Here is a 57,671-nt window from a genome sequence, read left to right on the forward strand (position 1 = left end):
CAGGTGACTGGTACTAATCGGTCGAGGACTTACCAACACACAACAACCCAAAAAAACTTTTCACCCCCTATGGGGGGTGCGCATCCACTATGCAATATCTGAAACAACACACCCGTAAAACAAACGGGCAACCCCCAACCAGTTGGGGGTTTCTGTTTCATAGAGTTACGGCGGCCATAGCAGCAGGGAAACGCCCGGTCCCATCCCGAACCCGGAAGCTAAGCCAGCGAGCGCCGATGGTACTGCACCCTAACCAGTGCGGGAGAGTAGGACACCGCCGAACACAACATCCAGTGAAGGCCCCACCACACGGTGGGGCCTTCACTCTTTTCCGGGGCTCTTTCAGGCGGCGTAATCGAGGGCCGCCCCGCCTATGCATACGCATAGGCGAACATCCACATTCGCCAGACGATTCGAACCGCCGATCGGGCGAGGCTTGCAGCATGACTACCAGCAGCCTCGAATCAACGACCGATCCAACACGATCCGATCCGGCACCGGCCATCACCGTGTCGGCACTGACGAAACGTTTCGGCCGCCGCGTCGCGGTCGACAGTGCGTCGTTCACGGTGCCGGCGGGGTCCGTCACCGGACTCGTCGGGCCGAACGGCGCGGGGAAGACGACCCTGCTCGCGATACTCCTCGGCCTGGTGCGTCCGACCTCCGGCGAGGCGACGGTTCGCGGAGCATCGATCGACGACCCTGCGTCCTACGTGTCGGAGGTCGGCGCCCTCATCGAGACGCCGGCATTCCACCCGGCCGTGTCGGCGCGGACGAATCTGCGTTCGCTCGCAGCGTTGACCCCGGGCGCCGCTATCACCGATTCCGATATCGAAGACCTGCTTTCCCTGGTGGGACTGAACGACCGCGGCGGCGACCGGGTCGGCAGCTATTCACTGGGCATGAAGCAGCGTCTCGGAATCGCCGCCGCGCTCCTCGGTGACCCGTCGGTCGTGCTCCTGGATGAACCGACGAACGGCCTCGACCCGGTCGGAATGCAGGAGGTCCGCGAGATCATCGGCGCCGTCGCCGCCCGCGGATGCACGGTCCTGGTCTCGTCGCATCTGCTGAGCGAGTTGGAGCAGGTCTGTGACTGGTTGGTCGTGCTGCGCCGCGGCGGCCTGTTGTATCAGGGCCCGCTCGCCGACCTCACTGTCGGGGACGCGATCCTGCAGATCGCTCCGGCAGATCCCGCCGATATCGACCGGTTGGCCACCGCCGCAGCAGAATTCGGGAGGCCGGTGACGAACCGGGCCGACGCGCTCGACATCGCGGTCGACGACGACGGCGACGCGGAAGGGTTCGCCGCCGAGATCAGCCGCGCTGCCTATCGATCGGGCATCGTGCTCCGCGAACTGCACCTGGAACGCCCCGATCTCCACCGCCGCTACCTCGACCTCGTCGGCGACCCCGCCTAAGCGACCCGTCTACGGGAAAGGAACTGTCGTGTTCACCTCAACCCTTGCATCCTTCCGATCCGAATGGATCCTGCTCAACCGCGGACGACTATGGACATTGCTGCTGACGACGGCGGCGGTGCTGGCCGTCGGCGCGACCTGGCTGGTGCTCGACACCGCGGACACCGCCGGCCCGGAGCGAACGCCGCTCGCTGCGATCTCCGGGGCGACCAGCGCGGTGATGTCGGCGATGTCGTTCGTCGGACTGCTCGTCGCGGCGTCCTTCGCGGCGCTGGCCACCACCGAGATCGACCGCGGGCTGTTCCGCAGCGCACTGACCCGGCAGCCCCGACGCGTCGCACTGGTCGTCGGACGTCTAGCGGCGCGTCTATCGGTGGCCGCCGTCGCCGGGCTGGTGGTTCTGGTCGCCGGCGCCGTGACTGCCGTCGCCGTGGCGCCGTCCGTCGACGTCAGCACGAACGGGTGGTTCGGCGCGGACGGCCTTGGCCAGATCGCCCAGGATGCCGGCCGGTTTGCGCTGTTCACCGCCGTGTATGCCGCAATCGGCACGACGGCCGCGGTGGTCGTGCGGTCGACGCCGATCGCGCTGGGTGCGCTCCTACTGTGGTTCGGCCCGATCGAGAATGTGGTCGGCGCCGGTCATGGATGGGCCGAACGATGGTTCCCCGGCCTGGTGATGCGCAGCCTGATGAACCCCGACGCGCCGGCCGCCCTCTCCACGGGGACGGTGCTCTGGACGTCGGCGGTCTTCCTCGCCGTCTGCGCGACCATCACGCTGGTAGCCGTGTCCCGACGGGACGTGACGTCATGACCGCGCTTACCGGCACCCGACCCGGCCGGACTGCGGCGCCGACCAGGCGGCTGTCCCGGACCGCGCGTCGTGTGGCCCTGGGCGTGCACATCGTGTCCAGCGTCGGCTGGATCGGCGCCGACCTCGCGCTCATCACCCTGATGGCCACGGTTCTCACCACCTCGTCGGGTGCCGTCGCCTCGGCCTGCCTGCAGGCCATGGTCGTCATCATCCCGCCGATCGTTCCGGCGCTTGCTCTCGTGATGACGATCAGCGGCATCGTGCTGGGAATCGGCACGAAGTGGGGCCTGGTGCGCTACTGGTGGGTCGCGGTGAAGCTCGTCATCTCGATCATCTTGTCGGTATTGGTGCTGGTCCTGCTGCTGCCGAATGCCCTCACCGTTGACATTCCGCCGGCCACAGGCTCCGGCGATCAGGTGCGCGCGTCGATCGACATCTCCGGGTTTCTGATGCCGCCGATCGTGTCCGGGGTGGCGCTACTGGTCTCGGTGTGGCTGTCGGTGGCGCGGCCCGGAGGGCGCGTCCGTCGTCGTGATCGGTGACATCATGAGGACTGCCCGAGGGACGAATACGGGGCGGAGGACTGCAGGGACGGTGGCCGTGAGAATCCAGGAACGTCTGGCATTGGACGTCGCCCCGGCCGCGGTAATCGTCGTCTTGATCCTGCTCGCCACCCCGCATATCGAGCGAGCGACCGCCGCCGGGGCGGTGTTCGGGATCATCGCCGCGGCCTCCCTCGGCTGGATGCGTCACCGGCCGATTGTGCCCGCGGTGGTCGTGCCGGCCGCGATCTTCGGCTACCTTGCGCTGGACAATCCCGGCGGTCCGTCGTTGCTGGCGGGCCCGGTCTGCATGCTGGCGCTCGGCTATTACGCGAGGCGCGCGGTGCTGACGTGTGGCGTGGTGCTGATGATCGCGGCGGTGATGGTCGGGCAGCTCGTCGGGGCCGGCGCCATGGGTGGGATCGGCACCGCCGGTTCGGCGTGGGCGATCGCCCTCGCGTTGATCGGTCTCACCGTCCGGAATCGCCGGGACCGCGTCGTATCCCGCCGCCGGGAGCAGGATCTCGAGCAACAACAGGCGCTCACGTCCGAGCGGCTCCGGATCGCGCGCGACCTGCATGACTCCGTGGCGCACGCGCTGGCGACGATCAGCGTGCAGTCCAACGTCGCCGATCGACTCACCGAACGCGACCCGGCCGCGGCTCGCGCGGCGATCACGGCGATCCGGACGGCATCGGCGGAAGCGCTCGACGAACTCGGCTGGTTGTTGAACTCGCTGCGCGACACCGATATCGATGCCGCGCGGATCAGCGCCGGGATGGCGGGGATCGGCGACCTCATCGCCCGGGCCCGCGCCAACGGCCTGACGCTGACCTACCAGGAGTCGCCGCCGGATTCTGCCAGCCGGACGCCGGTGTCCGGGCCCGTCGGCATCGCGGTGTATCGCGTGGTGCAGGAGTCACTGAGCAACATCGTCCGCCACGTCGGACCGTCGGCGACCGCGTCGGTCCGCATCGATCGTGGAGACGATCTCACGGTGACCATTACCGACGAGGGCGGCGGCAGGCCCGCGGACGCGGGTGATGGTGGATCGACGCGCATGGGCATCGTCGGCATGCGCGAACGCGTCGAATCCACCGGTGGCATATTTTCGGCGGGACCGAATCGGGACGCCCCGGGTTCACGGTTGTGGCGCGATGGCCGTCGAGCATTCGCGCGGAACGACAGGACGGCTGATGATCAGGATTCTCGTGGTCGACGACCAGACCCTCGTCCGGACCGGCTTTCGCACCGTGCTCGAGCTGGAGCCGGACTTCGATGTCGTCGGCGAGGCCGCTGACGGCGACGCCGCGGTCGCCGAGGCACGCCGGCTCGTGCCCGACGTGGTCGTGATGGACATTCGGATGCCCGGCAGCAACGGGATCGAAGCCACGCGGCAGATCAGCGCCGATCCGCGGTTGTCGGAGACGAAGGTGCTGATCCTGACGACCTTCGAACTCGACGAGTATGTCTTCGAGGCGCTCAGCGCGGGGGCCGGCGGCTTCCTCCTCAAGCACGCCTCGGCCGATGAGCTGGTCGGCGCGGTGCGGACTGTGGCGGCGGGTGACGCGCTGCTGTCGCCGCGCAATGTGCAGCGGCTGGTCGCCGCGTTCGCCGCCGGACGCACCGGGCCGGGGTCGCAGCGGCCGACGGCCGCGCCGCCGACGGTCGCCGCGCTCACCGACCGCGAGCGCGAGGCGGTGGTCCTGGTGGCGCAGGGCGAATCCAACGAGGAGATCGCGCGACGATGGGTCGTCAGTGAGGGCACCGTCCGCACCCACGTGTCTCGGGCCATGACCAAGCTGCATGCGCGCGATCGGGCGCAGCTCGTCGTGATCGCCTATCGGAGCGGCCTGGTGAACCCGGACGACCTCGGACACGACTGATCCCGACCACACGGTTTGTAGACTTCGAGACATGCCCTCGATGGTGCAGCGCTACCTGGATCAAATCGCATTGACCTGTGTCGACGCCGACGAGGGGCAGGTGGCCGACTACATTCCGGAGCTCGGCGCGGTGAACCCGGACCAGTTCGGGCTCGCGCTCGCGATGCATCGCGGCTCGCTCTATACCGTCGGCGACGCGCACGTTCCGTTCACGATCCAGTCGGTGTCGAAGCCGCTCACCTACGCGCTTGCGTTGTCGCTCCGCGGTTTCGACGCGGTGGACGCGAAGCTCGGCGTCGAGCCGTCGGGGGAGGCGTTCAACGAGATCAGCGTCGACCCGGCGACCCATCGGCCGAAGAATCCGATGATCAACGCGGGCGCGATCGTCGCGGCGTCGCTGGTGTGCGACCCGAACGATCCGGCCGCGGGTTTCGCCCGGCTGCTGGACTGCTACTCGGCGTTCGCCGGCCGCAGCCTCGTCGTCGACGAGGCGGTCTATCAGTCCGAGAAGGCGACGGGCGCCCGCAACCGGGCCATCACCTACATGCTCGAGAGCCTCGGAATTCTGGATGTGGACCCGGAATTGGCCGTCGACCTGTACTTCCGCCAATGTTCGGTGCGGGTGACGGCCGAAGACCTTGCCGTGATCGCGGCGACGCTCGCCGCGGGTGGGAACAACCCGCGAACCGGCCGGGAGGTGTGCGCGCCCCACATCGTGCGTCGGGTGCTGAGCGTGATGACGACCTGCGGCATGTACGACGGCGCCGGCGACTGGGTGTCGGCGGTCGGGCTGCCGGCCAAGAGCGGTGTCAGCGGCGCCGTGCTGGCGGTGCTGCCCGGCCAGCTCGGCATCGGGGTGTTCTCGCCCCGGCTCGACGAGCACGGCAACAGCGTGCGCGGGGTGACCGCATGCCGGCGGCTGTCGTCGGACCTGGGACTGCACATGTTCAACGTGGTCGGTGAGGGGCGGGCGACCGTGCGGTCGTCCTACGACATCCGCGAGGTGCCCTCGGAGACGCCACGGGATGGTCGGGACGAGGCCATCCTGCGGGCGCGGCGTGACCGCGTGCGTGTCTACGACCTGCAGGGGCCGCTCACCTTCACGAGTATGGAGTCGGTGCTGCAGCGGCTGGACAGTGACAGCCAGCGGTTCGACGCGGCGATCTTGAATCTGGGACGCGTCGAGACCGCGGACGCGCTGTCGCGCGGCATGCTGTTCGGCATGCATGCCCAGCTGGAGAACAGCGGTCGGCTCGGCCTGGTGGTCGACCCGGATCGGGTGCTCTCGCGCGAGGCCGGTGCGTGGACGCTGGACGCCGTGCGCCAGGGCAAGCTCATGGCGGCCGTCGAATCGGCGCGCACGCATGTGTACCCATCGCTGTCCGAAGCCGTCTCTGCTGCAGAGGATTTCCTCCTCGCGGGGCCGCGGCTGCGTTGAGATACGCGGTCCGACCTCTAGAGTGGACGGGTGCGTCTAGTGATCGCGACCTGTCAGGTCGACTACGTTGGCCGGCTCACCGCTCATCTGCCGATGGCGAAGCGACTGCTCCTGATCAAGTCGGACGGATCGGTGAGCGTGCATGCGGACGACCGCGCCTACAAGCCGCTGAACTGGATGAGCCCGCCGTGCTGGCTCACCGAGGACACCACCGACGATGGCCGGACGCTCTGGATCGTCACCAACAAGGCCGACGAGCAGCTGCGCATCACGATCGAGGAGATCGAGCACGACTCCAGCCATGAGCTGGGCGTCGACCCGGGCCTGGTGAAGGACGGTGTGGAGGCGCATCTGCAGGAGTTGCTGGCCGAACATGTCGAGACGCTCGGCACCGGCTGGTCGCTGGTGCGTCGCGAGTACATGACGGCGATCGGTCCGGTCGACCTGATGTGCCGGGATTCGGATGGTGTTTCGGTCGCCGTCGAGATCAAGAGGCGCGGCGAGATCGACGGCGTCGAGCAGCTGACGCGGTATCTCGAACTGCTCAATCGGGATCCGCTGCTGGCGCCGGTGCAGGGTGTCTTCGCCGCCCAGCAGATCAAGCCGCAGGCCCGCACCCTTGCCGAGGATCGCGGAATCCGTTGTGTCGTCCTGGATTACGACGCGCTGCGGGGTACCGAGAGCAACGAGTTCCGGCTGTTCTGATGCCGCGGCGCAACAATCGTCCCGCGCCGACGCAGTCGGTGCCGGGCGGCGCCGGGCACGATCGGATCGAATCAGGGCCGGACGGCTCGGACTATCAGGTGCGCGCCGTCCCGGGAGCGCGGGCGGTCAAGCCCTATCGCTGTCCGGGCTGCGATCACGAGATCGCGGTCGGGGTGGCGCACATCGTGGCGTGGCCGGCCGACACGGACGGCGCCGACGACCGACGCCATTGGCACAGTGGCTGGTGGCGCGGCCGTCGTACCCGTCGACCGACCCGCTGAGCCGGAAGGTCAGCGGTAGGCGGGTGCGTCGTTGCCGTCGGCAGGACGTGACCGGTAGCCGTACAGCTGCTCGGTCTCCTGCGGAATGTCGGCGGAGTCGGCGGTCGGCGGCATCGACCGGCCGGACGTCGCCGGGCGCGACTGCCGCTGCGGGGCCTCGGCCCGACGTCGGTCGGCGGGACCATCGAGCTGGGCCGTCTCGGAGAGCCCGCCGTTGATCAGATCGTGGGTCTCGGTGTCCAGCAGATCGCGCTCGTTGTCCAGGGCGGCGAGCTTGGTCGGCACCTCGCCGAGCTGCTGACGGATCTCATCGAGCTGACCGAGCATGCGGGCGCGCAGCTGGCGGATCTGCTCGGAGAGCTCGTGCGAGCGGGTGATGCGTTCGGTCGCAATGGAATGCGAGTGCTGACGGATCCGCTCGGCCTCGGCGGTCGCATTGTCGACCCGCTCCTTGGCCTCCTTGGTGCTGTTGGTCTCCATCTCGTTGACCAGCGCGATCGCCTTGTCGCGACGAGCGGCCATCGTGGTGTCGAAGTCCTCCTGGATGCGGTCGCGATTGATCTGCGCCTGCTGGTCCAGATGCTCGACCTCGGCCGTGGCAGCCTCGACGATCCGGCGCGCCTCGTCGCGAGCGGCCTGCATGGTCGACTCGTGCTCGGCCTCCATGGCGGCGCGGCGGCTGCTCAGCTCGCGGCGGGCCTCTTCCTGCTCCGTGCGTGCCTGTTCGGCAAGTGCAGTCGCCTCGTTGCGCAGCCGTTCGGACTCCTGGCGGGCGACGGACAGCATCTCGTCGGCATCCGCCTGGGCGTTGGTGCGGATCTCCGCGGCCTCGTCGGAGGCGAGTCGCAGCATGCGCGACATGCGGTCGCTCATGCCCTCCGCGGTGGTCGGCGGCACCGACAGGTGATCGACCTCCCGGCGCAGATCGTCGATCTCGTCTCGGGCGTCTTCAAGGCGCTGGGCGAGCTCGGCCGCGTTCGCGGTCGCGGCGTCGCGGTCGGCGGCGATGACGCGCATCTCGGCGTCACGGCTGCGGTAGAACTCGTTGACCTGATCACGGTCGTAGCCGCGCATTGCGATGGCGAACGGCAGGCCGCCCCCGGGCTCGAATTGGTTTGCCATGGGCCAAATCTTACGCGGCACAGCGCGGTACGCCTGAGGGCCACCGTACCCGCGGTCGGCGTGTCGCCGCGGAAGCCGGATTTGTGACCGGTCTGTGACCGGCTGGAGTCCCGTCGCCGGTCAGTGGCCGGTGGCCGGCTCCACGAGCTCGATGAGAACACCGCCGGCGTCCTTCGGGTGGATGAAGTTGATCCGCGAATCGGCGGTGCCGCGCTTGGCCTGCGGGTACAGCACGCGGACGCCGCCCTCGGTGAGCCGGCGGACGACCTCGTCGACGTCGGTCACCCGGACTGCCATCTGCTGCATGCCGGGGCCGTTGCGGTCGATGAACTTGGCGATCGTGGACGTCTCGTCCAGCGGGGACAACAGCTGGATCAGCGCCTGTCCGGCCGGGCCGCCCGCCGGGCCGATCATCGCCTCGACGACGCCCTGCTCGGCGTTGACTTCCTGGTGCAGCTCGACCAGGCCGAGGTGTTGGGCGTACCAGGCCTTGGCCGCTTCCAGATCGGGGACGGCGATCCCGACATGATCGATGGCGGTGACCAGGTCGGCGATCGATCCGGCGAGCAGGGAATCAGCAGAAGCACTCATATGACCACGGTATCGCTGGGCCGGTGCGGTGGTCACGGGCGGGGCGGCGCACAATTGTGGGTAACCCGTCACTCCAGGCGCCTATGCGTGCCAAGCCCGAGACGGCAGATCGAGGAGGATCAATGTCTGCAGAACCGTCCGTCATTATTTCCGGTGCCCGCACGCCGATCGGCCGCCTGCAGGGCAGCCTGAAGGGCTTCAGCGCCGTCGATCTCGGCGCGATCGCGGTCAAGGGCGCTCTGGAGAAGGGCAACGTGCCCGCTGACGCGGTGCAGTACGTCATCATGGGTCAGGTCCTGACCGCCGGAGCCGGCCAGATGCCGGCGCGGCAGACCGCGGTAAAGGCCGGAATCGGCTGGGACGTACCGGCTTTGAGCATCAACAAGATGTGTCTGTCGGGCATCGACGCCATCGCGCTGGCCGATCAGCTCATCCGCGCCGGCGAGTTCGACGTGATCGTCGCCGGCGGCCAGGAGTCGATGACCCAGGCGCCGCATCTGCTCCCGGGCAGCCGCGACGGCTTCAAGTACGGCGATACCAAGCTCGTCGACCATATGGCGTACGACGGCCTGCACGACGTGTTCACCGATCAGCCGATGGGCGCCCTGACCGAGCAGAAGAACGACGAGATCACCTTCACCCGCGAGCAGCAGGACGAGTTCGCGGCGCGGTCGCACCAGCGTGCGGCGGCCGCCTGGAAGGACGGTCTGTTCGCCGACGAGGTCGTGCCGGTGAGCATCCCGCAGCGCAAGGGCGATCCGATCGAATTCAACGAAGACGAGGGCATCCGCGCGAACACCACCGTCGAGTCGCTCGCCGGACTGCGTCCGGCGTTCCGCACGGACGGCAGTATCACCGCGGCCAACTCGTCGCAGATCTCCGACGGTGCCGCCGCGGTGGTCGTGATGAGCAAGGCGAAGGCCACCGAGCTCGGCCTGGAGTGGATCGCCGAGATCGGCGCCCACGGCAACGTTGCCGGACCGGACTCGACACTGCAGCTGCAGCCGGCGAACGCGATCGCCAAAGCCTGTGCCCGCGAGGGTATTTCGCCGGCCGATCTGGACCTGGTGGAGATCAACGAGGCGTTCGCCGCCGTCGGTCTCGCGTCGGTGCAGGAGCTGGGGATCGATCCCGAGAAGGTGAACGTCAACGGCGGCGCCATCGCGGTCGGCCACCCGATCGGCACCTCCGGCGCACGCATCACGCTGCACCTCGTGCTGGAGTTGGCACGGCGCGGAGGCGGCGTGGGGGCGGCCTCGTTGTGCGGCGCCGGCGGTCAGGGCGACGCCCTGATCGTGCGGGTGCCCAAGAAGTAGCGTCCGGAGTCGATCGGGGTTCTACGACGCGAGGTAGTAGAACTCGGATCGATCAGGCACAATGGTGGCCATGCAGCTGTTTGACCTGAGTACCCCCGCCAAGCGCTTCCGCTTCATCGCGGTCCTGGAAGCGATCACCTGGCTCGCATTGCTGATCTCGATGGCAGTCAAGTACGGCGCCGACAACGCGTCGGCGACGTTCGTGCCGGGCATGGTCCACGGTGTCGTGTTCGTCGTGTTCGTCATCGTCTCGTTGCTGACCGCGCGGGCCCTGAAGTGGAACTTCAAGGTCACGGCCTGGGCGCTCTTCTCGTCGATCCCGCCGTTCGGCAGCATCGTCTTCGAGCAGTGGGCTCAGCGGCGCGGGCACCTGGCCGAGCTGTCGGACACCGCCGTCGAACCGGTTCCGGCCGCGGCGGCATAACCGCAGCGCGCACGGCCCCCACGTGGGCGCCTGCGCAAGGGTGAGAGACTGGAATCGTGACACGACCTACTTCCGGTGCAGCACGTCAGCAGGCGATGGCCCAGGCCGCGGCCATGTCCGGGGCAGTTGACCTTTCGGTCCTCAAGGAGCGAGCCGAGGCCAAACAGCGCGCCGCGCAGGCGCCGGCATCGCCGGCCGGCGACGGTTCCGGCGCCGGCGGCGCGATACCGGCCGTCTTCGACGTCACCGAGGCCAGTTTCGAGGCGGACGTCCTGGTGCGATCCACCCAGGTGCTGGTGCTGGTCGACCTGTGGGCCACCTGGTGCGAACCCTGCAAGCAGCTGTCGCCGACGCTCGAGGCGCTCGCCGAGGGCGCGAACGGCGCCTGGGTGCTCGCGAAGGTCGATATCGACGAGAACCCGCGGATCGCGCAGGCGTTCGGCGTGCAGTCGGTGCCGACAGTGATCGCGATCGCCGACGGCCAGCCGGTCGCGGCCTTCCAGGGTGTGCAGTCGGCCGCCCAGATCAACGGCTGGGTCGAGGAGATCCTGGCGAAGGTCGGCGGATCGCTGACCGGGGCGCCCGGCGGCAGCGAGGGTCCGGCCCCTGTCGACCCGCGTGTGGAAGCCGCGGAGGCGCTGCTCGCCGATGGCGACATCGACGGCGCGCTCGCGCAGTACCGCGAGATCAACGCGGCCGAGCCGGGCAATACCGAGGCCGCGCTGGCCGTCCGGAATCTGGAATTCCTCGTCCGCGCCCAGGGCTATGCACCCGGTGACAGCGAGGGCGACGGCGTCGATGCACGGCTGGTGCGTGCCGACGGCATGGTCCTGGCGCAGCAGCAGACCGACGCGTTCGACCTGCTGATCGAGACGGTCAAGCAGACCGCCGGCGACGAGCGCGATCGGGTGCGCACCCGGCTGCTCGAACTGCTGCAGCTCTTCGATCCGGCCGACCCGGACGTGGTGGCGGCGCGCCGCAAGCTCGCTCGCGCCCTGTACTGATCTTTCTGTACTGACTTCCTAAAGCCGGTACCGAGCGCTCAGGCGCGGTACTGATCGCAGCCGGCGGGCCCGCCCAGGTAGCCGCTGCCGAAGGCGTCGACGCGGGTCAGCCCGCTCGGGAGGGCCCGTGACTGCGCATCGCTGGCGGCCAATCCGTTGTCCAGGAGGCCGGATACCGCCGCGTCGACGTCGCCGGATCCCATGGTGAAATCGCCGAGGTCGCGGGTCGCCGCCGCCCACTGTCCGGTCATGCAGGCGGCCAGCGCCGCGCTGCCGGGCCGGTCGGTCGGCTCGCCGCGGCCGTGCAGTACGGCCAGCGCATACCGAGATGCGATGAGTGAGTAGGCGCTGAATCCATCGGTCATCAGCGTGGGGATCTGAGCGGGGCCGGAGTAGCCGACGCGCCCGATCGCCGTCAGCCGGTCGGCGTCGTAGAGCACGGTGTTCGTCGACGGGCAGTAGGTCACCGGCTGGCGCGCGGACGATCCGGTGCAGTCGGTCGTCGCCGCGCGGACCTGCGGTGCCGTCGGGCCGGGGCGGAAGTAGTCGGTCAGTGACCCGACGACGGCGGCCAGCGTGGTCGCCGAGAACGGTTGCGGCGCCAGGGTTCCGGCGGTGTCGTAGGGTGCGGGCTGCTTGGCCTGCCGTGCACGGACCGCGTCGAGCTGCAGGTCACGACAGGCAGCGGCGCCGCCGTGTACGCCGAGCGAGAAGGCGGTGACCCGGTCGAAGGACGTGCCGTGTTCGTTCTCGGTGCGCCGGATGTCGCGGGAAGCCGCGATGGTCGCCGCCGCGTCGGTGAGGCCGGAGGTGGAGCTGACCGTGAACCCAGGCGACTGCCCGGCGGCCACCCAATGCAGATAGGCGCCCGAAAAGCAGTCGGAGCGTTGCTCGTTGACGATCGGGGCGGGGTCGTTGATGGCAGCGAGGTTACTGATGCGATGGCCGTATTCGTGGGCCATCACCGCCAGCACGCCGATGTCACCGAACCCGCGCTCATAGGTGGGGATCAGGACCGCGCGATCCCAGCCGATGGAGTCGTCCTCCTGACAGTAGGCCGCGTTGTGATAGTCGTGACCGTCCTGGCCGCAGAACTGCGCTGCGGCAGGCGAATTCGAATCCCACGAGGACAGCCGGGTCTCCGGTGCGAACGGGTGGCCGAAGACGGCGGGGTAGGTCTGTGCCCAGAACTTCTGGATGTCATCGATCGCCGTGGCAACCAGCCGGTCGACCCGCCCGCCGTCGGTGCCGCTGACGGTCTCCGTCGGTGTCGGCGCGTTCGGCCGGATTCCGTTGGGGCCGGTCGAATACGGCAGGTCGCCGACCGAGAACAGACTCGGCGAACTCGGTGAGGCGGAATCGGTGTTCGAGTCGCCGCATCCGGCGGCGACCAGCACGATGCTCACCAGGGTGGCCACTGCGACGAGCCATCCGTGCCGAGCAGCTATCCGGCTAGGCATCAGCGGGATTCGTCGACGGTGCGGGTGTCAGCACGACTGCGGAGCAGGCGGGGATGGTGATGGCGGCCGATGCCGGCCGACCGTGCCAGCCGACACCGTTGGCCTGCACCGATCCCAGGTTGCCGACGCCGCTGCCGCCGTATTCGCGGGCGGCGGTGTTGAGGAGTTCGATCCAGCGACCGTCCTGCGGCAGCCCGATCCGGTAGTCGTGGCGGTCGACTCCGGAGAAGTTGAAAACACAGGCCAGGTAGCCGGTTTCGGCGGAGCTGCGCGGGTCGGGCCGCCGGAGAAAGGCGACGATATTGCCGATGGCGTCCGAATCGTCGATCCATTCGACGCTGCCGGCGGTGAGGCCGTGCAGTTCCGGTCGGGTGACGGCGAGGCTGTTGAGGTCGCCCACCAGCAGGCGCAGGCCGCCGCCGATATTGCCGCGCAACAGCTCCCAGTCGAGTTCGCGATCGTCCGCCCACTCGCGGATCTGGCCGAACTCCTGGCCCATGAACAGCAGCTGTTTCCCCGGGTGGCACCACTGATAGGCGAGCATCGCCCGGACGTTGGCCGCCCGCTGCGCCTCGGTGCCCGGCATCCGCGTCCACAACGTGCCTTTGCCGTGGACGACCTCGTCATGACTGATCGGCAGTAGGTGCGCCTCGGTGTCGACCTCGCGGAGCGAATTGGTCAGCCGGCCATGATGAAAGGCCCGGTGCACCGGGTCATTTCGCAGATACCCGAGCGTGTCGTGCATCCAGCCGAGATTCCATTTGAGGGTGAAGCCGAGGCCGCCGAGCGCGGTCGGCCGGGTGACGCCCGGCCAGGCCGTCGACTCTTCGGCGATCATCGCGACGCCGGGAAAGGCCTGGTGCACGGCATCGTTGAGCTCGCGGACGAACTCCATGGCCTCGATGTTCTCGTTGCCGCCGTACCGGTTGGGGGTCCACTGCCCGTCCGGCCGTGAGTAGTTGAGATACAGCATCGACGACACCGCGTCCACGCGCAGCCCGTCGATGTGGAATTCCTCGATCCAGTACAGCGCGTTGGCGATCAGGAAGTTGCGCACCTGTGGGCTGCCGAAGTCGAAGACGTAGGTGCCCCAGTCGGGATGTTCGCCGAGCTGGGGGTCGGCATGCTCGTAGAGCGCGGTGCCGTCGAATCGGCCGAGTGCCCAGACGTCCTTGGGGAAGTGGGCGGGCACCCAGTCCATGAGGACGCCGATCCCCAACGAGTGCAGATGATCGACTAAGGCCCGGAAGTCGTCCGGCGCACCGTATCTGGCGGTCGGCGCGTAATACGACGACACCTGGTAGCCCCAGGAGCCGCCGTAGGGGTGCTCGGTGATCGGGAGCAGTTCGACATGCGTGAAGCCCATTTCGGACACGTACGCGCCCAGCTCGACCGCGAGCTCGCGGTAACTCGAGGCGCGGTTGCGCCATGACCCGAGATGCACCTCGTAGACGGTCATCGGTCGGGTGCGGGGATCGATGTCGCGGCGGGCGTCGATCCACGTCCGGTCGGTCCATCGGTGTTCGGTCAGCGTGACCACCGACGCGGTGCCGGGCATCGGTTCCGCCTGGCGCGCAAGCGGATCAGCCTTGTCCTGCACACTGCCATCCGGCCCGGTGACCCGGAACTTGTAGAGCGAGCCGACGCGGGCCTCAGGGATCAGCACGCTCCAGACCCCGGATTCGCGCGCGAGCATCGGCTCCGGCGCCCAGTCGTTGAAGTCGCCGATCACCGCGACCGAACGGGCGCGCGGTGCCCACACCGAGAAGCGCACCCCGGCACCTGGCGTAGCCGGATCGGTTGTCCCCGTTGGTTGGGCGCCGAGCACCTCCCACAGCCGGCGATGGCGTCCGGCGGCGATCAGCCGCAGGTCGTTGATCGACGGCGCCAGCGTGGAATGCGTGGTATGCCGTCGGGCCGGCGAGGTGGGACGGATCACGAGACGCGGGCCTCGCGCAATCGGGTGAGGGCACCGCGCGCCTGCGCGGGATCGGTGGTGCGCCAGAACGGCGGCAGCGACGCCACCAGGAACCCGCCGTAGCGGGCGGTGGCCAGCCGGGAGTCGAGCACCGCGACGACGCCGCGATCGTCGGTGGCCCGCAGCAGCCGACCGGTGCCCTGGGCGAGCAGCAGTGCCGCATGGCTCGCGGCGACCGTCATGAAGCCGTTGCCGCCGCGTGCTTCGACGGCCCGCTGGCGAGCGGTGAGCAATGGATCGTCGGGGCGGGGGAAGGGGATTCGGTCGATCGTCACCAGGGTGCACGACGGGCCGGGCACGTCGACGCCCTGCCACAGTGACAGCGTGCCGAAGAGGCAGGTGGGCTCGTCTTCGGCGAACCGGCGGACCAGTGCGCCGGTGGCGTCGTCGCCCTGACACAGGATCGGCACGTCGACGCGTTCGCGAAGCTCCTCGGCCGCCTCCTTGGCGGCGCGCATCGAGGAGAACAGGCTCAGGGTGCGGCCGCCGGCCGCGCCGATCAGCTCGGTCAGTTCGGTGAAGAAACGCTCGCCGAGGCCGTCGCGTCCGGGCGGCGGAAGGTGTTTGGCCACATAGAGAATCGCCGACGATCCGTGGTTGAACGGCGAGCCCACGTCGAGCCCGGTCCAGCGGACGCCGGTCGCCGCGGTCTTGCCGGTGGCGGTGACAGAGCGCGACCCGGTCTCGGCCGCCGCGTCGGAGTCGATCGTCGATCCGGCCGCGATCGGCAGGCCCCAGGTGACGGCGAGCGCGTCGAACGAGCCGCCGATCGTCAGCGTTGCCGACGTCAGAATCACCGTGGCATCGGCGAACAACGAGGCGCGCAGCAGGCCGCCGACCGACAGCGGGGCCACCCGCAGCACGCGACGCCTGTCGGACCGGACCAGTTCCTCGCCGACCCACACCACGTCGGCGCGCCGGGATTCGTCGGGTTCGGCGAAGGACTCGAGGATCCGGACGACGGCGTCCCGCGTCTCCTCCAGCCCGGTGACGGCCGCGGATCGGGCCGCCGCGGCCTCCGGATCGGCGGCCGCGCCGCGCTGCACCGGCCCGATCGCGGTGCGGGCCTGCGCAAGTCGATCACGCAGCGATGCAAGGGTTTCCGCCGCGCCGACCGGGATCTCCGCCCAGCGGCCGATCGGTACCTGGTCGAGCAGCGTCCCGAGCAGCTCGCCGCCGCCGGCAAGCGCGTCGGCCAATTCGTCGTCGATGAGCTTGCCGCACCGGCGTGCCAGGCCGGCGATGGATGCCGAGGACAGTTCGTTGGTCGCCACCGAGGTGATGCGGTCGGTCAGCTCGTGCGCCTCGTCGACGATGACGACGTCATGTTCGGGGAGGATGTCGGCCGGGCTGAGGGCATCGATGGCCAGCAGCGCGTGGTTGGTGACGACGAGGTCGGCCTGGGTCGCCTTGCGGCGCGCGGTCTCGGCGAAGCAGTCGGTGCCATACGGACAGGTGTTGGCGCCCAGACATTCTCGTGCGCTGACGCTGACCTGGCGCCAGCCGTTGTTGCTGACGCCGGGATCCAGATCGTCACGGTCGCCGGTCTCGGTGTCGGAGGTCCACTCGCGGAGGCGCTTGACCTCGCGGCCCATGGCCGAGATCGCGAACGCGTCAAAGAGCTCGCCATCGGGTTCGTCGGCCGCCCCGGAGTGAATCTTGTTCAGGCAGAGATAGTTTCCACGCCCCTTGAGGATCGCGACTTCCGGGCGGCGGCCCAGCGAGGGCGCCAGCGCGTCGGCGAGGCGGGGGAGATCGCGGTCGATCAGCTGCCGCTGCAGGGCGATGGTCGCCGTCGACACGAGCACCGTCTTGCCGGTCTCGACCGCGTGGCGCACCGCGGGCACCAGATACGCCAATGACTTTCCGGTGCCGGTGCCGGCCTGCACCGCCAGATGTTCGCCGGTGTCGATAGCGTTGGCCACGGCCGACGCCATGGCGAGCTGGCCGTCGCGATGCGCGCCGCCGACCGACCCCACCGCGGTCGCCAATAGTTCGGCGACCGAGGGGATCTCGTCGGTGACGGTGCTGTCGGGGTTGGTCATCGGCCGCCGCCCGATAGGAATCGCGTCGGGATGGCCGGATCGCCGTGCGAGAGGCCGAGGCCTTCCCAGGGCAGCGACACCAGGGCGGCGCGCAGGTGATCGCGGGCCGCGGTGAGGTCCGGCTGGTCGGCGACCAGGTTGCCGCCGCGCACGAGCGGATGCTGCAGCGCGGTCACGGTGAGCCCGCCGGTCTCCGGAATAGCCTGCGGTTCAGGGTGTTCGATCGCCGAGATGATCTCCTCGACGATGGTCCCGGACGGCTTCGCCGCGCGATAGGCGTACTTGGTGCCGCCGCGCGATTCCTTGTGGCTGGCGCGCTTGGTGACCGGTACGCCGTCGACCTCGACCAGCTTGTAGACCATGCCGGCGGTCGGGGCGCCGCTGCCGGTGACCAGAGCGGTACCGACACCGTAGGTGTCGACCGGCTCGGCCCGCAGCGCGGCGATCGCGTACTCGTCCAGGTCGCCGGAGACGACGATCCGCGTCGACGTCGCGCCCAGGTCATCGAGCTGCGCCCGGACCTGTCGCGCCAGCACGCCGAGGTCGCCGGAATCGATTCGGACGCCGCCCAGTTCGGTTCCGGCGGCGGCGACCGCGTTCTCGACGCCGGTGGTGATGTCGTAGGTGTCGACCAGCAATGTGGTCTCGGCTCCGAGGGAGGCGACTTGCGCGCGGAACGCCGCCAGCTCGCCGGCGGCTGCGGCCTGGGGATCGCCGGCGGCGTGCAGCAGGGTGAACGCGTGCGCGCTCGTCCCGGCCGTCGGTACTCCGTATCGCCTGCCGGCCTCCAGATTCGACGTTGCAGCGAGTCCGGCGAGGTAGGCGGCGCGGGCTGCGGCCACCGCGGCCTCCTCGTGCGTGCGCCGTGAACCCATCTCGATGATCGGTCGCGATCCGGCCGCGGTCACCATGCGAGCGGCGGCGGACGCGATGGCGCTGTCGTGATTGAGGATCGACAATGCCAGCGTCTCCAGGAGCACGCATTCGGCGAAGGAACCGCGGACCGTCAGCACCGGCGATCCGGGGAAGTACAGTTCGCCCTCGCGGTAGCCATCGATCTCGCCGCCGAATCGATAGTCGGCCAGCCACGAGACAGTCGGCGGATCGAGGAACGCGCTCACGGCCGCCAGTTCCTCGTCCTCGAAGCGGAAGTGCTCGAGCCGTTGCAGAAAGCGCGGAATCCCGGCCATGACGCCGTAGCGGCGGCCGTCCGGCAGGCGCCGGGCGAATACCTCGAACGTGCACTGTCGATCGGCCGTTCCGTCCGCGAGCGCGGCCGCGAGCATCGTCAGCTCGTAGCGATCGGTAAGCAATGCCGGCGAGCTCGGCGGCAGCGACGCAGGCGTCCCGGCCGGCGGTGCCGCGGCTACCGCCGCACTCTGACTAACGGGACTTTCCGATACGGCCACACTCGGTACCCTATGACGCATGGGAAGCAGTACCGCGCGCACGTCGGACGCGTCTCCGGCAGGCACGGTGACGGCCGATCCCGATCAGCGCACGGACGAGGACCTGGATCGGCCGTGGCTGACGGTGGTCTGGGACGATCCGGTCAACCTGATGCGGTACGTGACCTATGTGTTCCAGAAGCTGTTCGGCTACAGCGAGGCCAAGGCCTCGGAGCTGATGATGCAGGTGCATACCGAGGGCAAGGCCATCGTGTCGTCCGGTGGTCGGGACAAGGTCGAGCTTGATGTACGCAAGCTGCATGCCGCGGGGCTGTGGGCAACGATGCAGAGGGATGGCTGATTCGCGGTGCGCAACTGGCGTAGGCGGGGGCATGGTGCGCAGGTGCGGATCACGTCCGAATTGGACGGGCCCGAGGCGGAATTGATCCGGTCGCTGGCCGACTCGATGCTCGAACTCCTGGCCGAACGCGAGGCCACGGCGCCGGTCGACGAGCTGGCGGCGATGACCGGGATCCGCACCGGGCACTCGCACAGCCCTGACGACGCGACCCTCGGCCGGTTGCTGCCGGATTTCCATCGGCCCGACCAGGACGAGACCACCGCCCCGGACGCGGCCACCGGCGATCTCAACGGCGCGCTGCGCAGTGTGCACGAGCCGCACATCATCGCCGCCAAAACCGAAGCGGCGCAGATCATCCTGGACACGCTTCCGGCCGACGGCGGGACGCTGTCACTCACCGAGGAACAGGCCGAGCAATGGTTGACGGCGATCAACGACATCCGGCTGGCTCTGGGCGCGATGCTGGGCGTCACCGAATCCACACCTGATCAGCTGCCCGACGGCGACCCGATGGCACCGCACCTGGACGTCTACCACTGGCTGACCGTCGTGCAGGAGCTGCTCGTGGTCGCCCTGATGGGGAAGTGACGACGACTCCCATGACACCGGCCAGCGGTCGACACGATTCCATCACCGACATCGACGGGATCGCGGTCGGGCATTGGCAGCAGATCGATACCGACGCCACCGTCGCGACGGATGATGCACCCGGCAAGGGCTGGGCGAGCGGTACGACGGTCCTCACCCTGCCGACCGGTGCGGTCGTGGCGGTCGACTGCCGCGGTGGCGCTCCGGGCACGCGGGAGACCGATCTGCTCGACCCCGCCAACACCGTGCAGACCGCTCACTCGGTGGTCCTCTCCGGGGGCAGCGCCTTCGGGCTGGCTGCCGCCGACGGGGTGATGAACACGCTGGAACAGCGCGGCGTGGGCCTGCCGATGGACGCGGCCGGCCACGTGGTGCCGATCGTGCCGGCCGCGGTGATCTTCGATCTGCCGGTAGGTGCCTGGGCGCATCGGCCGGATGCGGAGTCCGGCCGCCTCGCGCTGGACGAGCTGACGACCGGGCCGGTGGCTCGTGGCAGTGTCGGCGCCGGAGCCGGCGCGCGGGCCGGTGCGCTCAAGGGCGGGGTCGGCAGCGCGAGCGTCGTGCTCGACGCCGGTCCGGCTGCCGGTGTCACCGTCGGCGCGCTGATGGTCGCCAATCCAGTGGGTTCGGTGCTCGATCCGGAGACCGGATTGCCCTGGGAGACAACGGCGGCCGACCTGGCGTATTTCGGTCTGCAGCCGCCCGACGACCGCGACCGGGAGCGGTTCGCCGAGCTGTCCGCCAAGTCGACCGTCCTGAACACGATCGTCGGCGTGGTGGCCAGCGATGCGCCGCTCGACAAGGCGGCCACCCGGCGGGTGGCGATCGCCGCCCACGACGGGCTGGCCCGAGCCGTCCGGCCGGCGCACACGCCGATGGACGGGGACACCATCTTCGCGGTCTCCACCGGTCGGGCCACCCCGCCCGAACCGGGCATACCGGTGCCGCCGGGGCTGCGCGCCGACGCCGCCGTGGTGGCCGCGGTCGGACACGCGGCGGCCGTGGTCACCAGGCGTGCCGTCATCAATGCAGTCGTCGCGGCCACGTCGGTCGCCGGAATACCGTCGCTGACCGACACGTTGCCTTCGGCAGTACGCGCGTAGCAGCGGGCCGAAGGCGATGGGCCGGAAAGGGGAGACGATGACGCTGACGATCTCGTCCGCCCTGGCCCGGAAGATGGTCGAGCATGCGCGCGCCGACCACCCCGACGAGGCCTGCGGCGTGATCGCGGGGGCCGAGGGATCCGACCGGCCGGAACGCTTCATCGCGATGTTGAACGCGGAGCGCTCGCCGACGTTCTACCGCTTCGATTCGGCGGAGCAGCTGCGCGTCTGGCGGGAGATGGAGCGCCACGATGAGGAGCCCGTCGTCATCTATCACTCGCATACGGCGACCGAGGCGTACCCGAGCCGCACCGACGTCTCGTATGCGTCGGAACCGCAGGCACATTACGTGCTCGTCTCGACCCGCGACGCCGAGCCCGCGGAGTTCGGCACCGCCGCCTTTGACGGGGTCGAGGTGCGCAGCTATCGCATCGTTGACGGCGTGGTGACCGAAGAACCGATCGAAATCATCTGACCGACAGGGAGTTTCGCATGTCCGTGACCGTATCCGTGCCGACGATCCTGCGTCCCTACACCGGCGACGCCAAGCGAGTCGATGGCACCGGCAGCACCCTCGGCGAGCTGATCGACAACCTCGACGGCGCCCACGCCGGCATCAAGGACCGGCTCGTAGCCGACGGCAAGCTGCACCGGTTCGTGAACATCTACGTCAACGACGAGGACGTCCGCTTCACTGGCGGCCTCGACACCGCGATCGCCGACGGCGACGACGTCACGATCCTGCCCGCTGTCGCGGGCGGGTAGCCCGGTGCCATGGCTCGTTTCGACTCGCTGATCGATTCCCTCGGCGGCACGCCGCTCATCGGGCTGCCGACCCTGTCGCCGCGCTGGGACGACGATGCGCAGGGTCCGCACGTGCGGCTGTGGGCGAAGCTGGAGGATCGAAATCCGACCGGATCGATCAAAGATCGTCCGGCCCTGGCGATGATCGAGCGGGCCGAGGCCGACGGGACTCTGCGACCGGGCATGACGCTGCTCGAACCGACGAGCGGCAACACCGGGATCGCCCTGGCGATGGCCGCCAAGCTGAAGGGCTACCGGCTGATCTGCGTCATGCCGGAGAACACGTCGGCCGAACGGCGGCAGCTGCTCTCGATGTACGGCGCCGAGATCATCTCGTCGCCGGCCGCGGGCGGATCGAACACCGCGGTCGCGATGGCCAAGGAGCTCGCGGCCGAGCATCCGGACTGGCTGATGCTGTACCAGTACGGCAACGCCGCGAACGCCGACGCGCACTACCTGACGACCGGGCCGGAGCTGCTGGCCGATCTGCCGGAGATCACCCATTTCGTCGCCGGCCTCGGCACCACCGGCACGTTGATGGGCGTCGGCCGATACCTGCGCGAACGCGTCGCCGACGTCGGGATCGTCGCGGCCGAACCGCGGTACGGCGACGAGGTGTACGGCCTGCGCAACATCGACGAGGGCTTCGTGCCGGAGCTGTACGACGATTCGGTGCTCACCACCCGCTATTCGGTGACCGGCCGGGACGCGATCGCCCGCGTGCGCGAACTGATCGATACCGAGGGCATCTTCGCCGGCGTGTCCACCGGCGCCGTGCTGCAGGCCGCGATGGCGGTGGGTCGCAAGGCGATTCGGTCCGGTACCGAGGCCGATATCGCGTTCGTGGTGGCCGACGCCGGTTGGAAGTATCTGTCGACCGGGGCGTACGAGGGCAGCCTGGACGACGCGGGTGCGGCGCTCGACGGACAATTGTGGGCATGACGAACGGCGATTTCCCGTCGGGCCTGCCGCAGCCCGCGCGTCCGGGAGGCGCACCCGTCTCCCGTCGGGACCGGATGACGGCGCTGTGGTTGCGGTCGGCGGTGGCGATTCTGGCGATCACCGCGCTGCTGATCGTCATCGAGGCGATCGACTCGGCGACCGGGCATCGGATGGACGACGAGGGCATCGAGCCGCGGCACTGGTCGGGTCTGCTCGGGGTGCTGGTGTCGCCGTTCCTGCATGCCGACTGGAGTCACCTGATCTCGAACGTCGTGCCGGGCGTCGTTCTGGGCTTTCTCGTGCTGCTGTCGGGGCGGTTCGCCGTGGTCACCGCGGTCGTCTGGTTCACTTCCGGTGTGGGCGTATGGCTGTTCGGGGCGTCGGGCACCGTGACGATCGGCGCATCGGGGATCATCTTCGGGTGGCTCGCATTCATCCTGGTGCGCGGCATTTTCAGCCGGGTGGTCTGGCAGATAGCTCTGGGAGTGGTGGTGCTCATGGTGTACGGCGGCGTCCTGTGGGGCGCACTGCCCGGCACCCCGGGAATCTCCTGGCAGGCGCATGCCTTCGGTGCGGTGGGCGGCGTGCTCGCGGCCTGGTTCCTGGGCGCGCGCGAACGCGAGCAGCGCGCCGTCGACAGCGGTAATACCCCGAGGAAAATCACCGGATGAGCGGTGACGTGAGTCCGGATCTGGCGTTCGCGCCGATCGGCATCTTCGATTCGGGCGTGGGCGGATTGACGGTCGCCCGTGCCGTCATCGATCAGCTGCCCGACGAAGACATCCTCTACATCGGCGACACGGCGCATTGTCCGTACGGCCCGCGCACGATCCCGGATATCCGCGCCAAGGCACTGACCCAGCTCGACGCGCTGGTCGACCGCGGCGTCAAGGCGCTGGTGATCGCCTGCAACTCGGCCTCCACGGCGTGCCTGCGGGACGCGCGCGAGCGCTACTCGGTGCCCGTGATCGAGGTCGTGCTGCCGGCCGTGCGTCGGGCCGTGGCCACGACGCACTCCGGGCGGATCGGGGTGATCGGCACCGCGGCCACCATCGCGTCGCGGGCCTACGAGGACTCGTTCGCGGCAGCGCCCGATCTGCAAATCACGTCGGTGGCCTGCCCGCGGTTCGTCGACTTCGTCGAGCGCGGAATCACCAGCGGGCGGCAGATTCTCGGGCTTGCGCAGGGCTACCTCGAACCCCTCCAGCAGGCCGGCGTCGACACCTTGGTGCTCGGCTGCACGCACTATCCGTTGCTGTCCGGTGTCATCCAGCTCGCGATGGGCGATTCGGTGACGCTGGTGTCCAGCGCGGAGGAGACCGCCAAGGATGTGGTGCGCGTTCTCACCGAGCGCGATCTGCTCCATCCGCATAGCGTCGACGGCGGCGATGACGTCGTCGGCGGTCGCGATCGTGCCGTCCGGGAGTTCCTGGCAACGGGCGATCCGGAGGCCTTCGAGCGACTCGCATCACGTTTCCTCGGACCGGCGCTCGACCACGTTCGATCGGTCTGATCGTCACGCGCATCACGTTCGTGGTGTCTATTGCTGTTAATCGGACACGACAAATGTTTTGCGTGGCAGAGTGAACACATGCAGTTGACGGTGTTGGGATGTTCGGGCAGTCTCGGCGGCCCGCAATCCCCGGCATCGGGCTATCTCCTGTCGGTCCCCGGCGAGCAGCCGGTGGTCATGGACTTCGGTCCCGGTGTGCTCGGTGCGTTGCAGAAGTACCTGGACCCCAATTCCGTTGCGGTCCTATTGAGTCACCTGCATGCCGACCATTGCATCGACCTCGCCGGACTGCTGGTGTGGCGTCGGTACGCCCCGGTGCCTGCGGTCGGTAAGACCGCTCTCTTCGGTCCGCCCGGGACGGCCGAGCGAGTCGGCGCCGCGTCATCGGAATACGCCGGCGAGCTCGACGACATCAGCGATACCTTCGACGTCGACACGTGGGTCGACGGCACCGTCGTGAAGGTGGGCGGAATGACCGTGTTGCCGCGCAAGGTCAACCACCCGCCGCAGACCTACGGGCTGCGCGTCACCGCGCCGGAGGGACAGACGCTGGCGTTCAGCGGTGACACCGGCGTCTGCGACGAGGTCGTCGACCTCGCCCGAGATGCCGATGTGTTCCTGTGCGAGGCGTCGTGGACGCACGATCCCGCCAACCGCCCGCCCAACCTGCATCTGTCCGGTGTCGAGGCCGGTCAGATGGCCAAGGCCGCCGGCGTGAAGCAGTTGGCGCTGACCCATATTCCGCCCTGGACCGACACCGAGGCGGTGGTCAACGAGGCCCGTTCGCAGTTCGACGGGCCGATCTTCGCCGTCGCACCCGGGCAGGTCATCGAGATCGGCTGAACTGACCCGTGGTGCAGAATGTGGGTTGGACGTCCGTCGACTGGGACGGGGAGAGCTGGGCCGAAGCGGAACGAGCCGCGGAGAAGATGGTCTTCCGCTCGCCGCTGTTCGTCGCTCGGTCGGCCGGATTTCTCGCTCTCCACGCCGCGAATCGTGCGACAAAATCGTTGCGCCACAACGGAATCGCGGAAACCCGGTTTACTGAACGCACGTTGGCGACACAGGCCCGGGTGCAGATCGACGTGCCCCCGGAGGTCGTGTATTCGCGAGTCAGTGACGTAGCCGGGATGGGCCGGTGGAGTCCGGAGAACACCGGCGCGACCTTCCCGCATGCCGACGGGACCGATATCCACGTCGGGACGATCTTTCACGGGCACAACAAGCGCGGCCGGCTGCGGTGGACCACTCGGTGCCGGGTCACCGAGGCCACCCCGGGGGAGTGCTTCTCGTTCGATGTCGAAGCGATCGGCCCGAGCGGCAAGCCGCTCATCCCGTTCTCGATCGCTACGTGGACGTACCGCTTCGAGCCCGCCGCGGCTGACGCCACGACGGTCACCGAGGAATGGCGGATAGGCCCGTACCCACCGGCGATCATCGCCGTGGCGCGTCGGCTGCGCGAGGACGATCTCGATGCTCTCGAGCTGCAGAGCCGCAACCTACGGATCACTCTGAACAACCTGAAACGGGTCCTCGAGGCCGATGCCGCCTCCTGATCTGGCGGGCTCGGCAATTCGATTCGCCCATGCGCACTACGCTTGTCAGCGTGAGCAGACGAGCAGACGGCAGGGCCGACGACGAACTTCGACCGATCACCATCACCCGGGGGTACACCAACCACCCGGCCGGGTCGGTTCTCGTCGAGTTCGGTCAGACCCGGGTCATGTGCACCGCGAGCGTCGAGGAGAGCGTGCCGCGCTGGCGGCGCGGTTCCGGGCTGGGCTGGCTGACGGCCGAGTACGCGATGCTCCCGGCGGCGACCCACACCCGCTCGCAGCGGGAGTCCACGCGTGGCAAAGTCGGCGGTCGTACCCATGAGATCAGCCGGCTGATCGGCCGATCGCTGCGCGCGTGCATCGACCTGGCGGCGTTGGGGGAGAACACCATTGCCATCGACTGCGATGTCCTGCAGGCCGACGGCGGCACCCGCACCGCGGCGATCACCGGCGCCTACGTCGCGCTGTGCGACGCCGTAACTTATCTGAACGCGCACGGCAAACTGTCTGACCCGCAGCCGATTTCATGCGCCATCGCCGCCGTCAGCGTCGGCGTGGTGGACGGCCGGGTGCGTCTGGACCTGCCGTACGAAGAGGATTCGCGCGCCGAGGTTGACATGAACGTCGTCGCCACCGACAAGGGCACGCTGGTCGAGGTGCAGGGCACCGGCGAGGGTGCCACCTTCCCGCGGTCGACGCTGGACAAGCTGCTCGACATGGCGGTCGAGGGCACCGAGAAGTTGTTCGCGATCCAGCAGGAGGCGCTGTCCGCCGACTATCCGGGCACGCTGCCCGAGGCGGCCGATGAGGATGCCAAGCGGAAGTCGTTCGGCAGCTGACATGACTCAACTACTGCTCGCGAGTCGTAACGCCAAGAAGCTGGCGGAGCTGCGCCGTGTCGTCGAGGCGGCCGGGATCACCGGCTTCGAGGTGATCGGGCTGGACGATGTGGACGAGTTCCCGGAGTCGCCCGAGACCGGCGCGACATTCGCCGAGAATGCGCTTGCCAAGGCGCGCGATGCGTATGCCGAGACCGGATTGCTCTCCATCGCAGACGATTCCGGCATCGAGATCGAGGCGCTGAACGACATGCCGGGCGTGCTCTCGGCCCGGTGGTGCGGGCGGCACGGCGACGATGCGGCCAACACAGAGCTGGTGCTGGGGCAGTTGAAGGATGTGCCGGCGGAGCGGCGCGGCGCGGCGTTCGTCTCGGTCTGCGCGCTGGTCGGCCCCGATCTCGAGGACGTTGTGGTGCGCGGGGAGTGGCGCGGCAGCGTCATCGAGGAGCCGCGTGGCGATGGCGGCTTCGGTTACGACCCGATCTTCGTGCCCGACGATGAGCTCGCCGCCGGTCGGACGTCGGCGGAACTCAGTGCGGCGGAGAAGGATTCACTGAGCCATCGCGGAAAGGCGTTGGCGCAGTTGGTTCCGGTGCTGATCCGGATAGCCGAACTGGGCTAGCTAGCCGACTCAGAGGTTGAACTGTTCTTTCACGTCGCGCGTGCGAATGTGCTCGACGTAGAACGATAGGAACGGGATGGTGCCGGCGAGCAGCGTCAGGATCGTCTTGATCGGCGCCCAGCGCACGCGGATGGCGAGATCGATCGCCATCAGCAGGTAGACGAAATACACCCATCCGTGGACGAATTCGACCCACTTGAACGAGGTGTTGTCGGCGCCGTAGCGCACGATCAGCTCCGCGCACAGCACCAGCAGCCAGATACCGGTGGCCCAGGCCATCACCCGATAGCGCAACAGTGCGCCCTTGATCTTGCTGTTGTCGATGGGGGCATCGGCGGCGGTGTCGGCGGTTTCAGCGGCGTCGGTCAACGCGTGCTCCTCGGTGTTGTCTTGGCGCCGGGCGTGGTGCTCGACGCCGCCGCATCCTCTGCGGCGAGTTCTTTCAGGGCTTCGTTATAGGAGGCGAGCCGCGCCTCCTCGGGGTCGTCCGATTCCAGGCTGGGCATGGCGCTGGCGGTCGCGGTGGCTCGCTGGGGCAGCAGATGCTCGGGGATCTCGGTGACGTCGCCGTGTCGGTTCTGCTTGCGCACGGTGTCCTCGGGATCGGACTCCATGACGACGAAGCGCCGGTAGGCGTAGATGAAGGCGATCGCGAACATCGGCCACTGCAGCGCGTAGCCGAGGTTCTGGCCGGTGCCGCTGGAGGACTCGAAGCGGTCCCATTGCCACCACGCCATGCCGAGACAGACAACCGCGGCGACGGCGACAAGAACGATCAGCGCGGGCCGATGGCGTCGTGTGCCACCGTGCTGGTCGTCCTTGCTCATAGCCACGACGGTACCCGGCCGCCCCGCGGCCAGGCCAAACGGACGGCTAGGCTAGTCGGGCACGCGCGAGTGGCGGAATTGGCAGACGCGCTGGATTTAGGTTCCAGTGTCTAAGGACGTGCGGGTTCAAGTCCCGCCTCGCGCACGAATCTGAACTGATGGACGTCGGTTCCGAACCCGGCGGCTGGCTGCCTGTGATGCAGCCATGGCCCGGCTGGTGGGACGTTGCCAGTGCGACGCGGGTTCAGAGGGCACGAACTCGAGAGTCCTTCAGGTCGCGCAACGCGGTCCGCAGTCCTCGCCGCTTTCCGGTCGCCGGATCGACACCGAAATGCTCCTTCGCCCCCTGACTGATGGCGAACCGCAATTCCGATGCAGTCTCCGGCGCATCGTCGGCGCTGGCCCGGAGCATCGCGTTCGGCAGAGCCAGCTTGGCGATGGTCCGGAACGACTGCCAGTACTGATGCGCCAGCGAGCCGGTCGTGTACGGCAAGTCGTACTTGTCGCAGACCTGGCGCACCCGGACGCCGATCTCCTCGTAGCGATTGCTGGGAAGATCCGGAAACAGGTGGTGCTCGATCTGGTGGCTGAGGTTGCCACTCATGAATCGCATGATGGGTCCCGCGCGGAAGTTCGCCGAGCCCAGCATCTGTCGCAGGTACCAGCGCGGCTGATCTTCTTCCTCGAATTCCTCGACGGTGAACTTCTCGGCTCCGTCTGGGAAGTGACCGCAGAAGATCACCATGTATGACCAGTAGTTGCGGATGATGTTCGCCGTGAAGTTGGCGGTGAGCGTCGTTTTCCAGTTGGGCCCGGCAACGGCCGGGAAGATCAGGTAATCCTTGGCGGCCTGCTTGCCGACCTTGGTGCCGATGACGCGTAAATCCTTGGCCGCTTGCCGGTAGGTCTTCTCGCCGTTGCGGAGCTTTTCGACCTCGAGATGATGCAGTGCCACACCGAATTCGAAAAATGTCCCCAGCGTGAAGTTATAGATCGGGTTGCCGAGATTCCACCATTCCCACGGCTGATCGCGGGTGACGCGGAGGATCCCGTAGCCCACGTCGTCATCCATCCCGACCACGTTCGTGTACTTGTGGTGCACAAAGTTGTGCGAGTGTTTCCACTGCACGCTCGGACAGGTGGTGTCCCATTCCCATGATGATGAATGGATCTCGGGATCGTTCATCCAGTCCCATTGCCCGTGCATCACGTTATGCCCGAGTTCCATGTTCTCGATGATCTTGGCCAGACCGAGCAAGCCGGCGCCGGCCAGCCACGCCGGCTTGCGATTGCTGAACATCAGCGCGACGCGTCCGGCTGCGGCCAGACCACGCTGAATCGTGATCGCGCGCTTGATATACCGGGCATCGGCCAGGCCCCGCGACTCCTCCACGTCACGTCTGATCCCGTCGAGTTCTGCGCCCAGAGCTTCCACGTCGTATTCGGTGAGGTGTGCGTATTGATCGATGTCGGTGATGGCCATGCGTGGCCTCCTTATAGATCGAGGGTGCATTCGCCAGACACGCTGCTGATGCATGTCTGGATCCGTTCTCCTTCACGACGTTCCTCGCCGGTGCGCAGGTCGCGCACGAATCCTCCGGCCAGTGGGACGACGCAGGTCTGGCAGATGCCCATTCGGCATCCGAAGGGCATCTGAATGCCTAGGTCTTCGCCGGCCTCCAAGAGTGTTGTCGCGCCGTCCAATTCGGCAGACTTCCCGGAAGTCGAAAAAGTCACGGTGCCACCCTCGCCGCCATGATCGGTGCGGGCGATCGTGAATCGTTCAATGTGCAGGCGGTCGCGTAGACCACCGTTTTCGTAGTGTGCCTCCATGTCGTCGAGCATTGCGATCGGGCCACAGGCCCAGCACTCGCGCTCGCGCCAGTCCGGCACCCATTCGTCCAGCCGAGCCGCATCAAAGCGCCCCACCTCGTGCGTGAACTGCAGGCTGAGCTGATAGTGATCCACTGCGCCGGCCAGCGACTCCATCTCGTCGAGGAAGATCACATCGCCACGAGTCGGCGCGGAATGGATGTGGACGACGTCCGGCGTCTGTCCGTGCGACCTCAGCTGCCTCAGCATCGCGATCACCGGCGTGATGCCGCTGCCTGCAGTGACGAAGAGGATTCTTTCGGGGACGGGCTCCGGCAGATGAAAATCACCGCGGGGGGATTGAAGCCGGATGATCGTCCCCGGCTCAAGGCCGTCGACCAGATGCGTGGATAGGAAGCCGTCGGGGTTCGCCTTCACCGTGATCGAGATGACCTTGTCCTCCGAAGCTCCGATCGAGGTCAACGAGTACGACCGCCAATGCCAGCGCCCATCGATCTGGATGCCGATGCCCACGTACTGTCCGGGCTTGTATGAATCAGGGAATCCCCACCCGGTGCGGATGGTGACGGTTGCAGTGTCGGAGGTCTCACTGACGACGTCAACAACTCGGCCACGGAGTTCGCGAGCCGACCACAGCGGGTTGATGAGATGCAAGTAATCGTCAGGGAGCAGCGGCGTCGTCGCGCGGGCGACCAGACCCCGCAGGATATTGATTTCCGGTTGCTTGGCCGAAACGCCTCGTGTGGGACGTTTGCTCCATTTCAGCAGGTTCACAATTCAGCTCCCGGTCGTGGCTGGCGGTCGCCCTTGTTGCGGACTCAGTGCACAACTGTACACAGAATTAGTGAGGACGGTCACATACGCCGAGAGCGATGCGCGACACTGCCAATTTGGCGGTGTATCTGCCTGGCGTAGAACGTCTATACCCGCCGAGGCCGCCGCATCGATGAGCAGCGCCATTGGGTAGCTGTCGGTCCGGGATTTGTGCGGGGGAGCCAGCTGCGTGAACAGCTAGTTGCAGCGCGCTGCCGATGTGCGCAGTACATCCTCCGCTTGGCTGACGATGCGGTCGATGATCATGACGGCCTGCTCGATCTCGTGGATGATCCCGGCCGCCTCACCGAAGAAGACTCCGGCGTTGTCGATGTCGCCGGCGGCCCACGCGTCGCCATAGTCCGGACCGGCTGTCGAGATCGATTCGGCGAGTTCGTCTTCATGCCCGTGCCAGCGCTCGGTAAAGGTGTTGCGCCGGATGCGCGCGGTGAAGTCGGTGGACCAGGGGAGCCCGCGAACAACGTCGCAGGCGCGGGTACGGATCGTTCCATCACCGTCCGCGGCGAGCATCGCGTCGTGGTGGCTCGGATGCACCTGCGCCTCAGTCGACGCCCACAGGCGCGTTCCCATCAGCACGCCGTCAGCGCCCAGCGTCAGGGCTGCGGCCAGTCCGCGTCCGTCGGCGATCCCGCCGGCCGCGGCGAGCACCGTGTCGGGAGATTCGCGGCGCAGGAAGTCGGCGACCTCCGGAACCAGCGACAGCGTTCCGCGGAGCGCGCCGTGTCCGCCGGCCTCCGACCCTTGCGCCACAATGACATCCGCGCCGGTAGTCACGGCGTTCCGCACGTGGTCGAGGTTCTGGCACTGACAGATCAGCGTCGCCCCAGCCGCGTGGATCTCGTCGGCGAACGCCCGCGGATCGCCGAATGACAGCATCACCGCGGCCGGCCGTCGTCGTAGCGTCTCGGTGACGAGTTCCGGCGACCGCTGTACCGACCAGGTGATGAAGCCGACGCCGACCGGGGCATCGCCCGCGGTATCGAATTGCTCGGCAAGCCATTCCGCGTCGCCATAACCGCCGCCGATCAACCCGAGGCCGCCGCCGCGAGTCACCGCTGACGCGAGCGCGCCACCTGCGGCGAAGGCCATCGGCGCGGAGATGATCGGGTGTTTGATGCCGAGCTTCTCGGTGAGCCGCGTCGAGATCATTGCGGTGGCGCGCCGGGACCGGTAGCTCCTGGATTCTGCTTGGCCGCCTCGGAGGCAAGCTTCGCCTGCTCCTTGTGGTCCTTGATTTGCTGCCCGCGGCGACGGAAGCGCCACATGTAGAAGATGACGACCGCGCCGATCAGGGCGCCGATGATCACACCCCACAGCGTCGCCGCGCGGAATCCCGGACCCTCGATGTCCAGGGTGCGCTGACCGGCGTGGGCGGCGTTATTGGTGCCGATGGCGATGCCGAGCGTGAGCAGGTTCGGGATGGCGACGATGATCGCCAGTCCGACCGCGATGAGCGACGGCCACTTCTGCAGCCGCCAGCGGCCGAAGAACGGAGATGCCAAGAGCAGCAACGGAATAAAGGTGCAGAGGAAGCCGAGTACCAGGCCGATGATCACGCCGCGGCTCATCGATCCGTCGACCCAGCCGCCGATCCGATGCGACCACCAGCGGGGTAGATACGCGCGCAGAATCAGGACGACGATGATCAGCACGGCCAGCGCGCCGATCCAGAGGCCGGCCTTCTTGGCCCAACTGTTCGCCCGATCGCCGACGGAGGGTCCGCCGGCGCCCGGTTGGCCGTTGGGGTCGGTTGCCTGCTGATTTCCGCGAGGTTTGCCCATATCAGAAGCCTATTGCCGATCGCGGAGGATCGCTCGGGAAATCGACCGGCCGTGTCCGGTGTATCGCTGAGACGATTCGCGTATCATGTCTCACAGATGCTGAGACAAAGGAGTCTTGATGACCTCATTGGCCTATTCCGACGCCGATACCCGGCCCGCGTCGGATTTGCCTGATGCCGGTCGGCTGCGGATCGATTCCCTGGTCGACCTGTCGACCTGGATCTGGCCGTGGCTGCCGGCCGCGAACGTCGTGATGCAGCTGGCGCACCCGGGCGTCGGCTACGGGGTCTACGAGAGCCCGGTGAAGTCGGGCCGGGCCGATCTGCGGCCGATCAAGCGGGGCCGGACGACGGCGATGTATCTCGCGGTGGCGACCCTCGGCACCGATGCGGACAAGAAATTCGTCCACGACGAGGTCCACAAGATTCACGCGCAGGTGTATTCGCGCGAGAAGAGCCCGGTCAAGTACAGCGGCAACTCGATTCCGCTGCAGCGGTGGGTGGCGCTGTGCCTGGTGCGGTACTTCGTGGATCAGTACGAGAGTGTGCATGGGCCGCTGAGCCTTGCCGACAAGGACCGGGTGATCGAGGTCGCGGCGCCGCTGGCCACCACTCTCAACGTCCCGGCCAAGGCGTGGCCGAACAGCTGGCACGAGTACGAAACCGAATTCGCCAAAGGGCTTGCCGACGTTCGGATCGATGCGCCGGTGCGTCAATACCTGCAGGAGCTGTCGACCTTCCGGGTGCTCGAGGTGCGGACCGGCAAGCTCGGGGTCGAGGTGTCGAAGGTGGTCGGTCCGTGGAACCTCGCGGCGACGAAATATGGCGTACCGCAGGAGGTTCGCGACGCGATGGGCTGGACGATCACGCCCGGCGATCGCCGTCGCTACGAGCTGATCTGCAAGATGGCGCGCCTCGGTGACCGGGTGCTACCGCGGTCATTGCGCGGGTTGTACACCGTCTACCTGTGGGATCTTCGGACTCGCCGCCGCCTCGGGCTGTCGGTGTACTGAGGCCCTAATGACAAGTGCCCCCGAGCGAAAAGCTCGGGGGCACTTGCTGTTTACGAAGACTTACTTCCGGTAGAGCGCCTCGATCTTGTCACCGCGCTGCTCGTTGATGACATTGCGCTTGAGCTTCAACGTCGGCGTCAGCTCGCCCGACTCGATGGTGAAGTCAGTGGCCAGCACGTGGAACTTCTTGATCGCCTCGGCGTGCGAGACCGTGGCGTTCGCCGACTCGATGGCGTCGTTCAACTCCGCCAGCAGCTTCTTGTTGCTCGCCAACTCCTCCAGCGAGGTGCTCGCCGGCAGGTCGTTGCGCTGCAGCCAGCCCGGGACCGACTCGGGGTCGAGGGTCAGCAGCGCGGCGATGAACGGCTTGTTGTCGCCGACCACCAGCGCCTGGCTCACCAGCGGGTGCGCCCGGATGGTGTCCTCGAGCTGCGCGGGGGAGACGTTCTTTCCTCCGGCCGTGACGATCAGTTCCTTCTTGCGGCCGGTGATCGACAGGAAGCCGTCCTCCAGCTTGCCGATGTCGCCGGTGTGGAACCAGCCGTCCTGCAGGGCTTCTGCGGTGGCGGCGTCGTTGTTCCAATAGCCGTTGAACACCACCGGGCCGCGCAGCAGCACCTCGCCGTCGTCGGCGATGCGCACGGCGTGACCCGGCAACGGGCGGCCGACGCTGCCGACCTGCTGCGCGCTCGGGGTATTCACGGTGACGGCGGCCGTGGTCTCGGTGAGGCCGTAGCCCTCGTAGACCGGCACACCGACGCCGCGGAAGAAGTGGCCGAGACGGGCCCCCAGCGGGGCGCCGCCGGAGACGGCGTTCTCGCACTGACCGCCGAGGGCGACCTTCAGCTTCGAGTACACGAGCTTGTCGAAGAGGGTGTGCTTGAGGTTCAGCACCAGGCCGGCGCCGCCGGTGTCCTGCGCCTTGCTCCACTCGATGGCCGTCTCGGCCGCGGCGTCGAAGATCTTGCCCTTGCCGCCGTCGTGCGCCTTCTGCTTGGCGCTGTTGTAGACCTTCTCGAACACGCGCGGCACCGACAGGATGTAGCTGGGCCGGAACTTGGCGAAGTCGTCCAGCAGGTTCGGGATGTCACTGGTGTGGCCGAGCACGACCTGCGCGTCGATCGACGCGACGGCGACGGCGCGGGCGAAGACGTGCGCCAGCGGCAGGAACAGCAGCGTCGAGTTGCCCGGCTGCAGGAAATCGCCGAGCGACTGGCGCACCGAGGCGATCTCGGCGAGGAAGTTCGCGTGCGTGAGCACGACGCCCTTCGGCTTGCCGGTGGTGCCCGAGGTGTAGATCAGCGTGGCCGGGTCCGACGACAGCGCGGCGGCGCGGCGGACGTCGAGCTCGGCGTCGTCCACGTCCTTGCCGGCGGCGATCAACTGGTCGATCGCGCCGGAGTCGATGACCAGCGTCTCCTTGAGCTCGGGCGCACCCTCGATGACTGCGGCGTGCTCGGCGCGCTGATCGTCGTTCTCGATGACCAGCAGCTTGGTGCCGGAGTTCTCCAGGATCCACTTGACCTGGTCGGACGAGCTGGTCTCGTAGATCGCGACGGTGGTGGCGCCCGCGCGCCAGATGGCGAAGTCGACGACGGTCCACTCGTAGCGAGTCGACGACAGGATCGCGACGCGGTCACCGCGCTCGATTCCCTTGGCGATCAGGCCCTTTGCGATGGCGTCGACCTCGTCCATGAAGGTCTTGGAGCTGACGTCGCTCCAACCGCCCGCCGTGCGCCGCTTGAACAGCGGGGCGTTCGGGGCCTGTTCGCGGTGCCGCAGGGCGGTGTCGATGATCGACGCCTTCTCGGGCACTTCGTAGTCGAACGGGGTGGAGCGTTCTTGCACGGGATCCTCCTGAACGACCGGACAATGGGAGACCGATCGTGACAACGTTAAATGTGTGAGTTAGGTTACCTGCCCTTGCAGAGCCGGGTGCGGGCGGACCGGACAGGGTCGCCCGCGAACCGTTTATGCTGCGGCAACGAATAGGGAAACCGGCATAATCCCAGTACAGTGAGGGCGTTATGACGAGAACTGAAGCCCCCTCTGCCGACTCGGACGACAGCCAACAGGTGTCATTCGCCGACCTCGGATTCGACAGCCGAGTCCTGCAGGCTCTGACGGAGGTGGGGTACGAGACTCCGTCGCCGATTCAGGCAGCCACGATCCCGCCACTGCTGGAGGGCCGCGACGTCGTCGGCCTCGCGCAGACCGGAACCGGCAAGACCGCGGCCTTCGCGATCCCGATCCTCTCCGGCATCGACACCACTGCCCGCAAGCCGCAGGCGCTGATCCTGGCGCCGACCCGCGAGCTGGCGCTGCAGGTGTCCGAGGCGTTCGGCAAGTATTCAGCCCATCTGCCCGGCGTCAAGGTGCTACCGATCTACGGCGGCCAGAGCTACGGCGTGCAGCTCTCGGGGCTGCGCCGGGGCGCGAACGTCATCGTCGGCACCCCGGGGCGTGTGATCGACCACCTCGACAAGGGGACGCTCGATCTGTCGGAGCTGCAGTTCCTCGTGCTGGACGAGGCCGACGAGATGCTGACGATGGGCTTCGCCGAGGACGTCGAGCGCATCCTCGCCGACACCGCCGACTCCAAGCAGGTCGCACTGTTCTCGGCGACCATGCCCAAGGCCATCGGCCGGCTGGCGCAGAAGTATCTGAACGACCCGGTCGAGATCAAGGTCAAGGCGAAAACCGCTACTGCGCAGAACATCTCGCAGCGGTACCTGCAGGTGTCGCATCGCAACAAGCTCGATGCGCTGACCCGGGTGCTCGAGGTCGAGCAGTTCGACGCGATGATCGTGTTCGTCCGCACCAAGTCGGCGACCGAGGAGCTGGCCGAGCGGCTGCGGTCGCGCGGGCTGTCGGCGATCGCGATCAACGGCGACATGGTGCAGGCGCAGCGCGAGCGCACCATCAACAGCTTCAAGGACGGCACGATCGACATCTTGGTAGCGACGGATGTCGCCGCCCGCGGTCTCGACGTCGACCGGATCAGCCACGTCGTCAACTACGACATCCCGCATGACACCGAGTCGTACGTCCACCGCATCGGCCGCACCGGCCGTGCGGGCCGCTCGGGCAACGCGCTGCTGTTCGTCTCGCCGCGGGAGCGGCATCTGCTGCGCGCGATCGAGAAGGCCACCCGGCAGCCGCTCGACGAGATCGGCCTGCCGTCCGTCGAAGATGTCAACGCTCAGCGCGTGGCTCGATTCGCCGAATCGATAACCGAGAATCTGGCCTCCGACCACCTCGCGACCTTCCGTCAGCTGGTGGAGAACTACGCCGCCGAGCACGACGTGGCGATGGCCGACGTCGCGGCGGCGCTGGCGCTGGAGACCCGCGACGGCGGCTTCCTGATGGATCCCGACCCACCGGAGGGGCAGCGCCGCGACCGCGGTGACCGAGATCGCGGTGACCGGGGTGGCCGCGACCGAGATCGTGACCGGGGCCCGCGTGGCGGCCGCGGCGGCGACTTCGCGACCTATCGGATCGCGGTCGGCAAACGCAATCGGGTGACGCCGGGTGCGATCGTCGGCGCGATCGCCAACGAGGGCGGCCTGTCTCGCGGCGATTTCGGCCACATCAGCATCCGCAACGACTACAGCCTGGTGGAATTGCCGGCTGACCTGGGGCGCGAGACCATGAGCGCGCTGCGCGGCACGCGGATCGGCGGCGTGCCGATCGGCCTGCGCCGCGATGACGGCCCGCCGCAGCACCGCTCGTCGGCCCGCGGTGGCCAGGGCGGCGGGTACGGCGGAGGCCGGTCCGGAGGCAAGCACGGCCACGGCGGTGGTGACCGTCGCGGCGGCCGTAAGGTGGCCGGTCGCGGACGCTAGGCGTGGCGCGATCTGCCTTTTGGGGCAGAATACGTATAAACCTGCAGCTGAGATAGAGCATGCTGGGCGGGTTGAACATATGTGCCGTGTGCAAAGAGGAACGTGAATGACCGAAACGCGCAGTACTGGCGCCAACGCCGGGGACGGACGTCACTCCCAGGAACACAACGACGAACGTCGCTCCCGGGTCATCCGTCTCCTGCAGTTCCTGCATGAGCTGGTACGCGCGAAGTCGACGGTCGTCCGCAACGTCGATGAGCACGAGGGCATCGTGTGGCTCGACGGGTCGGTCGCGGGTGCTGTCGCCGATCGGTCGGCCGTGCCCGGCGAAGTGGTGCTGCATCTCGACTCGGCCGCTCTCGATCACGGCGCCTACACCCGGCTCGCGCAGCTGATCGACGAGCTGTCCGAGCGTCCGGAGAGCCTGGAACTGGTGCTCGCCAGCGGCCTGCTGACCGCCGGCGACGACCTCCGCGAGCACGTGATCTGCCAGCAGGTCATCGCCGAGCATGACCACAGCGCCGAGGTGATCCGCGTGCGTCTGGCCGCCGACTCGCAGCCCGAGCTGCAGGACTCGCTGCTGCTCACGGGGCTCGACGGATTCGACCTGAGTACCTCTGCGGCACTCCAGGATTCGCTGTCGGCGATCCCGTCCGCGGTGTCGCCGGACATCGACGGTTTCCTCGATCGGTGGAAGTCGGACGTCGTCGGCGTCACGGCAACGGTCGAACTGCAGCCCGCGCTGGTGCTGCGCAAGCGGGGAGCCGCCGCGCTGCTCGAGTACTACGAGGCGATGATCGCCTCGGTACGTGACGAAGCGACCGAGGTCCCCATCGGTCTGGCGCAGCTGATCGAGCCGGTCGAGTCGTCGGAGCGCATCGCGCGACTGGCCGCGAGCGGCGCGATGACCGCCGAAGAATTGGTCGAAGACGCCCTGTATCCGTTGGCATCCAACGTCGAACAGCGCGACATCCTGGCGCAGCTGGGTCTCGACAGCGGCGTCGTCGTCGAGGGTCCGCCCGGCACCGGTAAGACGCACACCATCGCGAACCTGATGTCGGCGCTGCTGGCCAAGGGACAGCGGGTGCTGGTCGTCAGCGAGAAGGCACAGGCGCTGCATGTGCTGCGCGACAAGATGCCCGAGGAACTGCGGCAGCTCGCGGTGTCGATCACCGAGGTGACCAAGGACGGCTCGCAGTCGCTCATCGAGAGCGTCGAGGCCATCGCGACCCGCAAGGCGACCTTCCAGCCGCGCGTGGCCACCTCCGAGATCCGCAATCTGCGGTCCAAGCGCGATCAAGCGCGGGCCAAGCGTGAGCAGACGCTGCGGGAGATCTGGCAGTTGCGCGAGTCGGAGACCGAGAAGCACGAATGGGTGTCGACCGGCTACAGCGGTACCGCGGCCGAGATCGTCCGGCAGATCAATGCGCTTGCTCCGGACAATGATTGGATTCCGGGCCCGCTCGAATCGCCGCTGCCACCGCTTGATGCGGAGGAATTCGATCGGCTGCTGACGCTGCTGCGCGATCGCGGCGAGGGCTGGGACGGTCGTCTCGGCCAGAACCTGCCGGACCTCGACACGATCCTGCCCGACGCGGTGGAGCTGGGCGCCATCTGTCAGCGGGTGCGCAACCGGCCGCGCGAGGAAATGGTCGGCAACGGTTCGTTGCTGGCGATCCTGTCGGATGTCGATTCGGCACGGCTGCTGTCGATCAAGACCCGTTGCGACCGGCTGGCCGCTGCGGTTCGCGAGGTGCGCACCTACCCGCCCGAGATGCAGCAGATGGCCGAGCGTCTGTTGTCCGGCGAGGCGGCATATCTGTGGAATCGCGTCACCCAGCTGTCGACGGTGATCGACGAGGCCACCGTCAACGACCGCAAGATCGGCACGCACCGCATCGAGGTGTCCGGCGAGAGCGCCGCGGCTGCCGCGGCGTACGACGATGCCGCCAACTTCCTCGAGGGCGGCGGCAAGTGGCGCGGCCGGTTCCGGAAGTCGAACGAGCAGAAGGCCATCGAGGCGCTGGGTGTCTCGGCGACGGTCGACGGCCGGCCGGCGATGGATGCCGCATCGATGCGGCTGGTCGCCGACCATCTGCGCGTCCGGGACGCGGTGACGCAGGCGCGCGAGATCCTTGCGGATGTCGATATCAACATCGACACCAGCGGATCGCGTGCGGCGCAGGTCAATCGCCTGGTGCAGCTCGACGAGCAGCTCGCCTGGATGTCCGAACTGCTCACCGGCCGTGACGCTTTGGTTCGCGAGCTGGGACAGATCAGCCCCGGTGGTCCGCGGCCGAAGAGCATCGACGAGGTCGAAGAGGTGGCCCGGCAGGCCGGCGCGATTGCCGCCGCCAACGACGGCCAGCTCGCCCAGAATCAGCTCGATGCGTTGTCGCGCACGATCTCTGCGGAGGTCGAGAAGGGTCCGTCGCCCGAGGGCGACGCCCTGCTGGCGGCGCTCACGTCGGCTGACGGCGCCGCGATCCTCGATGCCCGCCGGTCGTGGAATTCGGCCCGGACGCAACGTGATTCGCAGGGCGTGCTCGACCTGCTGGAGCTGCGGCTGCGGCAGAAGGCGCCGGAGTTCCAGAAGCTGCTCAGCGCGACCGCCGGCGAGACGATCTGGGACGCCCGCCTGCGTGACATCGAGACCGCGTGGGCCTGGCGTCGCGCGTACGAGTGGGCCGAGCGCCGCTCCGATCCGGCGCACGAGGCCCGGCTGGAGGCCGAGCTCGACGCCGTCGAGACCGATATCGCGCACTTCACCGCACAGCTCGCCGCGGCCTGCGCCTGGCGCGAATGCCTGGAGCAGATGACGGTCAGTCAGGTGCAGGCGCTGCAGTCGTATCGCGACCACATCACCAACCTCGGCAAGGGATCCGGCCGGCATGCCGAACGCTTCCGGCGGGCCGCGCGGTCGGCGATGAGCCAGGCCCAGACGTCGGTGCCGTCGTGGATCATGCCGATCTCCCAGGTGCTGTCCTCGATTCCGCCGGAGATGAATTCGTTCGACGTGGTGATCGTCGACGAGGCCAGCCAGGCCGACATCAGCAGCCTGTTCCTGCTCTGGCTGGCGCCGCGCGTCATCGTCGTCGGTGACGACCGGCAGTGTGCGCCAGGCGGATTCGGCGGCGCGGGGATGGACGAGGTGTTCGCCAAGCTCGACACCTACCTCTACGACATTCCGCAGTACATGCGTGACAGCCTGACCCCGCGGTCGAGCCTGTTCTCCATGCTGCGCACGCGATTCGGTCACGTCGTCGGTCTGCGCGAGCACTTCCGGTCTATGCCGGAAATCATCGAGTACTCGTCGCAGCAGTTCTATCCCGACGCGCCGCTGGTGCCGATGCGCCAGTTCGGTTCGGATCGCCTGCCGCCGTTGAAGACCGTGTCCGTGGAGGGCACGACCACCGAGGGCAGCGGGGCGTCGCTGGTGAACATCGGCGAGGCCGATGCGCTGGTCGCGGCGGTCAAAGAGTGCGCCGCCGACCCGCGCTACGAGGGGCTGACCTTCGGCGTCGTGGTGCTGCAGGGTCAGCGGCAGGTGGACGTCATCTACCAGCGGCTGCGCGACGAACTCGACGCGGAGGAGTGGGCGCAGCGCCATCTGCGCATTGGCACGCCGCCCGATTTCCAGGGTGACGAGCGGCATGTCATCTTCCTGTCGATGGTCACCGGACCGGACCACAACCTGAAGGCGTTGTCGCGCAGCGAGTCTCAGCGACGGTTCAACGTCGCGGCCTCGCGTGCGATGGATCAGCTGTGGCTGTTCCACTCGGTGGCGGCCGATCAGCTCAAGCCGACCGACCTGCGATACTCGCTGCTGACCTACATGCAGAAGACCGAGGGCGCGCTGGTCACGCCGATGCCGGAGGATGTGCCGACCGACGAACGCACCGAACCGTTCGACAGCATCTTCGAGCAGCGGATCTTCCGGGATCTGGCTGACCGAGGATTCCACGTCAATCCCAAGGTGCAGGTCAACAACCGCACGATCGACCTGGTCGTCACCGGGTCGGATGCGCGGCTGGCCGTGGAGTGCGACGGTGACGAGTTCACCAGCACGCCGGAGCAGGCCCGCGCCGACATGGAGCGCGAGCGCGAGCTGCGTCGATGCGGATGGCGGTTCTGGCGAGTCCGCGAATCGGAGTACCTGTTGGACCCGGCGAAGGCCATGTCCGGGCTCTGGGACGAACTGGAAGCGCGCGGCGTCAAGGCCGGATCGATCGACGAATCGTCGGTGACCGCGGCCGAGCCGTGGACGCCGATCCCGCTGAGCGGCGGGGAATAGCGCGCCGGCATCTTGCGGCTGATGCTCCAGCCTCGGTTTGAGAGGTGGCCGGAGCCGCGAATCGAGGCCGGTGACTCAGCGCTCCCCGGCGACCTCCTCGAGAGCTGCCCGCAGGCGGTCGGCCGTCGCGTCCGGATCAGGGTCGCGACGCAGCACCAGTCCCTTCGCCAGGCTGATGCGGTCGCCGCGCAGCCGTGGGACCACGTGGATGTGGCTGTGGAAGACCGTCTGGAACGCGGCCCGGCCGTCATTGAGGGCCAGGTTCACGCCGTCGGCGATCGTTCTGCCGCTCCCGACCGGAGCCTGCTGCATCGCCGTGCCGATGCGTTGAGCGGCGGCGAACATCTTGCCGCCCAGCTCGGGCGGCAGCGTGTCGAGGCGGGCGTGGTGCTCGCGCGGGATCACCAGGGTGTGTCCGGGCCGGATCGGTCGGATATCGAGGAATGCGACGACATCGTCATCCGAATACACGATGCGGGCCGGTGCCGAGCCGTCGACGATGGCGCAGAACACGCAATTGCTCATGGCTTCACAGCGTAGAGCCGACGCCCGATGTAGCCGATCTCACATAACTTTCTTCGAATCGTGACCATGGCGGCCGCGCGGCCGGCCCGGATGCGGTGAGTCGGGTCTCCACCAGCACAGACAGTGGCCACGCTGACACGCTGGTCAAACGACCGAAAACGCCCACGTCAGGTTACCCACGGGTATACCCACGGGTCACTTAAGAACATGAGGAAAACCTCACTTTTCTGTGTAACCATGATCGGGTGCGAAAGCTGACGTCGTCGGCTGTGCATTCGAAAACTTAAGTGCAGTAACGGCGTTCATCGCGTCGTCGCTGCGTTGCCACGATTTGCGGCAACGACCGGCTCCGCCGCAAGCGGCGCTCCAACCGACGTATGGGAGAGACACGCGTGACCATTCACGAGTACCGGATCGGCACCCACCAGCTCAGCGATGCCGCCGACAGCGCGACTCTGATCGGGCGACTGGAGGCCGGGCAGCTGTACGCCGTGGCTTTCGGTGGCCAAGGCGTCCCGTGGCTGGCCCCGCTGGCCGAGTTGGTGGTCGACGCCGACCTGGACCGTGAGCTGCGTGCCCTGGTGACCGCCGCGGAGCAGCTGTTGGAACCCATTGCGGACCGGCTGGCGCCGGCCCGTCCGGCCGGTTTCGCCCCGCTCGAGTGGGCGCGGGCGCAGGCGGCCGCCGAGGCCGCCGAAGACCTCGAGGACGCCACGGCCGGCAGCCCGGCCGTGCCCAGCCACGCCATCCTGACATCGGCGGCCGTGTCGGTGCCCGGCATCGTGCTGGCCCAGCTCGCCGCCATTCGCGCGCTGCGCAAGCAGGGGATCGACTTCACCGCGACGCCGCCCGTGCGCATCGTCGGACACTCGCAGGGTGTGCTCGCCGTGGCCGCGCTGGCCGAGGGCAGTGAGGGCGCCGGCGAGGGTGCCATCCTGGCCTTCGCGCAGCTGATCGGCGCCGCCGGCGCGATCGTTGCCGGACGTACCGGCCTGGTCGCGGGTGCCGACGGCAGCCCGATGCTGTCGGTGACGAATATCGAGCCGCAGCGGATGTCGGAAATCCTCGATGAGTACCGCGAGACCCTGGCCGAGGACGAGCGCGCCTTCGCCCCGGTCATCTCGATCATCAACGGCCGTCGGTCGGTCGTGCTGTCCGGTCGGCCGCATCAGCTGCGGGCCGTCCAGCAGCTCTGCGAGCGGATCGCCGAGTCCGAGGCCGACGAGCGCACCCGGAAGCTGACCGGCGGCGCCCCGCTGAACCCGACCTTCGACGATCTCGATGTCGCCATCGGCTTCCATCACCCGGCGCTGGCCCCCGCGGTCGATCTGGCCGTCGAGTGGGCCGGACCGCTCGGCCCGGACGCCGCCCGGGCCCGCGAGGCCGCGCGGGCCGTCCTGGTCGACCCGGTCGACTGGCCGGACGCCATCGACTCGGTCGTCGATGCCGGTGCCGCATGGGTGCTCGATCTCGGACCCGGCGATGTCGCCACCCGGCTGTCCAGTCCGCTGCTGCGCGGACGGGGCGTCGGCCACGTCGCCGCCAGCACCCGCGGCGGTCAGCGAAACCTGTTCTCGCCCGGTGGAATTCCGGATGTTCCGGCCGGCTGGTCGACGCATCGCCCGCAGCTGGTCGAGCTGCCCGATGGCCGCCGCGTCGTCGACACCGCATTCACCCGGCTCACCGGCCGGTCGCCGATCCTGCTCGCCGGCATGACTCCGACGACCGTCGATCCGGCCATCGTCGCGGCTGCCGCCAACGGCGGCCACTGGGCCGAGCTGGCCGGCGGCGGTCAGGTGACCGAGGCGATCTTCGCCGAGAACCTGGCCAAGCTGACCGAGCTGCTGGAGCCCGGCCGCCAGGTGCAGTTCAACTCGCTGTTCCTGGACCCGTACCTGTGGAAACTGCAGCTGGGCTCCACCCGGCTGGTGCAGAAGGCCCGCGCGGCCGGCGCCCCGCTGGACGGCGTCATCGTCACCGCCGGAATCCCCGAGCTGGAGGACGCGGTCGAGCTGATCGATGAGCTCGCCGACGCCGGGTTCCCGTACGTGGCCTTCAAGCCCGGGACCGTCGAGCAGATCCGTTCGGTCATCCGCATCGCCGCCGAGGCGCCGCACTTCCCGGTGATCGTGCATGTCGAGGGCGGCCGCGCCGGCGGCCACCACTCCTGGGAGGACCTCGACGACCTGCTGCTGTCGACCTACGCGGAGCTGCGCGCCCGCGACAACGTGATCGTCTGCGTCGGCGGCGGAATCGGCACCCCCGAGCGCGCCAGTGCGTACCTGACCGGTGCCTGGTCGGTCGAACACGGTTATCCCGCAATGCCGTTGGACGGCATCCTGGTCGGCACCGCGGCGATGGCGACCCTCGAGGCCACCACCGCCCCCGAGGTCAAGCAGCTGCTCGTCGACACCCCCGGACATCCGGAATGGATCGGCGCCGGACACGCGAGCGGCGGAATGGCCTCGGGCCGTAGCCAGCTCGGTGCCGACATCCACGAGATCGACAACGCCGCCTCGACGGCCGGCCGGCTGCTCGACGAGGTCGCCGGCGATGCCGACGCCGTGGCGGCCCGCCGCGACGAGGTGATCGCCGCAATCGCCGGAACCGCGAAGCCCTACTTCGGCGACGTCGCGACCATGACCTATCGCCAGTGGCTGCAGCGCTACCTGGACCTTTCGGTGGACTTCCGTGCCGCAGAGGTCAATTGGACCGACGTTACCTGGGAGGACCGCTTCGTCTCGATGATCGAGCGGGCGCAGGCCCGGCTGCATCCGGTCGACCGCGGGCCGATCGAGGCCCTCGTCACCCGCGAGCAGATCATCGCCGACCCGAACGCCGCGGTCGAGACGATCGCCGCCGCGTACCCCGAGATCGACGGCGACATCCTGCATCCCGCCGATGTCGCGTTCTTCCTGGAGCTGTGCAAGACGTCCGGCAAGCCGGTCAACTTCGTGCCGGTCATCGACAAGGACGTCCGCCGCTGGTGGCGCAGCGACTCGCTGTGGCAGGCGCATGACGACCGCTATGCGGCCGATGCCGTGTGCATCATTCCCGGCCCGGTGGCCGTCGCGGGTATCACCCGCGTCGACGAGCCGGTCGCCGACCTGCTCGACCGCTTCGAGGCCCGCATCGTCGCCGACCTGACCGCCGCGGGTGTCTCGGCGTCGGCCGCCGGTGCCCGACGACTGGCCGGCACCTCCGACGGCGGCGTGCTGCGCCTGGCCACCCTCGCCGACCACGTGCAGTGGGCCGGCCGGATGGTTCCCAATCCGGTTGTCCTGCTGGGTGATCGGGACCAGTGGCGCTTCCAGAACGAGGACCGCGGCGAACACGATCCTACCGGTGCGGTGCTCGAGCGCGACGGCGACACCGTGGTGCTGCGCGCCCCGGTCGGCCGCAGCGAGCTGACCCTGGTGATGGAGATCGACGAGTCGGCGATCGACGGCGGCGCGCCGCGCGTCAGCGCCGATGCGGCCGCGGACGCCATGCGCACCCTGCTGACCATCGCGGGCGGTGGCGATCTGCCGGCGGCCCGTAACGGCGTCGCGACCCTCACCACCGAGCTCACGCCCGAGATCGTCGCCGACCACGCGGCGGTCACCACCTTCTCGTTCCCGCAGCGCCTGACCGCGTCGGTGCCGCGCACCGGCGCCGGCTTCATCAACCCGGATGCGGTGCTGGGCCTGGCCTGGCCGGCGATCTTCGCGGTGATCGGCGCGGCGGAGGCCGCGGACGGCACGCCGCTGCTGGAGGGCCTGCTCGACCTGGTCCACCTGGACCACGCCGCACGCACCGTGAATGAGATCCCGGTCGCCGGCGCGCCGGTGGCGGTCGCCGCCGAGGTGCAGTCGGTCGACGATGCCGATCTGGGCCGCGTCGTGACCGTGGAGGTCACGGTCAGCGAGGCCACGACCGACGACGGTGCCGAGCCGAAGGACCTCGTGGTCTTCACCGAGCGGTTCGCAGTCCTGGGTCGTGGCGGGGGCGACGCCCTGGCCGATCCGGTCCGCGCGGGCGGCGCCCTGAGCGCCGATGCCACCGACACCACGCGCCGGAAGCTGCGCGTCGCGTCGATCACCGCCCCGGACTTCATGGGTGGATTCGCCACCGTGTCCGGCGACCACAACCCGATTCATACAGACGCCGTCGCCGCCAAGATGGCCGGCCTGGGTGACCCGATCGCGCACGGCATGTGGCTGTCCGCGGCCGCGCAGCATGTCGCGACGTCCGTCGACTCGGTCGACCCGATTCCGGTGCCGCGGGCGCTGACAGGCTGGACCGCCCGGTTCACCGGCATGGTCCGCCTGGGTGACCAGATCGACCTCCGCGTCGACCGCGTCGGCCGCGACAACGGCGGCGACATCATCGAGGTGACGGCCAAGGTCGGCGACAATCTCGTGATGGCGGCGACCGGCCGGCTGACCGCGCCGAAGACCGTCTACGCGTTCCCCGGCCAGGGCATCCAGAGCAAGGGGATGGGCCTGGACGCGCGCGCGTCGTCGGCCGCCGCCCGCGACGTGTGGGACCGCGCCGACGCGCACACCCGTGAGGCGCTGGGCTTCTCGATCCTGGCGGTCGTGCGGGACAACCCCACGACCCTGACCGTCGGTGACACCGTGTACCACCACCCGGACGGTGTGCTGTTCCTGACGCAGTTCACCCAGGTCGCCATGGCGACCCTCGGTGTCGCGCAGATCGCCGAGCTCAAGGAGAGCGGCGCCTTCGTCGAGGGCGCCATCACCTGCGGCCACTCGGTCGGCGAGTACAACGCGCTCGCCGCGTGCGCCGGCGTCCTGCCGCTGAACGCGGTGCTCGAGGTCGTGTTCCAGCGCGGCGAGGCGATGCATCACCTCGTCCCGCGAGACAGCAAGGGCCGCAGCAACTACCGGCTCGCCGCGATCCGGCCGAGCCAGTTCGGGATGTCCGACGACGAGGTTGTCGAGTTCGTCTCCGAACTCGGCCGCAGCGAGGGCGAGTTCCTCGAGGTCGTCAACCTGAACCTGCTCGGCTCGCAGTACGCGATCGCCGGCACGGTCGCCGGCCTGGAGCGCCTGGAGGCCGAAATCGACCGGCGCCGTGAGGAATTTGGTGGCAAGCGGGCCTTCATCCTGATCCCGGGTATCGACGTGCCGTTCCACTCGACGGTGCTGCGCGACGGCGTGCCGGAGTTCCGGCACCGGCTCGAAGAGCTCCTCCCGGAGACCCTTGACCCGGAGATCCTGGTCGGGCGGTACATCCCGAACCTGGTTCCGCGGCTGTTCAATCTGAGCCGTGAGTACGTGCAGGAGGTCGCCGACCTCGTTCCGTCGGAGCCGCTGGACGACGTGCTGGCCGATTGGGACAGCTGGGCGGCCCGTCCGGCCGAGCTGACCCGGGTGCTGCTGATCGAGCTGCTGGCCTGGCAGTTCGCCAGCCCGGTGCGCTGGATCGAGACGCAGGATCTGCTGTTCACCCCGGCCGAGCGTGGCGGACTCGGTATCGAGCGCATCGTCGAGGTCGGAGTGCAGTCGGCGCCGACGCTCGCCGGTCTCGCGACCAACACGCTGAAGCTGCCGGGCTACTCCGATGCCCGGGTGCAGGTGCTGAACCTGCAGCGCGATGCGGCGGTCGTGCTGTCCGACGAGCCCGACAACGACATCGAGGACGACGAGATCGTCGAGGCTGCTGCCGAGGCCCCGGCCGCCGCTGCAGCACCGGCGGCGGCTCCCGTCGTACCAGCCGCCCCGGCCGCTGATCCGGGTGCGCCGCGTCCCGCGGACATCCCGTTCACCCCGGCCGACGCCGTCAACACGGTCATCGCGCAGTGGACCAAGATCCGTCTGGATCAGATCGGCCCGGCCGACACGATCGAGGCACTGTGCGACGGCGTGTCGTCGCGCCGGAACCAGCTGCTGCTGGACGTGGGTACCGAGCTCGGCCTGGGCGCCATCGACGGCGCCGCCGAGGCGGACATGGGCGCCCTGGCCGGCACGGTCAACGCGCTGGCACGCGGCTACAAGCCGTTCGGCGCGGTCCTGACCGACGCCATCGGCGACCAGCTGCGAAAGGTGTTCGGTCCCAAGGGCAAGCGTCCGGCATACGTTGCCGAGCGGGTCACCTCGGTGTGGCAGCTCGACAGCGGATGGGCGCAGCACGCGTCGGCCATGCTCGCGCTGGAGACCCGCGAGGGCGCCAGCGTGCGCGGCGGCGACCTCGGCTCGCTGGGCGTCGATCTCGGCGACATCGACGGCCTGATCGACGCGGCCGTGGCGAAGGTCGGCGCGGATCGCGGTATCGCCGTGAGCAAGCCGGTCGCGGCCGGTAGCGGTGGCGGCACCGTCGATGCGGCCGCGCTGGGCGAGCTGACCGAGCAGATCACCGGCCGGGACGGCGCACTCGCCGCGGCGGCGCACGCGATCCTGGCCAAGCTGGGCCTGGACGAGGCGCCCGCCGATATTTTCGACGCGGACGAGGCCGATTCGGCCGCAATCGAATTGGTGAGCAACGAGCTCGGCACCGACTGGCTGCGCGCCGTCGCGCCGGCCTTCGACGCCCGCCGCGCGGTGCTGCTGGACGATCGCTGGGCCTCCCAGCGTGAGGATCTGGCCCGCCTGTGGCTGACCGACGAGCACGACATCAATCGCGACCACGAGGACATCGCCGCCCGGTTCGCCGGCGCCGGCGACGTGGTCGCCGAGCACGCCACCTGGTGGCAGGGCAAGGCCCTCGCCGTCGGCGACAGCGTGCGGGCCCGCGTGTACGCCGACATCGCCCACGCCGCAGAAGATCCCGCGGCCGGTCAGTGGGCCGGCGAGGTCGCGGTCATCACCGGTGCCAGTGACGGCTCGATCGCGGCGGCGGTCGCCGGCGGACTGCTGCGCGGCGGTGCCACGGTCGTGGCTACCACCTCGCGGCTGAACGACGAGCGCCTCGCTTTCTTCAAGCAGCTTTACCGCGACAACGCCCGCCACGGCGCGGCGCTGTGGGTGCTGCCGGCGAACATGGCGTCCTACGCCGACGTCGACGCGCTCATCGAGTGGATCGGCAACGAGCAGACCGAGAATCAGGGCGGCGCGAACGTCGTCGTCAAGGACGAGCTCAAGCCGACGCTGCTGTTCCCATTCGCCGCACCGCGCGTCATGGGCACCCTCGCCGACGCCGGCCCGCGGGCCGAGCTGGAGATGAAGATCCTGCTGTGGTCGGTGGAGCGCCTCATCGGCGGACTGTCGACGATCCATGCGGATCACAACATCTCAGCCAAGCTGCACGTCGTGCTGCCCGGTTCGCCGAACCGCGGCATGTTCGGCGGCGACGGCGCCTACGGCGAATCCAAGGCCGCACTCGACGCGCTGGTCACCCGCTGGTCGGCGGAGTCGGCCTGGAACTCGTCGGTCACCCTGGCGCACGCGCTGATCGGCTGGGTGCGCGGCACCGGGCTGATGGGTCAGAACGACCCGATGGTGGAGGCCGTCGAGGCCGCGGGTGTGCGCACCTGGAGCACCGACGAGATGGCCGTCGAGCTGCTGGCGACGTGCTCGCCGCAGGCACGCTCGGAAGCGGCCGACAAGCCGCTGGTCGTCGACCTGACGGCCGGGCTGAGCACCGCGAATCTGGATCTGCCGGCATTGATGGAGCAAGCCACCAAGGATGCCGACGAGAAGGCCGACGCCGCTGGGACCGACGCTATTGGGTCCGCCGATTCGGCCGTCGACACGATCGACGCCCTGCCGTCGCCGGCCCGACCGGATTCGGCACTGGCGCACACCTGGTCGGATATCGATGCGGCGCCGGAGGATCTCGTAGTGATCGTCGGTGCCGGCGAGGTCGGCCCCTACGGTTCGTCGCGGACCCGGTTCGAGATGGAGGTCTCCGGGGAGCTGTCGGCGGCCGGTGTCGTCGAACTGGCCTGGAACACCGGCCTGATCGTCTGGGAGGACACCCCGAAGCCGGGCTGGTACGACGGCGAGACCGGCGAGCCGGTCGCGGAGTCGGACATCGCCGAGCTGTACCACGACGCGGTCATCGAGCGCTGCGGCATCCGTCGCTACGCCGATGACGGTGCGATGGTGGATAATTCGGCGCCGCTGCTCGAGTCGGTATTCCTCGAGGAGGACATGACCTTCTCGGCCGGTTCCGAGGCGGCCGCCCGGGCGTTCCTGTCGGCCGAGCCGGCCAACACCCGCATCTTCACGGACCCCGAGACCGGCGACTGGAAGGTCACTCGTAAGGCGGGCACGCAGATTCGCGTTCCGCGCCGCTTCGAGATGAGCCGCACCGTCGGCGGCCAGATCCCGACCGGCTTCGATCCCACCCGCTGGGGCGTGTCGGCCGACATGGCCGAGTCGGTCGACCGGGTGGCCCTGTGGAACCTCGTCGCCACCGTCGACGCGTTCCTGTCGTCGGGCTTCGAGCCGGCCGAACTGATGCGTTGGGTGCACCCCGGCCTGGTGGCCAACACCCAGGGCACCGGCATGGGCGGCATGTCGTCGATGCGGTCGCTGTACATCGACACCCTGTTGGGCGAGTCGAAGGCGAACGACATCCTGCAGGAGGCGCTGCCGAATGTGGTTGCCGCCCACGTCGTCCAGTCCTACATCGGCAGCTACGGCGCGATGATCCACCCGGTCGCCGCCTGCGCGACGGCTGCGGTATCGGTCGAGGAGGGCGTCGACAAGATCAAGCTCGGCAAGGCGCTGTTCGCGGTCGCCGGCGGCTTCGACGACCTCGGCATCGAGGGCATCGTGGGCTTCGGCGACATGTCGGCCACCGCAGACTCGGCGACCATGGCGGACAAGGGGATCGACCCGCGACGCTTCTCGCGGGCCAACGACCGACGCCGCGGCGGATTCGTCGAATCGGCGGGCGGCGGCACCGTGCTGCTGGCCCGCGGCGACGTGGCCGCGCAGTTGGGCCTGCCGGTTCTCGGCGTCGTGGCCTGGGCCCAGAGCTTCGGCGACGGTGTGCACACGTCGATCCCGGCACCGGGCATCGGTGCGCTGGGTGCCGCACGCGGACAGGAGAATTCGCCGATCGCCCGCGCCCTGCGGACCCTCGGTGTGAGCGCCGACGATGTCGCGGTGGTCTCCAAGCACGACACCTCGACGAAGGCCAACGACCCGAACGAGGCCGAGCTGCACGAGCGTCTCGCCGACGCATTGGGCCGCAGTGCGGGTGCGCCACTGTTCGTGGTGTCGCAGAAGAGCCTGACCGGCCACGCCAAGGGCGGCGCCGCGGCGTTCCAGCTGATCGGCCTGTGCCAGATGCTGGCGGCCGGCGTGATCCCGCCGAACCGCAGCCTGGACTGCGTCGACGAGGAGATGGCCGAGCATGCCCGGCTGGTGTGGCCGCGCGAGGCGCTGCGCTTCGGCGAGCGGTTCCCGCTCAAGGCCGGTCTGCTGACCAGCCTCGGATTCGGTCACGTCTCCGGCCTGATCGCGGTCGTGCATCCGGAAGCCTTTGTGGCGAGCCTGGATTCGCGGCAGCGTGACGATTACCGGGCGCGGGCCGCGGAGCGTTCGCGCCTCGGCCGCCAGCGTCTGCTGGAGTCGATGCACGGCGGCGATGCCGCGTACAGCCGGCCGGCGTCGGGACGTCGTCTGCCCGACGAGGAGTCGCATGAGGCCGAGGCGCAGATGCTGCTCGACCCGCAGGCTCGGCTCGACGAGCAGAACGCCTACCCGGCCGTCACCGGCACCACGGGTCAGTGAGCGTCGTCGGAATCGGGATCGACCTCGTGTCGATCCCGATGTTCGCCGAGCAATTGCGTCAGCCCGGAACCGCGTTCGCACAGGGCAACTTCACCGTCGCCGAGCGACGTGATTCTGCGGTCGGAACCAGCCGTGAGACAAGACATCTCGCGGTCCGCTGGGCGGCGAAGGAAGCGGTGATCAAGGCCTGGTCGACCAGCCGGTACGGCCGGTCACCCGTGCTGAAGACGGTGCCGCCGACCGACATCGAGGTGGTGACGGACGCGTGGCGGCGGCCGGCGATCCGGTTGTCGGGCGAGATCGCGGAGCACCTGCGCGACTGCACGATTCACCTGTCGCTGACGCACGACGGCGACACCGCCGGCGCGGTGGCGGTGATCGAAGACAACAAGTAGCAAGTAGCGACGCGGGTCGGCCCGAGACCCGGGCCGACCTGCGTCGTTCAGTCAGCTACTCGGTCTCCTCCAGCATCAGGTAGCCGCCGAGCATCCGTTTGAGTTCGGCGACGACCCGGGCGTGGTTCTGGCCATCGCGCACCGAGAAGCTCAGCAGCGAGTACGCGGTGTGCACCAACACCTCCGACATCATGTGCCGGCGGGCCCGCTGGCTGGGCGTCAGCGGCGACAGGATGCGCGAGACCTGGTCGGCCAGCTCCTTCTCGTGGATCGCGGCGGTGGCGCGGGTGGCCGGCGTCGACTGCACCGCGAGCCACACGGCGCGCCGCGACGGGTCGTCGCGCCAGAGCCGGGCGAGGTGATCGAGAAACTTCTCCAGCAGCCGCAGCCAGTTCAGCGACGGGATCTCGTTGGCGAACGCCTCGAGCTCACTCTGCACGGCGACGGCGTCCTGACGATCGAGCTCGCAGACGATGACGTACTTGTTCGCGAAGTACTGGTACAGCGTGCCGATCGGGACGCCGGCGCGGGCGGCGATCTCTTCGCAGGTCAGCGATTCGAAGCCAACCTCGATGAGCAGTTCGCGCGCCGCCGAGAGCATGGCGTCGAACCGCAATTGGCTGCGCTGCTGCGTCGGCCGCTTCCGCGGGAGCAGCGGCTGCGCAGTCATTGTCGTGTTGTCCACGGGACCGTCTGACTCAGACCGACAGGTCCCGCCGAAGCTTGGCGACGTGGCCGGTGGCGCGCACGTTGTACTGGGCCACCTCGATCTTGCCGTCGGCACCGACGACGAAGGTCGAGCGGATGACGCCGGTGACGGTCTTGCCGTACATCTTCTTCTCACCGAAGGCGCCCCACGCGGTGAGCGTGCTGCGCTCGGGGTCGGACAGCAGCGGGAAGGTCAGCTTCTCGTTGTCGCGGAACTTGGCCAGCTTCTCGGGCTTGTCGGGCGACACGCCGATCACGTCGAGCCCGGCATCGCCCAGCTCGCTGAGGCTGTCCCGGAAGTCGCAGGCCTGCTTGGTGCACCCGGGGGTGCTGGCCGCGGGGTAGAAGTACACGATGACGCGCTTGCCCTTGTAATCCTTCAGGTCGACGATGTTGCCGTCGGCATCGGGCAGTCGCAGTTTCGGAGCCTTGTCGCCGGGTTCGAGCCGCAAGTTACCTGTTTTGAGCCCTGAATTATCGGTCACGCCGTTCACGCTACGGTAATAGCCTGATCGGTGAACACGACACTCACTGGTGCAGCAACGATGATGCCCACGGCGAAGCCGATTGCAGAGAGCCATGGCGACGCCGATCGAACTGAGGAGGTCCCGGTGGCCCGCGACAGCGAAAACATCGAGCGTGAGATCGAGCAGGCCCGCAACGAGCTGGCCCAGAGCCTGGATGCGCTCGCCGTGCGTGCCAATCCGCAGCGGCTCGCCGCCGACGCGCAGGCAAGCGTCATGGCGACCTTGAACAAGCCCGTCGTTCGGTATTCACTGGTGGGAGTCGGCGTCGTTGTGATCGCCGTCATCATCAAGAAGGTGGTCAGCTAGGCGTTCGCGCCCGCTGGCCCTCCCGAGAGGAGCCGGCGATGACAGCCGTAGAGAACTCCCCGGGCACGTCGACCGCGCAGCCGCGGCAGGTGGACGTGCACAACCCCGCCACGGGCGGACTCGTGGGCTCGGTGCCGATCGATTCCGCGGCCACGGTCGCCGCGAAGGTCGCCAAACTCCGTGTCGCGCAGAGCGAATGGGAGGCGATGGGCCCGGCGGGCCGGCGTGGCTGGCTGCTGCAGTTCCAGGACTGGATCCTCGACCACGCCGAGCACATCGCCGATGTGCTGCAGTCCGAGACCGGCAAGGTGCGCAGCGAAGCGGTGGTCGAGGCGCCGATGGCCGCCGACCTGCTGAAATACTGGGCCAACAGCGCCCGCGAGTTCCTCGCCGATCGCAACCCGAAACCCCATGCGCCGCTGGGAAAGACGAAGCGGCTAACCCAGGTGTACCGGCCGTATCCGGTGGTCGGTGTGATCACGCCGTGGAACTTCCCGTTCGCCATGCCGGCGCTCGATGTGATCCCGGCGCTGGCCGCCGGGGCGGCCGTGCTGCTCAAGCCGTCCGAGGTGACCCCGCTGTCGGCCGTGGAGTTCGTGCGCGGCTGGACCGAGATCGGCGCGCCCTCGGTGCTCGACATCGCGACCGGCTACGGCGAGACCGGCGCGGCTGTGGTGGACAACGCCGACTACGTGCAGTTCACCGGTTCCACCAAGACCGGGCGCCTGATCGCTCAGCAGTGTGCGTCCCGGCTCATCCCGTACAGCCTCGAGCTCGGCGGCAAGGACCCGGCGATCGTGCTGGCCGATGCCGACCTCGACCGCGCGGCGAACGGAGTCGCCTGGGGTGGCCTCTTCAACTCCGGTCAGGTCTGCGTCTCGATCGAGCGGGTGTATGTCGAGGAGGCGGTGCACGACGAGTTCGTCGAGAAGCTGGTGGCCAACGTCGAGGCGCTGCGCCAGGGCAATGACGATCGCGGCTACAAGTTCGATGTCGGGGCGCTGGCCACCGGCACGCAGCGCGACATCGTGAGCAAGCATGTCGACGAGGCGATCGCGGCCGGCGCCGTGGCCCGCACCGGCGGCAAGCCGACCGGCGTCGGGACCTTCTACGAGCCGACCGTGCTCACGGGCGTCGACCAGTCGATGTCCTGCATCCGCGAGGAGACGTTCGGGCCGACGATCCCGGTCGTCAAGGTGGCGAACGCCGACGAGGCGGTGCGCCTGGCGAACGACTCCGAGTACGGCTTGTCGGCGACGGTGTGGACCGGCGACCTCGACCGCGGGGAGGTGATCGCGCGGCAGCTGGAGGCAGGCGCCGTCAACATCAACGACGCGCTGGCGAACCTCTTCAGTTTTGCGCTGCCGATGGGCGGCTGGAAGGAATCGGGTGTCGGTGCCCGCTGGGGCGGACCGGCCGGAATCCTCAAATACTGTCGCGTGCAGGCGATCACGGCGCCGCGGGTGCCGGTTCAGCAGAAGGAGCTGAACTGGTATCCGTACTCCAAGCGCAACAGCAGGATCGCCATGGGCATCATGCGCGCCTCGGCGGCACGCGGCCTGCGCAAGTTCCGGCGTGGAGGCAAGAGTTAGCGCGGAAGCCTCGATCTCACACCACCAGGTGCCGGTCGGGGATATCGAGCTGCATGCCGCCGTCTGCGGGCAGGGGCCGGCCGTCGTGCTGTGCCACGGATTCCCGGGCCTCTGGTACTCCTGGCGCCATCAGCTGCCGGCGCTGGCCGCCGCGGGCTATCGGGCCATCGCACTGGACATGCGCGGCTACGGGCGGTCCAGCGCGCCAACCGATCCGGCCGCCTATGACCGGGTGAATACGGTGGCCGACGTCGAGGGCGTCCTCGATGCCCTCGACGTCGACCAGGCGGTGTTCGTCGGGCACGATTTCGGCGCGCACCTGGTGTGGGATCTGCCTGACTGGCTGCCCGATCGCGTGCGTGGGCTGTTTCAGTTGTCGGTGCCGCGAGTGAAGCCGATGCCGATCCGGCCATCGGACGCCTTCAAATACCTGGCGTCGCAACACTTCGTGCACCTGGAGTACTTCCAGGAGCCGGGGGTGGCAGAGGCCGAACTGGACCCCCAACCACGGCGATTCCTCGCGACGCTGTTCCATGCGCTCAGCGGCGCCAACCGCTACCTGGACTGCTGGGAGCATCCGGCGTTCGTCGACGGCCGACGCAACGGTTATCTCGAGGTGCTTCCGGAGCCGCCGGCATTGCCGTGGCCGTGGTTGACCGATACGGAATTCGATTACTACGCAACCGAATTCGGTCGTACCGGGTTCACCGGCGGGCTGAACTGGTATCGCGCCGAAGATCGGGTGTGGGAACAGAACGGTGCCCGTGAGCAGCGGCCGATCGAGGTCCCGGTCGGGTTCATCGCCGGCAGCGTCGATCCGGTCCTGCAGATGCTGGGGGAGCACCCGTTCGAGCAGATGGAGGAGCTGGTTCCGGGGCTGCGAGGCGCGGAAATCATCGATGGCGCAGGGCATTTCGTCCAGATGGAACGGCCGGAGGCGGTCACGTCCGCGATGCTGGGCTTCCTGGGTGAGGTGCATCGCTGAGAGTCGATTTCCTATTCGGGCGCTGCGCCTGTTATCGTTCCATCTCGCATCGCCTGCGCCATTAGCTCAATTGGCAGAGCAGCTGACTCTTAATCAGCGGGTTCGGGGTTCGAGTCCCTGATGGCGCACCACGGAAGGCCACCCGAGAATCGGGTGGCCTTCTTCGTTCCCGGACGTCTCCAGGTCATGCTTCGACCGGCGTCTAGCAGAGTTTCCGCCGTGCGAGTGGGACCGACAAGTGTGATGTATTCGAGATCCGGACATTGCCAGGTGGGTAAGCTGATTTGCCGCATTCCGGTTGGGGAGTACCCAGTGTTGGCCACTAGACTGCCGGTGATGTATCAGGTCGCGGGGGCGCCTGGCGGAGACTTTATGGAGAGAGCAGTGCGTTTCGTGGTGAATCATCGTGCGCGCCAGGCCGGTCTGGCCCTGGCAGTGTTCGCGGTCGTCGGTGCCGCAGCGGCGTGCTCGTCGACCAATTCGTACAGCAGCAACATTGACGGTCAGGCGGCCTCGCTCGATTCGGTGGTCGGGCCCGACGTCACCGTGAGCGCTCAGGGCAAGGCCCTGGCCAGCGGAGCCGACGATGTGCAGCCCGGGACGCCCCTCGTGGTCAACGCCGACGCCGGTCGACTGACGAATGTGCAGGTCACCAGCGGGTCCGGCGGCCACGTCAAGGGCGCGTACTCCAATAACGGCAAGACCTGGACCAGCTCGGAGCCCTTCGGCTACGGCAAGGAGTACACGGTCAACGCGCAGGCGTCCGGTGTCGGCGGCTCGGCATCGCTCAAGCCGATCAACTTCACGACGACCGAGCCCAACGGCGTCATCGATGCGTCGCTGCTGCCCGATCGGCAGGCCGATCCGGTCGTCGGTATCGCCCAGCCGGTGGTCATCAAGTTCGATACCCCGATCCCGAACAAGACTTTGGCGCAGAGCCTCATCCACATCACCACCAACCCGCCCGTCGAGGGCGCTTTCTACTGGCTGAGCGACTCCGAGGTGCACTGGCGGCCGCAGAACTTCTGGGCGCCCGGCACCAAGGTGCACGTGGATCTCAAGACCTACGGCCACGACCTCGGTGGCGGCTACTACGGCGCGGAGGATCAGAGCACCGATTTCACCATTGGCCGCTCGCTGATCTTCACCGCCGACGACGACACCCACACCATCACGGTCGCGGAGAACGGCAAGGTCATCCGCACCATGCCGACGTCGATGGGTGAGCACACATCGAGCAACGTGACGCCGAACGGCACCTACATCATCGGTAACCGTCAGGACAGCATCGTGATGGACTCGTCGACCTACGGGCGTCCGGTCGACGGCCCGGGAGGCTACAAGGAGACCGTCTACCACGACACCCAGATGTCCTACAGCGGCATCTACATGCACTACGCGCCGTGGTCGATCGGCTCGCAAGGGTCGGAGGACGTCAGCAACGGCTGCCTGAACCTCAACTACGACAACTCGACCTGGGTGCAGCACAACACGCTCCGAGGCGACCCGGTGATCGTCAAGAACACCCCTGGTCCGATCCTGCCCGGCAACGATGGGCTCGGCGACTGGAACACGCCTTGGAACGTCTGGAAAGCCGGCAACGCCAACAGCTGACATCCGTTGGGCCGTCGTGCGTTCGATCGACGTTCGGTGAGCGGGCACGATGTGCGATTTGTCCGAATGACTAGGTACACTCGGCGGCATGTTTCGGCGGTTGTTTGTGGGGGTGGCGTCACTGCTGACGGTGGCGGCCGTGGCTTCGTGTTCGGTCGACGGCGGCA

At 68.2% G+C, this 57,671-nt stretch carries 49 protein-coding genes, 2 tRNA genes and 1 rRNA gene (1 of these 52 running past the window's edge); 36 read left to right on the forward strand and 16 right to left on the reverse strand.

Features of this window, described 5'->3' with window-relative positions; all coding sequences use genetic code 11:
• Nucleotides 1–166 precede the first annotated feature (166 nt).
• The 9 genes from rrf to G341_RS0112600 all read left to right on the forward strand — a co-directional run bounded on the left by rrf (nt 167) and on the right by G341_RS0112600 (nt 7,081).
• Nucleotides 167–283 (forward strand): 5S ribosomal RNA (gene rrf / locus G341_RS0112560).
• A 160-nt stretch (nt 284–443) separates the two neighbouring features.
• A complete protein-coding gene (locus G341_RS0112565) occupies nt 444–1,418 on the forward strand; it encodes an ABC transporter ATP-binding protein (RefSeq protein WP_018179502.1) in 975 nt (324 codons plus the stop codon).
• A 28-nt stretch (nt 1,419–1,446) separates the two neighbouring features.
• Complete coding sequence (locus G341_RS0112570; RefSeq protein WP_018179503.1) at nt 1,447–2,229, forward strand: ABC transporter permease; 783 nt, start codon at nt 1,447–1,449, stop codon at nt 2,227–2,229.
• Nucleotides 2,226–2,771, forward strand: a complete 546-nt coding sequence (locus G341_RS0112575) for a hypothetical protein (protein WP_081622523.1) — start codon at nt 2,226–2,228, stop codon at nt 2,769–2,771. Before G341_RS0112570 ends, G341_RS0112575 begins: the two co-directional genes overlap by 4 nt.
• A 52-nt stretch (nt 2,772–2,823) precedes the next feature.
• A complete protein-coding gene (locus G341_RS23080) occupies nt 2,824–4,071 on the forward strand; it encodes a sensor histidine kinase (protein WP_222836600.1) in 1,248 nt (415 codons plus the stop codon).
• Nucleotides 3,968–4,657 (forward strand): response regulator transcription factor, encoded by a 690-nt coding sequence (locus tag G341_RS0112585; RefSeq protein ID WP_026303608.1) that lies wholly within the window; start codon nt 3,968–3,970, stop codon nt 4,655–4,657. Before G341_RS23080 ends, G341_RS0112585 begins: the two co-directional genes overlap by 104 nt.
• Nucleotides 4,658–4,688: 31 nt before the next feature.
• Complete coding sequence (gene glsA / locus G341_RS0112590) at nt 4,689–6,095, forward strand: glutaminase A (protein ID WP_018179506.1); 1,407 nt, start codon at nt 4,689–4,691, stop codon at nt 6,093–6,095.
• 30 nt (nt 6,096–6,125) lie between these two features.
• Nucleotides 6,126–6,800: an endonuclease NucS gene (gene nucS, locus G341_RS0112595; protein ID WP_026303609.1), complete on the forward strand. Its 675-nt coding sequence runs from the start codon at nt 6,126–6,128 to the stop codon at nt 6,798–6,800.
• Nucleotides 6,800–7,081, forward strand: a complete 282-nt coding sequence (locus G341_RS0112600; protein ID WP_018179508.1) for a hypothetical protein — start codon at nt 6,800–6,802, stop codon at nt 7,079–7,081. The genes nucS and G341_RS0112600 overlap by 1 nt, the downstream gene beginning before the upstream one ends.
• A gap of 9 nt (nt 7,082–7,090) precedes the next feature.
• On the opposite strand, the gene G341_RS21990 is transcribed toward G341_RS0112600, so the two are convergent.
• Together G341_RS21990 and mce are read right to left on the reverse strand one after the other, a co-directional pair.
• The gene (locus tag G341_RS21990; protein ID WP_018179509.1) at nt 7,091–8,203 is read right to left on the reverse strand and encodes a hypothetical protein; all 1,113 of its coding nucleotides are present in this window, start codon (nt 8,201–8,203) and stop codon (nt 7,091–7,093) included.
• A gap of 120 nt (nt 8,204–8,323) precedes the next feature.
• A complete protein-coding gene (gene mce, locus G341_RS0112610; RefSeq protein ID WP_018179510.1) occupies nt 8,324–8,794 on the reverse strand; it encodes a methylmalonyl-CoA epimerase in 471 nt (156 codons plus the stop codon).
• A gap of 122 nt (nt 8,795–8,916) precedes the next feature.
• Here mce and G341_RS0112615 point away from each other — a divergent pair, with 122 nt between their 5' ends.
• The 3 genes from G341_RS0112615 (at nt 8,917) to G341_RS0112625 (ending at nt 11,538) form a co-directional block, all read left to right on the forward strand.
• On the forward strand, nt 8,917–10,110 hold the full coding sequence (locus G341_RS0112615; RefSeq protein WP_018179511.1) for an acetyl-CoA C-acetyltransferase: 1,194 nt from the start codon (nt 8,917–8,919) through the stop codon (nt 10,108–10,110).
• A 61-nt stretch (nt 10,111–10,171) separates the two neighbouring features.
• Entirely contained in the window at nt 10,172–10,534 is a 363-nt protein-coding gene (locus tag G341_RS0112620; RefSeq protein ID WP_018179512.1) for a DUF3817 domain-containing protein, read from the forward strand.
• A 113-nt stretch (nt 10,535–10,647) separates the two neighbouring features.
• Nucleotides 10,648–11,538: a tetratricopeptide repeat protein gene (locus G341_RS0112625; RefSeq protein ID WP_026303610.1), complete on the forward strand. Its 891-nt coding sequence runs from the start codon at nt 10,648–10,650 to the stop codon at nt 11,536–11,538.
• A 38-nt stretch (nt 11,539–11,576) separates the two neighbouring features.
• On the opposite strand, the gene G341_RS21995 is transcribed toward G341_RS0112625, so the two are convergent.
• The 4 genes from G341_RS21995 to G341_RS0112650 are packed head-to-tail and all read right to left on the reverse strand — an operon-like array spanning nt 11,577 to nt 18,355.
• Nucleotides 11,577–12,956, reverse strand: coding sequence for a neutral zinc metallopeptidase (locus G341_RS21995; protein WP_018179514.1), 1,380 nt, complete (start codon nt 12,954–12,956; stop codon nt 11,577–11,579).
• 34 nt (nt 12,957–12,990) lie between these two features.
• Nucleotides 12,991–14,937 (reverse strand): 1,4-alpha-glucan branching protein GlgB, encoded by a 1,947-nt coding sequence (gene glgB, locus G341_RS0112640; RefSeq protein WP_018179515.1) that lies wholly within the window; start codon nt 14,935–14,937, stop codon nt 12,991–12,993.
• Nucleotides 14,934–17,021 carry an ATP-dependent DNA helicase gene (locus G341_RS0112645; protein WP_018179516.1) on the reverse strand — a complete coding sequence of 696 codons (2,088 nt, stop codon included), beginning with the start codon at nt 17,019–17,021 and terminating at the stop codon, nt 14,934–14,936. The genes glgB and G341_RS0112645 overlap by 4 nt, the downstream gene beginning before the upstream one ends.
• The gene (locus tag G341_RS0112650) at nt 17,018–18,355 is read right to left on the reverse strand and encodes a nicotinate phosphoribosyltransferase (protein ID WP_043451514.1); all 1,338 of its coding nucleotides are present in this window, start codon (nt 18,353–18,355) and stop codon (nt 17,018–17,020) included. Before G341_RS0112650 ends, G341_RS0112645 begins: the two co-directional genes overlap by 4 nt.
• A 94-nt stretch (nt 18,356–18,449) precedes the next feature.
• On the opposite strand from G341_RS0112650, the gene clpS reads away from it, so the two are divergent.
• The 12 genes from clpS to rdgB all read left to right on the forward strand — a co-directional run bounded on the left by clpS (nt 18,450) and on the right by rdgB (nt 26,737).
• Nucleotides 18,450–18,770, forward strand: a complete 321-nt coding sequence (gene clpS / locus G341_RS0112655) for an ATP-dependent Clp protease adapter ClpS (protein ID WP_018179518.1) — start codon at nt 18,450–18,452, stop codon at nt 18,768–18,770.
• A gap of 6 nt (nt 18,771–18,776) precedes the next feature.
• Nucleotides 18,777–19,358, forward strand: coding sequence for an oxidative stress transcriptional regulator AosR (gene aosR, locus G341_RS0112660; RefSeq protein WP_026303613.1), 582 nt, complete (start codon nt 18,777–18,779; stop codon nt 19,356–19,358).
• An 11-nt stretch (nt 19,359–19,369) separates the two neighbouring features.
• The gene (locus G341_RS0112665) at nt 19,370–20,461 is read left to right on the forward strand and encodes a P1 family peptidase (protein ID WP_018179520.1); all 1,092 of its coding nucleotides are present in this window, start codon (nt 19,370–19,372) and stop codon (nt 20,459–20,461) included.
• 37 nt (nt 20,462–20,498) lie between these two features.
• Entirely contained in the window at nt 20,499–20,936 is a 438-nt protein-coding gene (locus tag G341_RS0112670; protein ID WP_018179521.1) for a M67 family metallopeptidase, read from the forward strand.
• A 17-nt stretch (nt 20,937–20,953) separates the two neighbouring features.
• Complete coding sequence (locus G341_RS0112675; protein ID WP_018179522.1) at nt 20,954–21,226, forward strand: MoaD/ThiS family protein; 273 nt, start codon at nt 20,954–20,956, stop codon at nt 21,224–21,226.
• A 9-nt stretch (nt 21,227–21,235) separates the two neighbouring features.
• Nucleotides 21,236–22,207, forward strand: a complete 972-nt coding sequence (locus G341_RS0112680; RefSeq protein ID WP_018179523.1) for a PLP-dependent cysteine synthase family protein — start codon at nt 21,236–21,238, stop codon at nt 22,205–22,207.
• Nucleotides 22,204–22,878: a rhomboid family intramembrane serine protease gene (locus G341_RS0112685; protein WP_043451516.1), complete on the forward strand. Its 675-nt coding sequence runs from the start codon at nt 22,204–22,206 to the stop codon at nt 22,876–22,878. The genes G341_RS0112680 and G341_RS0112685 overlap by 4 nt, the downstream gene beginning before the upstream one ends.
• Nucleotides 22,875–23,720 carry a glutamate racemase gene (gene murI / locus G341_RS0112690; protein ID WP_018179525.1) on the forward strand — a complete coding sequence of 282 codons (846 nt, stop codon included), beginning with the start codon at nt 22,875–22,877 and terminating at the stop codon, nt 23,718–23,720. The genes G341_RS0112685 and murI overlap by 4 nt, the downstream gene beginning before the upstream one ends.
• 78 nt (nt 23,721–23,798) lie before the next feature.
• Complete coding sequence (locus tag G341_RS0112695; RefSeq protein ID WP_018179526.1) at nt 23,799–24,563, forward strand: cyclic nucleotide-degrading phosphodiesterase; 765 nt, start codon at nt 23,799–23,801, stop codon at nt 24,561–24,563.
• 20 nt (nt 24,564–24,583) lie between these two features.
• Nucleotides 24,584–25,276 (forward strand): SRPBCC family protein, encoded by a 693-nt coding sequence (locus tag G341_RS0112700; RefSeq protein WP_222836601.1) that lies wholly within the window; start codon nt 24,584–24,586, stop codon nt 25,274–25,276.
• 50 nt (nt 25,277–25,326) lie between these two features.
• Nucleotides 25,327–26,115, forward strand: coding sequence for a ribonuclease PH (gene rph / locus G341_RS0112705; RefSeq protein ID WP_018179528.1), 789 nt, complete (start codon nt 25,327–25,329; stop codon nt 26,113–26,115).
• A 1-nt stretch (nt 26,116) separates the two neighbouring features.
• Nucleotides 26,117–26,737 carry an RdgB/HAM1 family non-canonical purine NTP pyrophosphatase gene (rdgB, locus tag G341_RS0112710; protein ID WP_018179529.1) on the forward strand — a complete coding sequence of 207 codons (621 nt, stop codon included), beginning with the start codon at nt 26,117–26,119 and terminating at the stop codon, nt 26,735–26,737.
• Between the two features lie 9 nt (nt 26,738–26,746).
• On the opposite strand, the gene G341_RS0112715 is transcribed toward rdgB, so the two are convergent.
• Together G341_RS0112715 and G341_RS0112720 are read right to left on the reverse strand one after the other, a co-directional pair.
• Nucleotides 26,747–27,106 (reverse strand): DUF3817 domain-containing protein, encoded by a 360-nt coding sequence (locus G341_RS0112715; RefSeq protein WP_018179530.1) that lies wholly within the window; start codon nt 27,104–27,106, stop codon nt 26,747–26,749.
• Entirely contained in the window at nt 27,103–27,564 is a 462-nt protein-coding gene (locus G341_RS0112720; protein WP_018179531.1) for a hypothetical protein, read from the reverse strand. Before G341_RS0112720 ends, G341_RS0112715 begins: the two co-directional genes overlap by 4 nt.
• 63 nt (nt 27,565–27,627) lie before the next feature.
• On the opposite strand from G341_RS0112720, the gene G341_RS0112725 reads away from it, so the two are divergent.
• Nucleotides 27,628–27,709, forward strand: a tRNA-Leu gene (locus tag G341_RS0112725).
• Nucleotides 27,710–27,808: 99 nt separating this feature from the next.
• Here G341_RS0112725 and G341_RS0112730 read toward each other — a convergent pair.
• The 4 genes from G341_RS0112730 to G341_RS22000 all read right to left on the reverse strand — a co-directional run bounded on the left by G341_RS0112730 (nt 27,809) and on the right by G341_RS22000 (nt 32,012).
• A complete protein-coding gene (locus G341_RS0112730) occupies nt 27,809–29,047 on the reverse strand; it encodes a fatty acid desaturase family protein (RefSeq protein ID WP_018179532.1) in 1,239 nt (412 codons plus the stop codon).
• 11 nt (nt 29,048–29,058) lie between these two features.
• The gene (locus G341_RS0112735) at nt 29,059–30,171 is read right to left on the reverse strand and encodes a ferredoxin reductase (RefSeq protein ID WP_018179533.1); all 1,113 of its coding nucleotides are present in this window, start codon (nt 30,169–30,171) and stop codon (nt 29,059–29,061) included.
• 237 nt (nt 30,172–30,408) lie between these two features.
• On the reverse strand, nt 30,409–31,380 hold the full coding sequence (locus G341_RS0112740; protein WP_018179534.1) for an NAD(P)H-dependent flavin oxidoreductase: 972 nt from the start codon (nt 31,378–31,380) through the stop codon (nt 30,409–30,411).
• Nucleotides 31,377–32,012, reverse strand: coding sequence for a hypothetical protein (locus tag G341_RS22000; protein WP_018179535.1), 636 nt, complete (start codon nt 32,010–32,012; stop codon nt 31,377–31,379). Before G341_RS22000 ends, G341_RS0112740 begins: the two co-directional genes overlap by 4 nt.
• 118 nt (nt 32,013–32,130) lie before the next feature.
• Here G341_RS22000 and G341_RS0112750 point away from each other — a divergent pair, with 118 nt between their 5' ends.
• Nucleotides 32,131–33,024, forward strand: coding sequence for an oxygenase MpaB family protein (locus tag G341_RS0112750; protein ID WP_018179536.1), 894 nt, complete (start codon nt 32,131–32,133; stop codon nt 33,022–33,024).
• Nucleotides 33,025–33,084: 60 nt separating this feature from the next.
• Here G341_RS0112750 and G341_RS0112755 read toward each other — a convergent pair whose 3' ends face one another.
• Complete coding sequence (locus G341_RS0112755; RefSeq protein WP_018179537.1) at nt 33,085–34,872, reverse strand: AMP-dependent synthetase/ligase; 1,788 nt, start codon at nt 34,870–34,872, stop codon at nt 33,085–33,087.
• A gap of 179 nt (nt 34,873–35,051) precedes the next feature.
• On the opposite strand from G341_RS0112755, the gene G341_RS0112760 reads away from it, so the two are divergent.
• On the forward strand, nt 35,052–36,869 hold the full coding sequence (locus G341_RS0112760; RefSeq protein ID WP_026303615.1) for a DEAD/DEAH box helicase: 1,818 nt from the start codon (nt 35,052–35,054) through the stop codon (nt 36,867–36,869).
• Nucleotides 36,870–36,975: 106 nt separating this feature from the next.
• On the forward strand, nt 36,976–41,163 hold the full coding sequence (locus G341_RS0112765) for an AAA domain-containing protein (RefSeq protein WP_018179539.1): 4,188 nt from the start codon (nt 36,976–36,978) through the stop codon (nt 41,161–41,163).
• A gap of 75 nt (nt 41,164–41,238) precedes the next feature.
• On the opposite strand, the gene G341_RS0112770 is transcribed toward G341_RS0112765, so the two are convergent.
• Nucleotides 41,239–41,688, reverse strand: coding sequence for an HIT family protein (locus G341_RS0112770; RefSeq protein WP_018179540.1), 450 nt, complete (start codon nt 41,686–41,688; stop codon nt 41,239–41,241).
• Nucleotides 41,689–42,080: 392 nt separating this feature from the next.
• Here G341_RS0112770 and G341_RS0112775 point away from each other — a divergent pair, with 392 nt between their 5' ends.
• Together G341_RS0112775 and acpS are read left to right on the forward strand one after the other, a co-directional pair.
• Nucleotides 42,081–51,377: a type I polyketide synthase gene (locus G341_RS0112775; RefSeq protein ID WP_018179541.1), complete on the forward strand. Its 9,297-nt coding sequence runs from the start codon at nt 42,081–42,083 to the stop codon at nt 51,375–51,377.
• Entirely contained in the window at nt 51,374–51,772 is a 399-nt protein-coding gene (acpS, locus tag G341_RS0112780) for a holo-ACP synthase AcpS (protein WP_018179542.1), read from the forward strand. Before G341_RS0112775 ends, acpS begins: the two co-directional genes overlap by 4 nt.
• Before the next feature lie 55 nt (nt 51,773–51,827).
• On the opposite strand, the gene G341_RS0112785 is transcribed toward acpS, so the two are convergent.
• Together G341_RS0112785 and bcp are read right to left on the reverse strand one after the other, a co-directional pair.
• Complete coding sequence (locus tag G341_RS0112785; protein ID WP_018179543.1) at nt 51,828–52,442, reverse strand: TetR/AcrR family transcriptional regulator; 615 nt, start codon at nt 52,440–52,442, stop codon at nt 51,828–51,830.
• Nucleotides 52,443–52,470: 28 nt separating this feature from the next.
• Nucleotides 52,471–52,965: a thioredoxin-dependent thiol peroxidase gene (gene bcp / locus G341_RS0112790; RefSeq protein ID WP_043451524.1), complete on the reverse strand. Its 495-nt coding sequence runs from the start codon at nt 52,963–52,965 to the stop codon at nt 52,471–52,473.
• 126 nt (nt 52,966–53,091) lie between these two features.
• On the opposite strand from bcp, the gene G341_RS0112795 reads away from it, so the two are divergent.
• The 6 genes from G341_RS0112795 to G341_RS0112820 form a co-directional block, all read left to right on the forward strand.
• On the forward strand, nt 53,092–53,313 hold the full coding sequence (locus G341_RS0112795; protein ID WP_026303616.1) for a DUF3618 domain-containing protein: 222 nt from the start codon (nt 53,092–53,094) through the stop codon (nt 53,311–53,313).
• A gap of 38 nt (nt 53,314–53,351) precedes the next feature.
• Nucleotides 53,352–54,905 (forward strand): aldehyde dehydrogenase family protein, encoded by a 1,554-nt coding sequence (locus G341_RS0112800; RefSeq protein WP_026303617.1) that lies wholly within the window; start codon nt 53,352–53,354, stop codon nt 54,903–54,905.
• Complete coding sequence (locus G341_RS0112805) at nt 54,889–55,890, forward strand: alpha/beta fold hydrolase (RefSeq protein ID WP_043451479.1); 1,002 nt, start codon at nt 54,889–54,891, stop codon at nt 55,888–55,890. Before G341_RS0112800 ends, G341_RS0112805 begins: the two co-directional genes overlap by 17 nt.
• 55 nt (nt 55,891–55,945) lie before the next feature.
• Nucleotides 55,946–56,021: transfer RNA gene (locus G341_RS0112810), tRNA-Lys, on the forward strand.
• A gap of 253 nt (nt 56,022–56,274) precedes the next feature.
• Nucleotides 56,275–57,504 carry a L,D-transpeptidase gene (locus tag G341_RS0112815; protein WP_018179548.1) on the forward strand — a complete coding sequence of 410 codons (1,230 nt, stop codon included), beginning with the start codon at nt 56,275–56,277 and terminating at the stop codon, nt 57,502–57,504.
• An 88-nt stretch (nt 57,505–57,592) separates the two neighbouring features.
• Nucleotides 57,593–57,671 carry the start of a L,D-transpeptidase gene (locus G341_RS0112820; RefSeq protein ID WP_018179549.1) on the forward strand. It continues 1,130 nt past the right edge of the window, so the window shows 79 of its 1,209 coding nt (coding positions 1–79); it begins with the start codon at nt 57,593–57,595; its stop codon lies beyond the right edge, outside the window.

Source organism: Jongsikchunia kroppenstedtii DSM 45133 (assembly GCF_000380485.1).
Lineage (GTDB): Bacteria > Actinomycetota > Actinomycetes > Mycobacteriales > Mycobacteriaceae > Jongsikchunia > Jongsikchunia kroppenstedtii.

Bases quoted from the DNA above. Each gene is read 5' to 3' on its own strand.
- G341_RS0112665 (WP_018179520.1), top strand. From the start codon at position 19,370: ATGACACCGGCCAGCGGTCGACACGATTCCATCACCGACATCGACGGG.
- glsA (WP_018179506.1), top strand. From the start codon at position 4,689: ATGCCCTCGATGGTGCAGCGCTACCTGGATCAAATCGCATTGACCTGT.
- G341_RS0112675 (WP_018179522.1), top strand. From the start codon at position 20,954: ATGTCCGTGACCGTATCCGTGCCGACGATCCTGCGTCCCTACACCGGC.
- G341_RS0112575 (WP_081622523.1), top strand. From the start codon at position 2,226: ATGACCGCGCTTACCGGCACCCGACCCGGCCGGACTGCGGCGCCGACC.
- G341_RS0112765 (WP_018179539.1), top strand. From the start codon at position 36,976: ATGACCGAAACGCGCAGTACTGGCGCCAACGCCGGGGACGGACGTCAC.
- G341_RS0112740 (WP_018179534.1), bottom strand. From the start codon at position 31,380: ATGATCTCGACGCGGCTCACCGAGAAGCTCGGCATCAAACACCCGATC.
- G341_RS0112600 (WP_018179508.1), top strand. From the start codon at position 6,800: ATGCCGCGGCGCAACAATCGTCCCGCGCCGACGCAGTCGGTGCCGGGC.
- G341_RS0112585 (WP_026303608.1), top strand. From the start codon at position 3,968: ATGATCAGGATTCTCGTGGTCGACGACCAGACCCTCGTCCGGACCGGC.
- clpS (WP_018179518.1), top strand. From the start codon at position 18,450: ATGGGAAGCAGTACCGCGCGCACGTCGGACGCGTCTCCGGCAGGCACG.
- mce (WP_018179510.1), bottom strand. From the start codon at position 8,794: ATGAGTGCTTCTGCTGATTCCCTGCTCGCCGGATCGATCGCCGACCTG.
- G341_RS0112750 (WP_018179536.1), top strand. From the start codon at position 32,131: ATGACCTCATTGGCCTATTCCGACGCCGATACCCGGCCCGCGTCGGAT.
- G341_RS0112680 (WP_018179523.1), top strand. From the start codon at position 21,236: ATGGCTCGTTTCGACTCGCTGATCGATTCCCTCGGCGGCACGCCGCTC.
- G341_RS0112760 (WP_026303615.1), top strand. From the start codon at position 35,052: ATGACGAGAACTGAAGCCCCCTCTGCCGACTCGGACGACAGCCAACAG.
- murI (WP_018179525.1), top strand. From the start codon at position 22,875: ATGAGCGGTGACGTGAGTCCGGATCTGGCGTTCGCGCCGATCGGCATC.
- G341_RS21990 (WP_018179509.1), bottom strand. From the start codon at position 8,203: ATGGCAAACCAATTCGAGCCCGGGGGCGGCCTGCCGTTCGCCATCGCA.
- G341_RS0112615 (WP_018179511.1), top strand. From the start codon at position 8,917: ATGTCTGCAGAACCGTCCGTCATTATTTCCGGTGCCCGCACGCCGATC.
- G341_RS0112685 (WP_043451516.1), top strand. From the start codon at position 22,204: ATGACGAACGGCGATTTCCCGTCGGGCCTGCCGCAGCCCGCGCGTCCG.
- G341_RS0112625 (WP_026303610.1), top strand. From the start codon at position 10,648: ATGTCCGGGGCAGTTGACCTTTCGGTCCTCAAGGAGCGAGCCGAGGCC.
- G341_RS0112670 (WP_018179521.1), top strand. From the start codon at position 20,499: ATGACGCTGACGATCTCGTCCGCCCTGGCCCGGAAGATGGTCGAGCAT.
- G341_RS0112785 (WP_018179543.1), bottom strand. From the start codon at position 52,442: ATGACTGCGCAGCCGCTGCTCCCGCGGAAGCGGCCGACGCAGCAGCGC.
- rdgB (WP_018179529.1), top strand. From the start codon at position 26,117: ATGACTCAACTACTGCTCGCGAGTCGTAACGCCAAGAAGCTGGCGGAG.
- G341_RS0112620 (WP_018179512.1), top strand. From the start codon at position 10,172: ATGGTGGCCATGCAGCTGTTTGACCTGAGTACCCCCGCCAAGCGCTTC.
- G341_RS0112565 (WP_018179502.1), top strand. From the start codon at position 444: ATGACTACCAGCAGCCTCGAATCAACGACCGATCCAACACGATCCGAT.
- G341_RS0112800 (WP_026303617.1), top strand. From the start codon at position 53,352: ATGACAGCCGTAGAGAACTCCCCGGGCACGTCGACCGCGCAGCCGCGG.
- G341_RS0112770 (WP_018179540.1), bottom strand. From the start codon at position 41,688: ATGAGCAATTGCGTGTTCTGCGCCATCGTCGACGGCTCGGCACCGGCC.
- G341_RS0112695 (WP_018179526.1), top strand. From the start codon at position 23,799: ATGCAGTTGACGGTGTTGGGATGTTCGGGCAGTCTCGGCGGCCCGCAA.
- G341_RS0112645 (WP_018179516.1), bottom strand. From the start codon at position 17,021: ATGACCAACCCCGACAGCACCGTCACCGACGAGATCCCCTCGGTCGCC.
- G341_RS0112730 (WP_018179532.1), bottom strand. From the start codon at position 29,047: ATGGCCATCACCGACATCGATCAATACGCACACCTCACCGAATACGAC.
- G341_RS0112720 (WP_018179531.1), bottom strand. From the start codon at position 27,564: ATGAGCAAGGACGACCAGCACGGTGGCACACGACGCCATCGGCCCGCG.
- G341_RS22000 (WP_018179535.1), bottom strand. From the start codon at position 32,012: ATGGGCAAACCTCGCGGAAATCAGCAGGCAACCGACCCCAACGGCCAA.